Source organism: Solirubrobacter ginsenosidimutans, assembly GCF_027587205.1.
The window spans coordinates 1-55,205 of record NZ_JAPDOD010000047.1; the positions used below are offsets into that span (position 1 = coordinate 1).

General features: G+C 71.0%; 61 protein-coding genes and 1 pseudogene (1 of these 62 running past the window's edge). 26 read left to right on the top strand and 36 right to left on the bottom strand.

Annotated elements, in window-relative coordinates; translation table 11 throughout:
* A partial coding sequence (locus tag OM076_RS34385; protein WP_270044689.1) for a hypothetical protein occupies positions 1-201 on the bottom strand: 201 nt, incomplete at its 3' end.
* A 257-nt stretch (positions 202-458) separates the two neighbouring features.
* On the opposite strand from OM076_RS34385, the gene OM076_RS34390 reads away from it, so the two are divergent.
* A complete protein-coding gene (locus OM076_RS34390) occupies positions 459-2,174 on the top strand; it encodes a PAS domain-containing sensor histidine kinase (protein ID WP_270044690.1) in 1,716 nt (571 codons plus the stop codon).
* 4 nt (positions 2,175-2,178) lie between these two features.
* Here OM076_RS34390 and glmS read toward each other — a convergent pair whose 3' ends face one another.
* The 8 genes from glmS to OM076_RS34430 all read right to left on the bottom strand — a co-directional run bounded on the left by glmS (position 2,179) and on the right by OM076_RS34430 (position 12,883).
* A complete protein-coding gene (gene glmS, locus OM076_RS34395; protein ID WP_270044691.1) occupies positions 2,179-4,029 on the bottom strand; it encodes a glutamine--fructose-6-phosphate transaminase (isomerizing) in 1,851 nt (616 codons plus the stop codon).
* A 38-nt stretch (positions 4,030-4,067) separates the two neighbouring features.
* Positions 4,068-5,093: a TolB-like translocation protein gene (locus OM076_RS34400; RefSeq protein WP_270044692.1), complete on the bottom strand. Its 1,026-nt coding sequence runs from the start codon at positions 5,091-5,093 to the stop codon at positions 4,068-4,070.
* Positions 5,086-6,339, bottom strand: coding sequence for an MFS transporter (locus OM076_RS34405; RefSeq protein ID WP_270044693.1), 1,254 nt, complete (start codon positions 6,337-6,339; stop codon positions 5,086-5,088). The genes OM076_RS34400 and OM076_RS34405 overlap by 8 nt, the downstream gene beginning before the upstream one ends.
* A 58-nt stretch (positions 6,340-6,397) precedes the next feature.
* Complete coding sequence (gene glmM / locus OM076_RS34410) at positions 6,398-7,741, bottom strand: phosphoglucosamine mutase (protein ID WP_270044694.1); 1,344 nt, start codon at positions 7,739-7,741, stop codon at positions 6,398-6,400.
* The gene (gene rpsI, locus OM076_RS34415; RefSeq protein WP_372518115.1) at positions 7,741-8,157 is read right to left on the bottom strand and encodes a 30S ribosomal protein S9; all 417 of its coding nucleotides are present in this window, start codon (positions 8,155-8,157) and stop codon (positions 7,741-7,743) included. Before rpsI ends, glmM begins: the two co-directional genes overlap by 1 nt.
* Before the next feature lie 364 nt (positions 8,158-8,521).
* Positions 8,522-8,962, bottom strand: a complete 441-nt coding sequence (rplM, locus tag OM076_RS34420) for a 50S ribosomal protein L13 (protein ID WP_270044695.1) — start codon at positions 8,960-8,962, stop codon at positions 8,522-8,524.
* Positions 8,963-9,107: 145 nt separating this feature from the next.
* Positions 9,108-9,764 (bottom strand): LamG domain-containing protein, encoded by a 657-nt coding sequence (locus tag OM076_RS34425; RefSeq protein WP_270044696.1) that lies wholly within the window; start codon positions 9,762-9,764, stop codon positions 9,108-9,110.
* 230 nt (positions 9,765-9,994) lie between these two features.
* Positions 9,995-12,883, bottom strand: coding sequence for an Ig-like domain-containing protein (locus tag OM076_RS34430; RefSeq protein WP_270044697.1), 2,889 nt, complete (start codon positions 12,881-12,883; stop codon positions 9,995-9,997).
* A 375-nt stretch (positions 12,884-13,258) separates the two neighbouring features.
* Here OM076_RS34430 and OM076_RS34435 point away from each other — a divergent pair, with 375 nt between their 5' ends.
* From OM076_RS34435 to OM076_RS34455, 5 genes are read left to right on the top strand one after another with little or no spacing between them, the layout of a single operon-like run.
* Entirely contained in the window at positions 13,259-14,299 is a 1,041-nt protein-coding gene (locus OM076_RS34435; protein ID WP_270044698.1) for a M23 family metallopeptidase, read from the top strand.
* Between the two features lie 19 nt (positions 14,300-14,318).
* A complete protein-coding gene (gene wecB / locus OM076_RS34440; protein WP_270044699.1) occupies positions 14,319-15,374 on the top strand; it encodes a non-hydrolyzing UDP-N-acetylglucosamine 2-epimerase in 1,056 nt (351 codons plus the stop codon).
* Positions 15,371-16,048 (top strand): acyltransferase, encoded by a 678-nt coding sequence (locus tag OM076_RS34445; protein ID WP_270044700.1) that lies wholly within the window; start codon positions 15,371-15,373, stop codon positions 16,046-16,048. The genes wecB and OM076_RS34445 overlap by 4 nt, the downstream gene beginning before the upstream one ends.
* A gap of 16 nt (positions 16,049-16,064) precedes the next feature.
* On the top strand, positions 16,065-16,328 hold the full coding sequence (locus tag OM076_RS34450) for a type II toxin-antitoxin system Phd/YefM family antitoxin (RefSeq protein ID WP_270044701.1): 264 nt from the start codon (positions 16,065-16,067) through the stop codon (positions 16,326-16,328).
* A gap of 16 nt (positions 16,329-16,344) precedes the next feature.
* A complete protein-coding gene (locus OM076_RS34455) occupies positions 16,345-16,722 on the top strand; it encodes a PIN domain-containing protein (RefSeq protein WP_270044702.1) in 378 nt (125 codons plus the stop codon).
* Between the two features lie 42 nt (positions 16,723-16,764).
* On the opposite strand, the gene OM076_RS34460 is transcribed toward OM076_RS34455, so the two are convergent.
* From OM076_RS34460 to OM076_RS34480, 5 genes are read right to left on the bottom strand one after another with little or no spacing between them, the layout of a single operon-like run.
* Positions 16,765-17,859 carry a DegT/DnrJ/EryC1/StrS family aminotransferase gene (locus OM076_RS34460; protein ID WP_270044703.1) on the bottom strand — a complete coding sequence of 365 codons (1,095 nt, stop codon included), beginning with the start codon at positions 17,857-17,859 and terminating at the stop codon, positions 16,765-16,767.
* 38 nt (positions 17,860-17,897) lie between these two features.
* Positions 17,898-18,320, bottom strand: a complete 423-nt coding sequence (locus tag OM076_RS34465; protein ID WP_270044704.1) for a nitroreductase/quinone reductase family protein — start codon at positions 18,318-18,320, stop codon at positions 17,898-17,900.
* An 18-nt stretch (positions 18,321-18,338) separates the two neighbouring features.
* Positions 18,339-18,560: a hypothetical protein gene (locus tag OM076_RS34470; protein WP_270044705.1), complete on the bottom strand. Its 222-nt coding sequence runs from the start codon at positions 18,558-18,560 to the stop codon at positions 18,339-18,341.
* Entirely contained in the window at positions 18,551-20,176 is a 1,626-nt protein-coding gene (guaA, locus tag OM076_RS34475) for a glutamine-hydrolyzing GMP synthase (protein ID WP_270044706.1), read from the bottom strand. Before guaA ends, OM076_RS34470 begins: the two co-directional genes overlap by 10 nt.
* Positions 20,163-21,353 (bottom strand): GuaB3 family IMP dehydrogenase-related protein, encoded by a 1,191-nt coding sequence (locus OM076_RS34480; protein WP_270044707.1) that lies wholly within the window; start codon positions 21,351-21,353, stop codon positions 20,163-20,165. The genes guaA and OM076_RS34480 overlap by 14 nt, the downstream gene beginning before the upstream one ends.
* Positions 21,354-21,459: 106 nt before the next feature.
* Between OM076_RS34480 and OM076_RS34485 the strand changes: the two genes are divergently transcribed.
* Positions 21,460-22,521 carry a hypothetical protein gene (locus OM076_RS34485; RefSeq protein ID WP_270044708.1) on the top strand — a complete coding sequence of 354 codons (1,062 nt, stop codon included), beginning with the start codon at positions 21,460-21,462 and terminating at the stop codon, positions 22,519-22,521.
* On the opposite strand, the gene OM076_RS34490 is transcribed toward OM076_RS34485, so the two are convergent.
* From OM076_RS34490 to OM076_RS34515, 6 genes are all read right to left on the bottom strand, one after another.
* Positions 22,514-23,479, bottom strand: coding sequence for a 1-phosphofructokinase family hexose kinase (locus OM076_RS34490; protein WP_270044709.1), 966 nt, complete (start codon positions 23,477-23,479; stop codon positions 22,514-22,516). The genes OM076_RS34485 and OM076_RS34490 overlap by 8 nt on opposite strands.
* Positions 23,476-24,705, bottom strand: a complete 1,230-nt coding sequence (locus tag OM076_RS34495; RefSeq protein WP_270044710.1) for a D-alanyl-D-alanine carboxypeptidase family protein — start codon at positions 24,703-24,705, stop codon at positions 23,476-23,478. The genes OM076_RS34490 and OM076_RS34495 overlap by 4 nt, the downstream gene beginning before the upstream one ends.
* Positions 24,706-24,719: 14 nt before the next feature.
* Positions 24,720-25,043, bottom strand: coding sequence for a LysM peptidoglycan-binding domain-containing protein (locus tag OM076_RS34500; protein ID WP_270044711.1), 324 nt, complete (start codon positions 25,041-25,043; stop codon positions 24,720-24,722).
* 11 nt (positions 25,044-25,054) lie between these two features.
* Complete coding sequence (pyrF, locus tag OM076_RS34505) at positions 25,055-26,089, bottom strand: orotidine-5'-phosphate decarboxylase (protein ID WP_270044712.1); 1,035 nt, start codon at positions 26,087-26,089, stop codon at positions 25,055-25,057.
* A 69-nt stretch (positions 26,090-26,158) separates the two neighbouring features.
* Positions 26,159-26,431, bottom strand: a complete 273-nt coding sequence (locus OM076_RS34510; RefSeq protein ID WP_270044713.1) for an HU family DNA-binding protein — start codon at positions 26,429-26,431, stop codon at positions 26,159-26,161.
* 157 nt (positions 26,432-26,588) lie between these two features.
* Positions 26,589-26,954: a hypothetical protein gene (locus OM076_RS34515; RefSeq protein WP_270044714.1), complete on the bottom strand. Its 366-nt coding sequence runs from the start codon at positions 26,952-26,954 to the stop codon at positions 26,589-26,591.
* A gap of 27 nt (positions 26,955-26,981) precedes the next feature.
* Here OM076_RS34515 and OM076_RS34520 point away from each other — a divergent pair, with 27 nt between their 5' ends.
* Positions 26,982-27,125, top strand: a complete 144-nt coding sequence (locus tag OM076_RS34520) for a hypothetical protein (RefSeq protein ID WP_270044715.1) — start codon at positions 26,982-26,984, stop codon at positions 27,123-27,125.
* Here the strand turns inward: OM076_RS34520 and OM076_RS34525 are convergent.
* The 5 genes from OM076_RS34525 to OM076_RS34545 form a co-directional block, all read right to left on the bottom strand.
* Positions 27,118-28,065 carry a cation diffusion facilitator family transporter gene (locus OM076_RS34525; protein ID WP_270044716.1) on the bottom strand — a complete coding sequence of 316 codons (948 nt, stop codon included), beginning with the start codon at positions 28,063-28,065 and terminating at the stop codon, positions 27,118-27,120. The two genes, OM076_RS34520 and OM076_RS34525, sit on opposite strands and share 8 nt — an antisense overlap.
* A complete protein-coding gene (gene rdgB / locus OM076_RS34530) occupies positions 28,047-28,607 on the bottom strand; it encodes an RdgB/HAM1 family non-canonical purine NTP pyrophosphatase (protein WP_270044717.1) in 561 nt (186 codons plus the stop codon). The genes OM076_RS34525 and rdgB overlap by 19 nt, the downstream gene beginning before the upstream one ends.
* The gene (gene rph / locus OM076_RS34535; protein WP_270044718.1) at positions 28,604-29,338 is read right to left on the bottom strand and encodes a ribonuclease PH; all 735 of its coding nucleotides are present in this window, start codon (positions 29,336-29,338) and stop codon (positions 28,604-28,606) included. Before rph ends, rdgB begins: the two co-directional genes overlap by 4 nt.
* A 181-nt stretch (positions 29,339-29,519) precedes the next feature.
* Positions 29,520-30,398, bottom strand: coding sequence for a glutamate racemase (gene murI, locus OM076_RS34540; RefSeq protein ID WP_270044719.1), 879 nt, complete (start codon positions 30,396-30,398; stop codon positions 29,520-29,522).
* 558 nt (positions 30,399-30,956) lie between these two features.
* Positions 30,957-31,175: a hypothetical protein gene (locus OM076_RS34545; protein ID WP_270044720.1), complete on the bottom strand. Its 219-nt coding sequence runs from the start codon at positions 31,173-31,175 to the stop codon at positions 30,957-30,959.
* Between the two features lie 172 nt (positions 31,176-31,347).
* Here OM076_RS34545 and OM076_RS34550 point away from each other — a divergent pair, with 172 nt between their 5' ends.
* From OM076_RS34550 to OM076_RS34560, 3 genes are read left to right on the top strand one after another with little or no spacing between them, the layout of a single operon-like run.
* Positions 31,348-32,379 (top strand): glycosyltransferase, encoded by a 1,032-nt coding sequence (locus tag OM076_RS34550; RefSeq protein ID WP_270044721.1) that lies wholly within the window; start codon positions 31,348-31,350, stop codon positions 32,377-32,379.
* Entirely contained in the window at positions 32,376-34,280 is a 1,905-nt protein-coding gene (locus OM076_RS34555) for a hypothetical protein (protein ID WP_270044722.1), read from the top strand. Before OM076_RS34550 ends, OM076_RS34555 begins: the two co-directional genes overlap by 4 nt.
* Positions 34,281-34,285: 5 nt before the next feature.
* The gene (locus tag OM076_RS34560; RefSeq protein ID WP_270044723.1) at positions 34,286-35,038 is read left to right on the top strand and encodes an SPOR domain-containing protein; all 753 of its coding nucleotides are present in this window, start codon (positions 34,286-34,288) and stop codon (positions 35,036-35,038) included.
* On the opposite strand, the gene OM076_RS34565 is transcribed toward OM076_RS34560, so the two are convergent.
* Entirely contained in the window at positions 35,028-36,059 is a 1,032-nt protein-coding gene (locus OM076_RS34565) for a histone deacetylase family protein (protein ID WP_270044724.1), read from the bottom strand. The genes OM076_RS34560 and OM076_RS34565 overlap by 11 nt on opposite strands.
* A gap of 27 nt (positions 36,060-36,086) precedes the next feature.
* On the opposite strand from OM076_RS34565, the gene OM076_RS34570 reads away from it, so the two are divergent.
* The 7 genes from OM076_RS34570 (at position 36,087) to OM076_RS34600 (ending at position 44,050) form a co-directional block, all read left to right on the top strand.
* Positions 36,087-37,517: an L-aspartate oxidase gene (locus OM076_RS34570; RefSeq protein WP_270044725.1), complete on the top strand. Its 1,431-nt coding sequence runs from the start codon at positions 36,087-36,089 to the stop codon at positions 37,515-37,517.
* Positions 37,505-38,089, top strand: a complete 585-nt coding sequence (locus tag OM076_RS34575) for an HAD family hydrolase (RefSeq protein ID WP_270044726.1) — start codon at positions 37,505-37,507, stop codon at positions 38,087-38,089. Before OM076_RS34570 ends, OM076_RS34575 begins: the two co-directional genes overlap by 13 nt.
* 110 nt (positions 38,090-38,199) lie before the next feature.
* A complete protein-coding gene (locus OM076_RS34580; RefSeq protein ID WP_270044727.1) occupies positions 38,200-38,604 on the top strand; it encodes a hypothetical protein in 405 nt (134 codons plus the stop codon).
* Positions 38,605-38,678: 74 nt separating this feature from the next.
* On the top strand, positions 38,679-39,557 hold the full coding sequence (locus OM076_RS34585; RefSeq protein ID WP_270044728.1) for an NAD(P)-dependent oxidoreductase: 879 nt from the start codon (positions 38,679-38,681) through the stop codon (positions 39,555-39,557).
* A gap of 213 nt (positions 39,558-39,770) precedes the next feature.
* Positions 39,771-40,403 (top strand): DUF1802 family protein, encoded by a 633-nt coding sequence (locus OM076_RS34590; protein WP_270044729.1) that lies wholly within the window; start codon positions 39,771-39,773, stop codon positions 40,401-40,403.
* Between the two features lie 185 nt (positions 40,404-40,588).
* The gene (locus OM076_RS34595; RefSeq protein WP_270044730.1) at positions 40,589-43,276 is read left to right on the top strand and encodes a penicillin acylase family protein; all 2,688 of its coding nucleotides are present in this window, start codon (positions 40,589-40,591) and stop codon (positions 43,274-43,276) included.
* Positions 43,277-43,297: 21 nt separating this feature from the next.
* A complete protein-coding gene (locus OM076_RS34600; protein ID WP_270044731.1) occupies positions 43,298-44,050 on the top strand; it encodes a hypothetical protein in 753 nt (250 codons plus the stop codon).
* Here OM076_RS34600 and OM076_RS34605 read toward each other — a convergent pair.
* Genes OM076_RS34605 through OM076_RS34630 form a run of 6 tightly spaced genes read right to left on the bottom strand, consistent with a single transcriptional unit; the run spans position 44,047 to position 47,088 of the window.
* Positions 44,047-44,535: a putative signal transducing protein gene (locus OM076_RS34605; protein ID WP_270044732.1), complete on the bottom strand. Its 489-nt coding sequence runs from the start codon at positions 44,533-44,535 to the stop codon at positions 44,047-44,049. The genes OM076_RS34600 and OM076_RS34605 overlap by 4 nt on opposite strands.
* Complete coding sequence (locus OM076_RS34610) at positions 44,532-44,951, bottom strand: M67 family metallopeptidase (protein WP_272598779.1); 420 nt, start codon at positions 44,949-44,951, stop codon at positions 44,532-44,534. Before OM076_RS34610 ends, OM076_RS34605 begins: the two co-directional genes overlap by 4 nt.
* Positions 44,952-44,954: 3 nt before the next feature.
* The gene (locus tag OM076_RS34615) at positions 44,955-45,161 is read right to left on the bottom strand and encodes a Sec-independent protein translocase subunit TatA/TatB (protein ID WP_270044733.1); all 207 of its coding nucleotides are present in this window, start codon (positions 45,159-45,161) and stop codon (positions 44,955-44,957) included.
* A 33-nt stretch (positions 45,162-45,194) separates the two neighbouring features.
* Complete coding sequence (locus OM076_RS34620; protein WP_270044734.1) at positions 45,195-45,680, bottom strand: ferritin-like domain-containing protein; 486 nt, start codon at positions 45,678-45,680, stop codon at positions 45,195-45,197.
* Positions 45,680-46,123 (bottom strand): hypothetical protein, encoded by a 444-nt coding sequence (locus OM076_RS34625; protein ID WP_270044735.1) that lies wholly within the window; start codon positions 46,121-46,123, stop codon positions 45,680-45,682. Before OM076_RS34625 ends, OM076_RS34620 begins: the two co-directional genes overlap by 1 nt.
* Positions 46,117-47,088, bottom strand: coding sequence for a PLP-dependent cysteine synthase family protein (locus OM076_RS34630; protein ID WP_270044736.1), 972 nt, complete (start codon positions 47,086-47,088; stop codon positions 46,117-46,119). Before OM076_RS34630 ends, OM076_RS34625 begins: the two co-directional genes overlap by 7 nt.
* Before the next feature lie 28 nt (positions 47,089-47,116).
* Here OM076_RS34630 and OM076_RS34635 point away from each other — a divergent pair, with 28 nt between their 5' ends.
* The 3 genes from OM076_RS34635 to OM076_RS34645 all read left to right on the top strand — a co-directional run bounded on the left by OM076_RS34635 (position 47,117) and on the right by OM076_RS34645 (position 49,710).
* Positions 47,117-47,809: a class I SAM-dependent methyltransferase gene (locus OM076_RS34635; RefSeq protein ID WP_270044737.1), complete on the top strand. Its 693-nt coding sequence runs from the start codon at positions 47,117-47,119 to the stop codon at positions 47,807-47,809.
* 220 nt (positions 47,810-48,029) lie between these two features.
* Entirely contained in the window at positions 48,030-48,563 is a 534-nt protein-coding gene (locus OM076_RS34640) for a zinc metalloprotease (RefSeq protein ID WP_270044738.1), read from the top strand.
* Positions 48,564-48,576: 13 nt separating this feature from the next.
* Positions 48,577-49,710, top strand: a complete 1,134-nt coding sequence (locus OM076_RS34645) for an aminotransferase class I/II-fold pyridoxal phosphate-dependent enzyme (protein ID WP_372518116.1) — start codon at positions 48,577-48,579, stop codon at positions 49,708-49,710.
* Here the strand turns inward: OM076_RS34645 and OM076_RS34650 are convergent.
* Both OM076_RS34650 and OM076_RS34655 read right to left on the bottom strand, forming a co-directional pair.
* Complete coding sequence (locus OM076_RS34650) at positions 49,680-50,903, bottom strand: MFS transporter (RefSeq protein ID WP_270044740.1); 1,224 nt, start codon at positions 50,901-50,903, stop codon at positions 49,680-49,682. The two genes, OM076_RS34645 and OM076_RS34650, sit on opposite strands and share 31 nt — an antisense overlap.
* Positions 50,900-51,436 (bottom strand): TetR/AcrR family transcriptional regulator, encoded by a 537-nt coding sequence (locus tag OM076_RS34655; protein ID WP_270044741.1) that lies wholly within the window; start codon positions 51,434-51,436, stop codon positions 50,900-50,902. Before OM076_RS34655 ends, OM076_RS34650 begins: the two co-directional genes overlap by 4 nt.
* A gap of 46 nt (positions 51,437-51,482) precedes the next feature.
* Here OM076_RS34655 and OM076_RS47015 point away from each other — a divergent pair.
* From OM076_RS47015 to OM076_RS34675, 5 genes and pseudogenes are all read left to right on the top strand, one after another.
* Positions 51,483-51,692: pseudogene (locus OM076_RS47015) on the top strand (NAD(P)-binding protein); the annotation flags it as partial.
* A gap of 421 nt (positions 51,693-52,113) precedes the next feature.
* On the top strand, positions 52,114-52,689 hold the full coding sequence (locus OM076_RS34660; RefSeq protein WP_270044761.1) for a LysE family translocator: 576 nt from the start codon (positions 52,114-52,116) through the stop codon (positions 52,687-52,689).
* A gap of 227 nt (positions 52,690-52,916) precedes the next feature.
* A complete protein-coding gene (locus tag OM076_RS34665) occupies positions 52,917-53,603 on the top strand; it encodes a sugar phosphate isomerase/epimerase family protein (protein WP_270044742.1) in 687 nt (228 codons plus the stop codon).
* A gap of 154 nt (positions 53,604-53,757) precedes the next feature.
* Positions 53,758-54,663: a hypothetical protein gene (locus tag OM076_RS34670; protein ID WP_270044743.1), complete on the top strand. Its 906-nt coding sequence runs from the start codon at positions 53,758-53,760 to the stop codon at positions 54,661-54,663.
* Positions 54,664-54,676: 13 nt separating this feature from the next.
* Entirely contained in the window at positions 54,677-54,967 is a 291-nt protein-coding gene (locus tag OM076_RS34675; RefSeq protein WP_270044744.1) for a hypothetical protein, read from the top strand.
* A gap of 1 nt (position 54,968) precedes the next feature.
* Here OM076_RS34675 and OM076_RS34680 read toward each other — a convergent pair whose 3' ends face one another.
* Complete coding sequence (locus tag OM076_RS34680) at positions 54,969-55,115, bottom strand: hypothetical protein (RefSeq protein ID WP_270044745.1); 147 nt, start codon at positions 55,113-55,115, stop codon at positions 54,969-54,971.
* Between the two features lie 53 nt (positions 55,116-55,168).
* On the bottom strand, positions 55,169-55,205 hold the end of the coding sequence (locus tag OM076_RS34685; protein ID WP_270044746.1) for a Gfo/Idh/MocA family protein. The gene runs 929 nt beyond the window's last position; 37 of the gene's 966 nt are visible here — the last part of the coding sequence; its start codon lies off the right edge, out of view — the gene reads right to left on this strand; the stop codon is at positions 55,169-55,171.

A 55,205-nucleotide genomic window follows, 5' to 3' on the forward strand; every position in this document is an offset into this window, starting at 1 on the left:
GACCGAATCGCCCGCCTTCGCCGAGGCGAACACGCTCGAAAGCGTCGACGGCGACGCCGCCAGGTCGGCAGCATGCGCGGCGCCGGGGAGGATCAACAACCCGGCGAACGCGGTCGCCGCGGCGGTCCAACGGCGTCTCCCAGCGATCCGACTGATGTGCGCAGCAATACGCACGCCGGCAGGCGTGTACGTCGAGTGCATAAGACGGCGGCTCCTTGAGCTAGAGAGGGCTCGTCGTGGGGCGACTCGGGGTCAGCTCCATGACGGTTCCCTTCCTCTATCGGTCCGCTGTCGGCGTCAGCTATAGGGGCAAGACCCCATGCCTACCTTTCGTTACCTGCGATTACCCCGAATCGGGGATGGGCGGCCCGGCGAGGCGATCGGCCTCCGCAATGCGTCCGTTCGGCGCCGGATTTGACCCAGAGGCTCGCGCCGTCGCGTAGATTCGTCCCCTGCGCATGTCCTTGCCCAATCGACGACTCGACCACTGGACCACCTCGCTCGATGCTGTCGAGGCCCTGCGGCTGCGGATGAGCGAGCTCGAGCAGCCCGATGGGGACCCGATCGCGCGCCAGCTCATGGCGCAGGTGGCGCACGCCAAGTCATCGAGCTTCATCGCCCTGCTCGACCCAGAGGGCCAGGTCCTGGACGTCAATCCCGCCGCGCTGATCGCCGGCGGCGTGGACCGAGCCGAGGTCATCGGGTTGCCGCTGTGGACGACGGCTTGGTGGTCGATGGCCCCGGCGGGGATGGCTGAGACCACCAAGCAGGCCATCACCGGCGCCGCCCGCGGCCAGTTCGCCCGCTTCGACGTGGATGTCCGGATCGAGAGCGCCGGGCGCACGACGGGAACGCTCGACCTCCTGCTGCGACCCCTGCGCGGGCGCGACGGCCAGGTCGCGTTCGTCGTCGCCGAGGGCCGGGCGATCACCGACCGCAAACGGGTCGAGCAGCGCTTGGCGCGCCAGAATGCCGAGCTCTCCGCGCTGACGCAACGCCTCGCGCGCGTTCACGACTATCGCGAACGCCTCCTCGGGGAGCTGTCACACGACCTCCGCGCGCCTCTGCAGGTCGTCATCACGCGTTCGGAGCAGCTGCTGCGCACCGCTGACAGTGGCGCGCAGACGCAACTCGTCAACATCCGGCTTGCCGCGCTGGGCGCGCTCGAGCAGATCAACGACATGCTCGAGCAGGTCAAGGCCGATCATGGCGAGGCCACGCTCTCGCTCGTGGACGCGGATCTCGCGCTCGCGATCCGCACCGTCGCCGAGCAGTTCGAGCCGCTGGCCGAGGACCGCGACGTCATCCTCGAGATCGAGACCCCGGCGCGGGTCACCGCTCGGTTCGACGTCGAGCGGGTCAGCCGCATCGTCTCCAACCTCTTGGCCAACGCGATCAGGCACACGCCGGTCGGCGGCTCGGTCCGCTGTGCGCTCGACGCGGGCGACGGCGCGGCGGCCTTGAGCGTCGCCGACTCGGGGCCTGGCGTGCCCGAAGAGCACCGGGACAAGATCTTCGGCCGCTTCCGCTCCGGGCTGGACGGCGACGGGCGTTCCGCCGGCGCCGGAGCCGGGCTCGGTCTCGCCATCGTCCGCGAGTTCGTCGAGCTCCACGGCGGCGAGATCTCGCTCTCGGACGCCCCGGAGGGCGGTGCGCTGTTCACCGTCATGCTGCCGCTGCGGCCGCCTGAGGGCGAGCGGATCCCGGCCACGCTCGCCCAGCAGGCGGCGGCGGCCCAGCGGACTGAGTTTGTGCGCTCCCATCTCGAGGCCGAGCTGGCGGAGACGTCGACGGCGCCGCGCGTGCCGACCGTCGTGATCGTCGAGCGGGTCCCGGGGCGCGCCGACACGATCCTGGCCGGCATCGACGAGTCGACGGTGACGTGTGTGGCCGAGGATGCGCTCGAAGCCCTGCGACTGGCGCTCGAGCTGCTCCCCGACGCGGTTGTCGTCGGCACGGCCACCGGGGACCTCTCGCCCACATCGCTGTTGCGCCGGCTCGCCGCGAACGAGCGCCTCATGGGCGTTCGCCGGGTCGCGCTGGCCGGGGAGCGTGAGGAGGATCCGTCGCCCGAGTCGCTGATCGCCGCGGGCGCGCAGCTCGTGTTGCCCGCGGTGGCCGCCGAGGAGCTCGGCGGCCGCCTGTGGGCGGCCGCTACCGCGGCCGAACGCTAAGGCTCTACTCGACCGTTACGGTCTTGGCGAGATTGCGCGGCTGGTCGACGTTCAGCCCGCGCAGGCGAGCGATCCGGTAGGCCAGCAGTTGCAGCGGGATCACGGCCAGCAGCGGCTGCAGCATCCAGTCCGTCGGCGGAACGCGCAGCGTGTCCTCGGCGTTGTCGCCCAGGTCGGTGCCCTCCGTCGCGACCGCGATCACGTGAGCGCCCCGGACCTTGACCTCCTGGATGTTGGAGATCACCTTCTCCAGTACCGGCGAATCGGTGGCCACGACCACGACCGGCGTGTCCTGATCCAGGAGCGCGATCGGGCCGTGCTTCATCTCCCCCGCCGCGTACGCGTCGGTGGCGATGTAGGAGATCTCCTTGAGCTTCAGCGCCCCTTCCAGGCTCACGGGGAGGCCCACGTGGCGTCCGAGGTAGAGGAAGAACTCTTTCTCGAAGTGCCGCTCGGCCACGCGATCGATCGTCTCGCTGCCCTTGTCGAGCATCACGCCGATGTCGTGCGGGATGCGCTTGAGCCGGGTGACGAGCTCCGTCCGGCGCTCCGGGGTGAGCGTGCCGCGCAGCTCGGCCATCCGCAGCGCCAGCAGGTACATGACGGCGACCTGCGCCACGAACGTCTTGGTCGCGGCGACGCCGATCTCGAGGCCCGCGCGGGTGTAGACCGTGCTGTGGGCGTCGCGCGTTGCCTGTGAGCCCATGATGTTCGTCACCGCGATCACCGTCGCGCCGCGTTCACGGGCGAGGCGCATCGCGGCCAGCGTGTCGAGCGTCTCGCCCGACTGGGTGATCCCGATGACGATGTCGCCAGGCCCGACCACCGGATTGCGGTAGCGGTACTCGGAGGCCACGTCCATCTCGACCGGGATGCGCGCCCACTCCTCCAGGGCGTAGCGCCCGATCAGGCCGGCGTGGTACGAGGTGCCGCAGGCGACGATGATCAACCGCGTGGCGCCACGCAGCAGCTCGTCATCGAGCTCCGGCAGGTCCACGCCGTCAGGGCGGACGGTGCGATCGGCGATCGTGTCGGCGACGGCGTCGGCCTGCTCGTGGATCTCCTTGAGCATGAAGGTCTCGAAGCCGCCCTTCTCGGCGGCGTCCGCATCCCAGTCGACCTGGTAGGTATCGCGCTCGAAAGGCGTGCCGTCGGCATGCAGGAACCGCGCGCCGTCGGCGGTCAGGACGACCAGCTCGTCGTCCTCGAGCGCCTGGACCGTGCGGCTGTGGGCGAGGAAGGCGGGAATACCGGAGGCGAGGAACTGCTCGCCGTCGCCGCGGCCGACGATCAGGGGGCATTCCTTGCGGGCGCCGACGAGTACGCCGGGCTCCTCGGCCGCGACGGCGACGAAGGAGTAGTGGCCGCGCAGCCGGTTGTACGTGCGGCGTGTGGACTCGACGAGGCCGTGCTCCTCGAGGTCGCGCGCGATCAGGTGGGCGATCACCTCGACGTCGGTCTCGGAGCTGAACGCGGCCCCGGAGTCGAGGAGCTCCTGCTTGAGCTCCATGTAGTTCTCGACGATCCCGTTGACGACCACGTGAACGCGGTCCTCGGGGTCGTAGTGCGGGTGGGCGTTCTCCTCGGTGACGCGCCCGTGGGTCGCCCAACGCGTGTGGCCGATCCCGGTCGTCGCCGGCGTGACGAGTACGGCGACACCACCGTCCGCTTCGCGCTGCTCGACGGCGGCCTTCAGCTGCGAGAGGTTGCCAACGGCCCGGATGACGTCCAGCTGCCCGTCATTCTGGATCGAGATTCCCGCGGAGTCGTACCCGCGATATTCCAACTTTTCCAGGCCGGAAAGCAGGATGTCCTGCACCTCCTGGTGTCCGACGTATCCGACGATGCCGCACACGGTGGTGCCTCCTTTCCGGAAGGGTTCCAGACAGCATTCTAGGTGCTCGCGCCCGAGCCTCCCTGGACTGTGGGCGAGTCTGTGTTGCGCAACCACATTTGCGGGCTTCCGGTGCCATCGGCGTTGACGACCCACGTGTTTGCCTTGTCGCCGTAGACCAGGTGGCTGTCGTCGAGCCACTCGATCTGGTCGTCGACCGAACGTGTCTCAGACAGCGCGGTCTCCTTCCCTGTCGCCAGATCCAGCACGTGGAAGCGCCAGACCGTCGGGTCGTGGGACATCGCCTTCTTGTAGCCGATCCGGGTGCCGTCCGGCGACAGCGCCGGGCACTCGACGTTGGCGTGGATCGTCTCAGCCCGACGGGCCTTGATCGAGCCCTTGATCAGCCAGGTCTTGCCGCTCGTCTCAAGCGTCGCGTAGAAGGTGTCGCCGTCGGCGGCGAAGGTCAATCCCCAGTAGTTGCGGTCGACGGCGTCGACCAGCTTGCCGCCGTCGTAGACCTTGAAGTCCTTCTCGAGGTTGCCGACGACCTTGCCCGTCTGCATGTCGAGGATCGTCGCCGCCGTGGAGAACTGGCCGGGCGTGGTGTAGGCGTGACCGACGATGAAGGCCGTGACGCCGCCCCAGCGGCCGTCGGGTGAGACGCGGGCGCGGCTCGGGATACCGGGCAGCGTGAGCTGGCGGACGGTCTGCATCCGGGCGTCGAGGAAGTCGACGCCCATCTGCGTGCCGAGGACTTCGAGGCAGAGCCCCTTCCCCGCGCGGAAGCCGACGCGCTCGCAGGCGGGACCCACGAGCGCGGGCGCCCCCGGCTTGCCGTCGACGAGCGGCGCGACGGCGACGCGCCCGTAGGTCGACTGATGCGCCTGATCGACCGTGCGCAAGACCGCGAACGGCTGCTTCGAAACGAGGATCTGATTGGCCTTCGGGCGCTCGGCGGCCACCGCCTTGGACGCTGCCTTGCGATCGTGTTTGGCCCCGAGCACGGCGATCGCGCCGGTGGCCGTGGCCCCGGCGACGCAGATGGCCGCGAGCAGCGCGAACGCCAGTGTGCGCCTAGGCATGCGCGATCCGGAGTCCGCGGACGGCGAGCGCCATCGCGACCACGAGGCCGGCGGCGAACAGCGCGATCGCCGCCTGGACGCCGACGACGGTCCACAGCACGCCGAACAGCACCGAGGCCAGCAGGCGGGCGATGCTCGTCGCGGTGCCGAGCAGCGCGAGACCGCTGCCGCGCAGTTCCTCGGGCACGTAGCGGCTGCCCATCGCCATCAGCACGCCATCGGTGGCGGCGTAGTACGTGCCAAGCAACCCCAGCACCAGCAAGAGCGAGACGAAGCCCGCCGAGGGAGTCATCAGGAGGACGTAGACCGCGAGCAACAGCACGTAGCCGCCGATGAACACCTTTCCGCGGCCGATCTTGTCGGCCAAACGCCCGAGCGGGGCGGCGAGCACCATGTACAGCACCGCGGTGCCCGTCGCAAGGAGCGGGAACAGGCTGTCGCTGAAGTCGATCCGATCGCGCAGCATCAGGTAGATGAACCCGTCGCTCGCCGTCGCCAACCCGAGCGCCGAGCCCGCGATGGTGAGCGCCCGGAACTCGGTGCCCTTGAGGAGCTTCGCGGCCGCCTTGAGGTCGGGCTTCTCCGCGTCGGCGGGCTTCTCCTCGCGCTCCTGCGGCTCGCGGACGAGCAACGTGATCACCCCGAGGCCGAGGATCGCGACGAAGAACGAGATCAGGAAGAGCGTCCGGTAGGCCTCAGGGGCGGCGGCCAGCAGCCCGAAGGCCACGAGCGGGCCGATCATGGCGCCGGCGGTGTCCATCGCCCGGTGCACGCCGAATGCGAGGCCCATGTCCTTCTCGGGCGCGGTCAGCGAGATCATCGCGTCGCGCGGGGCGGTGCGCATGCCCTTGCCGGTGCGGTCCAGCAGGATGATCGCGCTCAGGCCCGCCCAGGCGCCGCCGACCACCGCGAGACCGAGCTTGCAGACCGCGGAGAGGCCGTAGCCGAGCGAGGCCAGCAGCTTGTGCCGCTTGAAACGGTCGCCGAGGAAGCCGGCGGCAAGGCGGACGAGCGCGGAGGCGCCCTGGTAGATCCCGTCGACGAGGCCGTACTGCAGCGGCGAGAAGCCGAGCGTGGCGACCAGGTAGAGCGGCAGGATCGCCGACACCATCTCCGAGGAGATGTCCGTCAGCAGCGAGCAGGTGCCGAGGAGCAGGACCGTCCCGCCGACGCGCTCCCGCAGACGTCCGGAGCGCAGCGCACCACGGGCACGCCTGAGAGTTGAGGTGCTTTGAACGGCGTACACGGGCTACCTCAGTCAACGCGCCGGAAACGCGCTGACTTCCGCCGTTTAGCGTCCTCTTCTAGTTCGAGGCAGCGTTGAGCACCGCGACGAGGCGCTCGCTGGCGGCCGCGGCCCGCTCGGCCGTCGGCGCCTCGACCATCACACGCACGAGGGGCTCGGTCCCGGAAGGCCGCAGAAGCACTCGCCCCTGCCCTTCCAGGGCCGCCGACTCACGCTCGACGGCCTCGAGGACCTCGTCGGCTTCGGCAACGCCCTTGTCGCTGACTCGGACATTGATGAGCGTCTGTGGAAGCTTCTCCATAGCGTGCCGGTCGGCGAGATCAGAGCCGTTGAGGGCCTCCAGGGTCAGCAGCGCGGACGCGATGCCATCGCCGGAGGGGACGAAGTTGCGGTCGATGATGTGGCCGGATTGCTCGCCGCCGAGTGCCCACTCGCGCTCGCGCAGCGCCTCGAGGACATAGCGGTCGCCGACGCCGGTGATGGCGACCTCAACTCCGTGCTCGGCCATCGCCGTGTGGAAGCCGAAGTTGGTCATCACCGTCACGGCGACGCCATTGCCGGGCAGCCGGCCGGCCTCGCGGAGGTGAATCGCGGCCAGTGCGATCAGCTCGTCGCCGTCGACGATCGTGCCGTTGCGGTCCACGGCGAGCATCCGGTCGCCGTCGCCGTCGAAGGCGAAGCCCGCGATGTCGTCGCCCGTCTGCATCCCCGCGCGCAGGCGATCCAGGTGGGTCGAGCCGCAGTTGTGGTTGATGTTGCGGCCGTCGGGCTCGTGGGCGAGGACGCCGATGTCGGCGCCGAGACGGCGGAAGATCTCCGGGGCGGCGCGGAACGTCGCGCCGTTGGCGCAGTCGAGCAGGATCTTCTGGCCGCTCAGGTCGAGGTCCTTGAAGCGCTCGTGCAGGGCGCGCAGGTAGTCCTCCAGCGCGCCGTGGAAGGCGCGCACGCGGCCCGGATGCTCGGGCACGGGGTGCGGCTGGTCGAGCGCGGCCTCGATCTCGGCCTCGGTCGCGTCGGAGAGCTTGTACCCGTCCCCGCCGAAGAACTTGATGCCGTTGTCGCGGTACGGGTTGTGCGAGGCGCTGAGCACGACGCCCAGATCGAACCCGTGGCGGGCGATCAGCAGCGGGGCGCCCGGTGTGGGCAGGATGCCGCCGAGAAGCGCTTCGCCCCCGGCCGCGGCAACGCCCGCGGCCACGGCGGCCTCGAGCATCTCGCCCGACTCGCGCGTGTCGCGGATGATCAGGACCCGCGCGGGGCGCCCGTCTTCGCGCTTGGCGCGCGCGGTTGCCGCGCGCGCCAGGGACAGGGCGAGTTCCGCGGTGAGGAACTCGCCCGCGACACCGCGTACTCCGTCGGTGCCGAACAGCCTGCGCGCGGCGCTGGTGGGCGCCGCGGGCATTAGCGCTTCGAGAACTGCGGCTTCTTACGAGCCTTCTTGAGGCCGGCCTTCTTGCGCTCCTTCACGCGTGCGTCACGCGTGAGGAAACCGCGCCGCTTGAGCTCGGTGCGCAGGTTGGGGTCGGCCTCCAAGAGTGCCTTGGAGACGCCGTGGCGCAGCGCGCCGGCCTGAGCCGAGACGCCGCCGCCGTGCATCGACGCGACGACGTCCATCCGGTCCTCGTAGCCGACCGTCTCGAGCGGCTGGCGGATCGTGCGCTGCAGCGTGGCGCGCGGGAAGAACTCGTCGAGCGTCTTGCCGTTGATGACGTAGGCGCCGGTGCCGGGCAGCAGCGTGACGCGCGCGACGGCGGTCTTGCGCTTGCCGGTCGCGCGGTAGCGCGCGCCCGCGGCGAGATCGATCGAAGCGTCGGCGATCGTCTGCGGAAGCTCGTCCTCACCGTCTTCGTCGGTGGACTCGATCTCCTCGTCGGGCTCGTCCTCGCTGTAGCGCGGACGGCCGCCGAGGACGTCGTCACCGTCACGGACGATGTCGACCTCGAGGTCCATGCCCGGGATCGCCGGCTTCACGCGCGGCGTCTCGTCTTCCTCGACGTACTCGAGGTCCTCGTCGGTGACGACCTCGTCGCCCTCGACCACGACCTCTTCGGCCGTCGGCTCCTCAGGCGTGGCAGCGGCCTCGGGCGCCTCGGGGGCGTCAGCGGCGGGAGTCTCCGTCGCCGGAGTCTCCTCGGGCTCGTTGACCTGATCCTCGTTATCGGCCATGGAAAGTCTGGTTCTCCTACTTCTTCTCGATCAGCGCCATCGGCTGCGGCTTCTGAGCCGTATGCGGATGGTCGGCGCCCGCGTAGACCTTGAGCTTGGTGAGCTGCTTGCGGCCAAGGCGGGTGCGGGGAAGCATCCCCTTGACCGCGAGGCGAATGACCTCTTCGGGCCGGCGCTCGAGCATGTCATTGAGCGAGCGGGACTTCAGGCCGCCCGGATAGCCCGAGTGGCGGTAGTACATCTTGCTGCCGCGCTTGTTCCCGGTGACCGAGATCTTCTCCGCGTTGACGACGACGACGAAGTCGCCCGTGTCGATGTGCGGGGTGTAAGTGGGCTTGCGCTTGCCGCGCAGTGCATCGGCGATCTGCGTCGCGAGACGGCCGAGGGTTTGGCCCTCAGCGTCGACGACGAGCCAGTTGCGCTCGCGATCCGTGGGTTTGGCGACGTAGGTCTTCATTCTCAATCTGGCCGTGGGCGTAGATTCATCACGCGAAAGCCGCGCGGCGGCGTTGCATGATAGCGAGCCTGTGCCCTCCGGCCGAACCGTCGGTTAAACACGTCGGGGCGGCCTCCAGCCGCCCCGAAGATACTGACTGGTTGAGCTAGCGAGCGAGGGTCACGATCGACTTCAACGCGTTCCAGATCGTGTCGACCGGCAGCGCCTGCGACCAGACCTGGACGCCGTCGATATCACCGGTGAGCGTCAGCGCGTCCGGGCATGAGCCCGGGTAGCTGCCGATCTGGCCGCCGCCGGAGGGCAGCGTGTAGTCGATGGTCGTCGGGGCAGCGGTCCCGGTGCCGACCTGGACGCCGTCGACGTACAACCGGACGGCGCTGCCGTCGAACGTTCCGGCGACGTGGTGCCACTTGCCGTCCCAGACGCTCGTGGGTGCCTCCGGGCTGACGAAGACCTGGGTCGGGCCGCCCGCGACGTAGAACGCCAGGCCGCCGCCCTGGCCGGTGTAAACGCCGTACGAGCTGGCGAGACACTGCACCGAGCCCTTGGACATCACGTACTTGAACTGTCCGGGCGACGCGTCGCCGCGCACCCATGCGGCCACGGTGATCCGGGCCGGCTCGAGCGCGGAGTTCCCCGGGATGGTCACGAAGTCATCCCCACCGAAACGCAGGGCGGAGCCGAGGAAGACGCCCTTGATCCAGCTGGGATCGTTGGCATCGGCAGCCGGCGTGCTGCCGAGCATGCCGTTGTTGCCTCTGCCGGACCAGTCGCGGACGACCTGTCCGGACCCTTCGTTCATGGGCCACCAGCCCACGAGCGGAAATGAATCGGCTTGCGCGGCCGCCGGTGCGGCGAGCGCGATAGTGGCAGCGGAGAGAGCGGCTGCGAAAAGACCACGAGACATGCTCGCGAGCATCCCGCGCGCGCCACGTTATAGCACTGGGCGAAGGGTTAGGCCGTCAGCGGATGTGGACGTTCGGGGGGGACAACCGGCGCGAGCGGCGAGCCGCCCGCGCCGGCGTGTGACGGCTAGCGGTTCCGTCGCACGGTCTGCGGGTGCCGGCTGCGGATCGCCGCCGTGCCGGCCTTGCGGACCGCCGAGTTCCGGGTTGCCGTCGCGATCACGTCCGCCGCCGGAGGCAACAGGCCGGCGCTGCCGAGGGTGCACAGGCCCCCGACCAGGCTCGCGTGGCCGGTGCGATTCGCGCGGGTCGCGCTCGTGAACGAGACCGCGACGCGTGAGCTCGACGCGAACGCCAGGCTATTCCCGCCGGCCGCCGGGGCCGCCACGAGCTCGACCGCCGCGTAGTTCCAGCGATCGTTGGTCGGGGCGTTGTCGTGGATCGTGACGAGCCCCATCGCGGTGTTCGGCGCGGCCGTGGACTGCACCCAGAACGTGTCCCCGGCTCCGGTGTCGATCCACTGGCGCTGGACGACCTGTCCCGTCGCCGGAGTGCGCGCGACCGCGCGGTCCCAGTCGTTGCCGACGGCGAACACCCACGAGCCCGCGCGCACGCCGGGCAGGTAGATGTCGGGAGCGCCGGAGCCCGCGCCCGCCGCGCCGGCGACGCCGGTGCCGAGCGCACCGTTGAACGCGACGACGTGCAAGAGGCCGTCGAAGCCGGTCCGCAGCGGCGCCGCCGTGATCACGGCGTTGGTCAGCACCGTGTTGGCCGTCGCCGACCACACCTCGGCGACGCCCGCCTGGGTATCGCTGCGCTTGACCAGCGTCCAGGTGAGCCCGCCTCCCGTCACCGTCGAGCGCTGAGCCGCCGACGCGTTGGGGCCGTCCATCGCGACGAATGCGACGATCTGCTCGCCGGGCGCAGAGGTCGTGAGCCCCGGCGAGGCAAGCGCGCCCTTGGCCTGACGGCTGACGGACGTATCGATCGTGATGGCCCCCGGGCCGGGAGCGCTGTTGTCGACCGTCACCACCTGCCCGGCGGAGGCCGCGACGTTGCCGGCGGCGTCGTAGGCCTCGGCCGTCAGCGTGTGCTGGCCCTGGCTCGCGGTGCGCGTGTCCCACGCCATCGCGAACGGCGGTGCGGTGACCGGGGAGCCCAAGGTCTGCCCGTCGAGCTTGAACTGCACCTTGGCGACGCCGACGTCGTCGGACGCCACCGCGCCGATCTGCGTGATGCCGCTCAGCGTCGCGTTCGCGACGGGCTCGCTGATCCGGACCTGCGGCGGAGTCGTGTCGGCGGGCGGCGGCTCGAACGGCGCACCGGAGAGGATCTCGACCGACGCCAGGTTGAACTGGTCGGTGGTCGGCTTGCTGTCGCTGATCGCGACCGCGGTCCCCGCTGCGGGGGTCACGGCCACCTGGTTCTGCATCCAGAACGTGTCGCCGACCCCGGTGTCGACCCACTGGTGCACGAGCGATTGGCCCGCCACGACGGTGCGGGGCGTCGCAGAGTCCCAGTCGTTGCCGACGCCCCAGACCCACGACCCGGGCCGGGTGGTGGTCAGCGACACGGCCGGGGCGCCCGAGGTGGCACTGACCCCGTTGGATGCGCCGATGCCGCCCGCGTTGGCGAAGGCGACGAGGTGGATCGACTGGTGGTACCCCGCCTTGGCCTGCGTCGAGGTCACCTGCAGGCCGGTGAGCGGGCCGGGCGCGACCGCCTTCCAGATCTCGGACGTGCCGGCGCGCCCGTTCGCGCGCCGCACGAGCGTCCACTGCAGCCCACCTCCGGTGACCGTCACCGTCTGCTGGCTTGCGCCGTTCGGCCCGTCGGAGGCGACGAACGCCACGAGCATGTCGCCCGACTTCAGCGTGGAGAACGGCGCGGTCGTGACCGTGCCGCCCGCGTCCTGGCTGGTCGAACCGTCGATCGTCAGCGCTCCGGTCACCGGCGGCGGGGCGATGTTGGCGACCGTGATCAGCGTGACCTCGGAGGTATTCGTCCGGCCGCGGGCATCGACCGTTCGCGCCGCCAGCCAGTGGTCGCCGTCGACCACGCGGGTCGAGTCCCACGCGAGGCCGTACGGCGCCGCCGTGTCCGTCGAGGAACCGATGACGTTGCCGTCGAGCAGGAATTGGACGGTCTGCCCGCCGGCCGCGTCGGCCGACAGCGGCACCGTCCCGCTGACGCGTGCGCCGTTGAGCGGGAGCTTGACGGCGATCGAGGGCGGTGTGGTGTCCGGGTGGCGAACCTCGCCCGCCGTCACCTTGCCGTTGGCAATCGTCACCAGCACGTCCTGCTCGTTGTTGGACTCGTCGGCCTCCTGGAAGTCGTTGCTCGGGTCGGTGATCGCCCGGAACCAGTACGTGCCGTCGGGAACGCCGTCGAAGGGGATGGCCTGCCCGGGGTCGCGGTAGTCGTATTCATCGGCCGCGCCGACCGACATCCCGCGCATGCTGAGCGGGTCGGCGCAGCTGCCGATGCCACCCGGGAACTGCCCCGCGTGCGCGACGGACGAGTCGTAGATGTAGGAGTCCGCGATGCAGAAGCCGTTCTTCGGCGACATCGTCACGGGCGCGCCCGGGCCACCGTCGGCGGCGACGGCATACAGACCGAACGACGCCAGCGGGAAGTGGAAGTGCCCGTGCGCCGCGTGGAACACGAACGCGTCCGGCACCTTGCGCTGGGACACCATCGACCAGACGCCGGCCGCGTTGTGGGTGAAGAGCTGCTGCTGGCCTTGGTAGTTGCCCGAGGCCTCGCTGTACTGGGGCTGCACCGCGAGCGGCCCCGGCCCGGCGTTGTAGACGAGGTGCGTGTAGCGGAATTCGCGGCCGGATGCCCCGTTGACGATCGAGAACGAGTTCGTCGGGATCACGGTCTGGAGGTCCGGATAGTGCGTGCTTCCAGCCGGCGCTGCGAGCGCCGGCGTCGTCGCGAGAGCGACGGCGGTGGTGGTTGATGCGATCAACACTGCGGCGCGACGAGCGAGCGACATGCGTGAGGAACGCATCGTGCGATTCGTAACTTCCTCGCACCTCCCCACCCGGATTTAGGTGCGCTTGAGACTTTGTCAGCGCGGGAACCGGAATGTCCGTTTCTGGCTCTCTGGCGGGCGATATGGGCGGCGCGACAGTCCGTCGACGCCCCGGATATAGTTGCGCCGCTCTTATGTGTCGCCCGCCCGGTCAGGCGGGTGGAGGGTCGCTCGGTCAGCGGTACGAGGAGGGTCGTGGGTCTCAGTCTGCGGACAACCGCATACGTCGTCGTTGCGTGCTCTGCGCTCGTGTTGCCGTCTTCCGCGGCGGCGCAGTCCGGCGGCGCGGTGTTTCCCACCCCCACTCCCACCCCCGTTTCGACCCCCGCGCCCGCGAGTGCGCGCGTGGTGATGGCTTCGCCGCTGCCCTCGAGTCCGGCGACGGTCGCCAAACTCGCCTGCGCGTCCAGCTGTGGCGCCGCCGGCATGGTCCGGCCGGGCTCGCTGCTGCGGGTGCGCGGCAAGACGCTCTCCAAGGCCGACGAGGTCGTGTTCATGGGTGCGGCGGGTGTCGACGACGACGTGATCGCGTCCACCAGCGTGCGGCGCAAGACGTCGGTCGACGTGCGGGTGCCGCTCGGCGCCATTCCCGGTCCGGTCGCGGTCGTCGACTCAAACGGCGCGGTGTCGGTGCCGTCGGTGGGGCCCGTGGTGCTGGACCCGGCCGCTCCGGCCGTCGCGGGGCCTTCGGTGGAGATCGCGGTGCGCGCGCCGCGCGCCTACTACGACGCCGCGACTCCCGCGGCCGCCACGTACGTGGTGCACGGCGGGGCGCCGGTGACCGTCGGAGTGGACGTGGTGCGGGTGCTCGACGGCGCGGTCATCACGCACTGGGACGTGCCGGGCGTGGCGCCTGAGACGCCGCAGCGGGTGGCCTGGGACGGGACGGTGGCGAAGGTCCTCCAGGCCGACGGCAAGTACGCCTTCCGGATCACGGTCGCGGGTCTGGCGCCGGTGAGCGCGCCCTTCGAGTTCTTCAGCGACCGGTTCCCGATCCTCGGGCCGTCGAGGTTCGGCACCGGTGTCGCGGCGTTCGGCGGCGGGCGCGGCCACCAGGGCGAGGACACGTTCGCCGCCTGCGGGACGCCGCTCGTCGCGGCTCACGGCGGGAAGGTCAAGTACGCCGGCTACCACGTCGCGGCGGGCAACTACCTCGTGATCGACAACGAGGGCGTCGGCACCGACTACGTCTATATGCACCTGCGCGACGTCGCGCTGGTCAAGACCGGCGACCGGGTGCTCACCGGCCAGCCGATCGGGTTCGTCGGCCAGACCGGCCACGCCGACGGCTGCCACCTGCACTTCGAGCTGTGGACGGCGCCTGGCTGGTACTCCGGCGGCGCGCCGATCGACCCGCTGCCGACGCTGCGGTCCTGGCTCAGCCGCGGCTGAGCACTCGTACGCTCTGCGGGTGCGCGTCCTCACCGTCGTCGGCAATCGCCCGCAGTTCGTCAAGGCCGCGGCCGTCTCCTCACGGCTGCGCTCGGTGGGGGTCGAAGTGCTCGTCCATACCGGCCAGCACTACGACGACGCGCTCTCGCGCGTGTTCTTCGACGAGCTGGCGCTGCCGCGACCGGAGTATCGATTCGACCTCGGGGGCGGGTCCAACACCGAGCAGACGGCCCGGATGCTGTCCGAGCTCGCGCCGCTGCTGGCATCTGAAGCGCCGGACGTGGTGCTCGTCTACGGGGACACGAACTCGACCCTGGCGGGGGCTCTGGCCGCGGCGCAGGCGGGTGTGCCGGTCGCCCACGTCGAGGCGGGAATGCGCTCGTATGACCGCCGGATGCCCGAGGAGCTCAACCGGGTCCTGACCGACCACGCCTCATCGCTGCTGCTGTGCTCGTCGCCTGCTGCCGTCGCGACGCTGCAGGCCGAGCAGGTGGTAGGTGAGGTCGTGCTCGTGGGAGACGTGATGGTCGACGTCTTCGAGTTGCTGGCGCCGCGGGCGGACGCATCGATGCTGGAGCAACTCGGAGTGACAGCCGGCGACTACCTGCTGGCGACCGCGCACCGGGCGGGGAACGTCGACGACCCCGAGCGCCTGCGCGCGCTCGTCGAGGTCTTGACGGGGATGCCACTGCCGGTGGTGCTGCCACTGCACCCGCGCACGCGTGCGCGTCTCACCGAAGCAGGGCTGCTCGACGCGCTCGACGGCGTGATCGTCGCTCCCCCGCTCGGGTACCTCGAGTTCGCCGGTCTGCTGCTGGGCGCGCGAGCGGTGCTGACGGACTCCGGCGGGGTGCAGAAGGAGGCCTACCTGGCCGGCAAGCCGTGCATCACGCTGCGCGACACGACCGAATGGCGCGAGACCGTCGAGGCGGGCTGGAACGTGCTCGTCGACCTCGATCTCCCCGCCGCGCTCGATGCTCTACAGCGCCCGGCCCCGTCCGAGCGTCCGCCGCTGTACGGCGACGGGCGGGCGGGCGAGCGCGTCGTCGAGGCGCTGGTCAGGATGCAGGGATGATCCATCCGACGGCGGTGATCGGGGAAGGCGTGACGATCGGCGAGCACGTCGTCATCCACGCGGGGACGGTCGTGGGCGACGGCTGCGAGATCCAGGACGGCGCCGTGCTGGGCAAGGCCCCGAAGCTCGCGCGCTCCTCGACGGCTTCGAGCGCGTCTTTGGCTCCGCTCGTCGTGGGCAACGGGTCGGTCATCTGCTGCCAGGCGATCGTGTTCGCGGGCGCGCGGCTGGAGGCCGGCGTGATCGTGGGTGACCAGGCGTTCGTGCGCGAGCGGGTGACGATCGGTTCCGGGTCCGTCGTCGGCCGCGGCTCGACGGTCGAGAACGACACGACGATCGGCGCGCGGGTGAAGATCCAGACGCAGGTCTACGTGACCGCCTACATGACGATCGAGGACGACGTCTTCGTCGGCCCGGGCGTCACCACCACCAACGACGACACGATGAGCCGCCACGACCGCTCGTATGGGCTGGCGGGGCCGACCTTGCGCCGCGCCTGCCGCGTCGGCGGCGGCGTGACGCTCTGCCCGGGCGTCGAGATCGGCGAGGAGGCCTTCGTCGCCGCCGGCGCGCTCGTCACCCGCGACATCCCGCCGCGGGCGGTGGCGATGGGCGTCCCCGCGCGCGTCGTGCGCGGAGTCCCGGACGAGGACCTCCTCGAACGCTGGCGCTAGTGCTACGCTGTAGCACATGGACGTTTCGGTCCGGGACTTGCGCAACAACACCGCAAAGGTGATGGCTGCGGTCGAGGCCGGAACGCCAGTGACGCTCACAGTGCACGGCAGACCTGTGGCGGACATCATTCCCCACGCCCAACGGCAGGAGCGCCGTCCGTCCGAGGTCGTGTATAGCGAGCTTGACCGACTGGCAGTCCGTGCACGCGAGCTCGGCGTGCAGGGCTCCGACCGCCTGGCGGATTACGAGTCGGGCTGGACGAGCGACGACCTTGTCTGACTCGGCGGAGCTGCTGTTGGACGCGAGCGTGTTCATCGCCGCCGAGGCGGGCCGGACGCTCTCGCGACGGCCAGTCGGCCAGGCGCGAGTATCGGTGGTCACGTTGGCCGAGTTGCGACTGGGTGTGCTGCGCTCCGATGGCGCGCTCCGCGAGCTGCGCGAAGCGACACTGAACGCCGCGCGACGGTTCGTCCCCCTCGCCGTCACCGAGTCGGTGGCCGAGGAGCTCGCCGCGCTGCTCGCGAAACTGCGGGCGTCGCAGCGTCGCGCGCAAGCGTTCGACTGCTTCGTCGCGGCCACGGCCCTCGCGTACGAGCTCGTCGTTGTCACTCAGGACACCGATTTCGAAACGCTCCAGGCAGCCGAGCCGCGCCTTGCCGTCGAACTCGTATGAGACCGCGCGCGAGGCTCGGCCCCGTTCATATCGTTCAGCCGACTACGCCGGGGCGAGCGCGCCCACCGCGGCGACGACCTCGTCGGCCTGCGCGCGGGTGAGCACCGGGCTCATGGGGATCGCGAGGTTCGTGCGCGAGGCCTCTTCGGTGCCCGCTAGATCGACGGTGGGGACGTAGCCGCGCATCGCGGGCTGGCGGTGGACCGGCACGCGGTAGTAGGCGGCGGTGCCGATGTTGGCGTCCTTCAGGATGGAGACCAGCTCGTCGGCGCGCTCGGAGCGGACGACGTAGAGGTGCCAGGCGGGTGCGGCGCCAGGGGTCGGCACCGGGAGCGAGACCAGCTCGCCCAGGCCCGCGTCCTCGTAGGCCTGCCCCGCCGCGCGGCGGCCGTCGGCCCACGTGTCCAGGTGCGGGAGTTGGACCCGGAGGATGCCCGCCTGGAGTGCGTCGAGGCGGGAGTTGTGGCCGACCTCCGTGAAGGTCCGCTTGTCCTTGGAGCCGTGGAAGCGGAGCGTCTGGATCTTGTCGGCCAGGTCGGCGTCGTCGGTGGTGACCGCGCCGCCGTCGCCGAAGGCGCCGAGGTTCTTGGACGGGAAGAAGGAGAACGTCGCGAGGGCGGAGCCGAGCGCGCCCGGGCGGCGGCCGTCGGCGAGGATCGTGCCGGCGGCCTGGGCGGCGTCCTCGATCACGGGGACGCCGAGCGCGACGATCTCGTCGATCGGGGCGACGTTGCCGAAGAGGTGGACGGCGATCACGGCCTTGGTGAGCGGGGTGAGCACCTCGCGCACCTGCTCCGCGGTGCTGACGAACGTCGTGGGATCGATGTCGCACCAGACGGGGATCGCGCCGAGGAGGGCGATCGGCTCGGCGGAGGCGTAGAAGGTGAACGACGGGACGACGACCTCGTCGCCGGGGCCGACGCCCAGCGCGCGCAGGGCGAGCAGCAGCGCGTCGGTCCCGTTGGCCACGCCGACCGCGTGCGCGGTGCCGACGTAGGCGGCGAACTCGCGCTCGAACGCCTCGACCTCAGGGCCGAAGATGAAGCGCTTGGAATCGATGATCTCGTTGACCTTCGCGCGGATCTCGGCGTCGATGGGCTCGAGCGGCGCGGCGGTGTTGAAGAGCGGGACGGCCATGCGCAATCAGGCTAGCTTCCGGCCGCCACCGCTGAGCGTCAGCGGCTGCGCCGCAGCGCGACGACCGGGATGGCGCGGATGCCGGCCGTCTTCTCGGCGTATTCGCCGAACCCGGCGTAGCGGCTGACCTGCTCGGCGAAGATCCGCTCCCGGTCAGGGCCGGTGACCTCGGCGACGTCGACGTCGTACGCCTCGTCGCCGATCTCGACGCGAGTGTTGCCGGCGGCCTTGAGGTTGCGGTACCACTCGGGGTCCGTGGGCGCGCCGGCCTTGGACGCGAAGACGTAGACCGTGTCGGCGTCGGCCTCGTCGGCGAGGTACATCAGCGGGGCGACTCGCTCCACGCCGGACTTGCGACCGCGGTGGTGCAAGAGGACCAGCGGCGCACCTTCGAATTGGCCGCCGACCTGACCGTGGTTGGCGCGGAACTCCTCGATCACCTGGGTGTTCCAGTCAGACATCGCGACACTCCTTCGGATTCAGCCGCGGCGGCGGCGACGTTTGCGGCGATCGTCGACTTCCTTGAGCAGCAGGAAGACGACCGCGCCGCCGAGGATCCCGCTGACCACGCCCGGGAGCCAGCCCGAGCGCGGCCCGTACGTGACCATGAACAGGGCCGCGAAGACGACGCCGACGATCACCCGGTTGCGGACACCGAGTAGATCGTCGTGCGGCTTCTTCTCTTCGGGCTCTACTCCCACTCGATCGTGCCCGGCGGCTTGCTCGTGATGTCGAGGACGACGCGGTTGACCTCGCGGATCTCGTTGATCATGCGCGAGGCGATCTGCTCGAGCAGGTCGTACGGCAGGCGTGCCCAGTCGGCGGTCATCGCGTCGTCGGAGGTGACGGCGCGGATGGCGACGACGTAACCGTAGGTGCGCTCGTCGCCCTGGACACCCACGGTGCGGATGTCCGGCAGGACGCAGAACGACTGCCACAGCTCGCGGTAGAGGCCGGCCTTGCGGATCTCGTCCTGGAGGATGAAGTCCGCGGCGCGCAGGGTGTCCAGGCGCTCCTTGGTGGCCTCGCCGCCGACGACCCGGATCGCGAGGCCGGGGCCCGGGAACGGCTGGCGCCAGACGAACTTCTCCGGCAGGCCGAGCTCCGCGCCGACGGCGCGCACCTCGTCCTTGAACAGCGCCCGCAGCGGCTCCACGAGCTCGAACTGCAGGTCGTCCGGCAACCCGCCCACGTTGTGGTGGGACTTGATCGTCGCCGCCCCCGTGCCGCCGCCGGACTCGATCACGTCCGAGTACAGCGTGCCCTGCACGAGGTAGTGCGCGTCGCCGATCTTCTCGGCCTCTTCCTCGAAGACGCGGATGAACTCGGCGCCGATCGCCTTGCGCTTGGCCTCGGGCTCCGACAGCCCCTTCAGCCGCGCGAGAAAGCGCTCCTCGCCGTCGACGGCCACCAGCGGGACCTTGAACTGGTCGCGGAACGCGGCGATCACCTGCTCGCCCTCGTTCTTGCGCATCATCCCGTGGTCCACGAACACGCAGGTCAGCTGATCGCCCACCGCCTTGTGCACCAGCAGCGCGGCAACACTTGAATCCACGCCGCCCGAGAGCGCGCAGATGACCTTGCCGTCGCCGATCTGGGCGCGGATCGCGGCGACCTGCTCGTCGATGATGTTCGCGGCGCTCCAGGTGCGCGCGCAGCCGCAGATGTCCTCGAGGAACGTCGTCAGCACGTGCTGCCCGTAGGGCGTGTGCACGACCTCGGGGTGGAACTGGATGCCGTAGAGCCCGCGTGAGACGTCCTCCACGGCCGCCACGGGCGACTCCGTGGACGAGGCCAGGGCGGTGAAGCCCTCAGGAGCGGCGTAGACCGTGTCGCGATGCGACATCCAGCACGCCTGCGAATCCGGCGTCCCCGCCAGCAGGCGGCCGTGCTCGGCCACCGTGAGCTGCGAGCGCCCGAACTCGCCGACCTCGGCGCCCTCGACCTTCCCGCCCAGCGTCAGCACGAGCGCCTGCATGCCGTAACAGATGCCGAGCACGGGAATCCCGAGCTCCAGCAGCGCGGGATCCAGGCGCGGTGCCCCCGGCGCGTACACCGACGCGGGCCCGCCGGACAGGATCAGGCCCTTCGGCGCGCGCTTGCGCACCTCTTCGACGCCCACGTGATGCGGCAGCAACTCGGAGAAGACCCCGAGCTCGCGCACACGACGGGCGATCAGCTGTGAGTACTGGCCGCCGTAGTCGAGGACGACGACCTCATCCGCCGCGACCTCGCGCTCGAGCGCGAGCTCCTCGACCGGCTGATCCGCCGGTAGCGAGGAGCCGTGCCCGAGCGACGTGGCCTCAGTCGAGGGCAACGGCGACCGCTCCACCGCGGGCGCCCATGCCGATGGCCTGGTCGCGCTGGAGCGACTTGCCCTCGGTCTGCAGCGCGGGCGCGACCATCAGCTCAGCCCGGTTGAACTCCGCGATGTCCTGGTAGCCGCAGGTCGCCATCGAAGTGCGCAGACCGCCCATGAGGTTGAACGTGCCGTCGTTCTCGCGGGCGGGGCCGGTGACGATCTCCTCGAGCGAGCCGTTCTGCGTCGTCTTGACGCGGGCGCCGCGCGGGAGCGTCGGGTGGAAGGTCGCCATGCCCCAGTGGAAGCCGTGGCCCGGCGCCTCGTAGGCGCGCGCGAGCGGGGAGCCGACCATGACCGCGTCGGCGCCGCAGGCGATGGCCTTCGCGACGTCGCCGCCCGTGCGCATCCCGCCGTCGGCGATCACGCGGACGTACTCACCGGTCTCGAGCATGTGCTGCGAGCGGGCGGCCGCGACGTCGGCGATCGCCGTCGCCTGCGGGACGCCGATGCCGAGCACGCCGCGCGTGGTGCAGGCCGCGCCGGGGCCGACGCCCACGAGCACCCCGGCCGCACCCGTGCGCATGAGGTGAAGACCCGTCGAGTAGGAGGCGCAGCCGCCGAGGACGACCGGGATCGGCAGCTCGCGGACGAACTCCTTGAGGTTGAGCGCGTGGCCCTGCGAGGAGACGTGCTCGGCCGAGATGACCGTGCCCTGGACGACGAGGATGTCGAGGCCGGCGTCCAGACAGAGCTCGTAGTACCGCTCGACGCGCTGAGGAGTCAGCGAGGCGGACGCGACGACGCCGTGGGCCTTGATCTCCTGGATGCGCTGGGTGATCAGCTCTTCCTTGATCGGCTCCTGGTAGATCTCCTGCATCTCCCGGGTCGCCTCGTCCTTGGGAAGGCCGGCGATGCGCTCCAGGATCTCGTCCGCGTCCTCATAACGAGTCCAGATGCCCTCGAGGTTGAGGACCGCGAGGCCGCCGAGCTTGCCGATCAGACCGGCCGTCTCAGGCGATACGACGCCGTCCATCGCGGACGCGAGCAGAGGAAGCTCGAACCGGTACGGGCCCAGCGTCCACGTGATGTCCACGTCATCGGGGTCGCGCGTCCTGCGCGAAGGGACAATGGCGACGTCATCGAAGCCGTAGGCGCGGCGCGCCTTCTTGCCTCGGCCGATCTCAATTTCCATGACGGAATCCTAGGGTGGGGTGCGGACGACGACCCATGCGGGAACCACCTACGTTAGCCGCCCTCGCGGGTGGTTATGGAGACCTGGTTCCGGCAGACTGCGCACGATGCCCGAACCTGCGCAAATCCCCGCCCCGCAGGCGCCGGTGCCGGTGGCGGCTCCGGCGGCCGCGCCCTTCGTGGGCGCGCTGCCCGACAGCCAGGTCGACGCGGTGCTCTCGCTGCAGCGCACAGCCGGAAATCGGGCCACCGGCCGCGCGCTGGGCCGCAAACCGGACGAACGCACCGAGGAGATCGATCGTCACGCCGCGGACGTCGGCGCCGGGCTCGCCCAGGACACCGCCGACGCGCACGACACCGCCTTCGCCGAGCTCGCCAAACTCGACATGAAGATGCTGCTCGACGTGCTCGCGCGGATGCGGCAGCAGGGAACGCTGCACACCGTCGCGGAGGAGCTCGGGGCGGCATCGATCTCCGACGCCGACCGCAACCGCATCCAGAGCGCCCTCGACGCGCTGCAGGGCCGCGCCGGGAGCGGCGAGGGCGACGTCAACCAACTGGCCACCGGCGAGCGCGACGCGGTCGGCGAGTTCGGCCCCGCCAAGCCCGGCACCAGCGGCGACGACCCCGACGGCAACACCTACGTGGTCTACGACGGCCAGATCAAGACGTACTTCATGACCAAGGTCGACAAGGCGCGGCGCTCCTCGGTCTGGCTGGCCAACAACCCCGGCAACTCCGACGAGCTCGGCGGCATGGGACTCGGGACCGGCATGAAGTGGGGCAAGCACACGTTCGCGATCTTCCCGTCCATGGCCGCCGGGCGCAAAGCGCTGTTCGCGAAGATCGAGACCAAGCCGAACCTGAAGGCCTACCTGAACTACCACCTCGGCCAGCAGACGGACGGGACCTTCCCCGAGGGCAACGACCCCGACGCCTACCTCAAGCACATCCAGGCGAAGGCCCCTTGGGTGCAGTACGCGACCACCCCGCAGGAGATCAAGGACAAGAACGCTGTCGAGGACCTGCTGGACGGCTTCATGAACGCCGAGGGAATCACGCCGGGCACCGTCCTGAGCACCGGGGCCACCGTCAGCGCGAGCATGTCCCCCGCTGAGCAGAAGACGATGACGTTCTACCTGAAGCTGCTGGGCGTGCGGGCTAACTGACGACGGTCGGGCGCTCGACCTCGATCTCGCCCAGCAGTCGCTCCACCCGCTCGGGGTCCACGAGGCCGGCGCCGAGGTGCTGGGTCGACTCGGCGCCGCAGGCCACGCCGAACGCGAGCGAGTCCTCGACGGACTTGCCGAGGTAGCGGGAAGCCACGAAACCGGCGAGGAAGGCGTCGCCGGACCCGACGGTGGCCCGGGGCTCGATCGCTCCGCCGCGCACGCGGACGCGGTACAGGGAGGGCTCGGAGGACCCGTCGCCCGGCAGCATGCGCGCGAAGCAGCCGTCGGTCATCGTCATGATCGCCTCGCGAGCGCCCAGCTCGCAGATCTCGCCGACGGCGTACGTGCGGTCCTCGTCGTCGTTGAACTCGTGCCCGACGAGCTCCTCGGCCTCGAGCACGTTCGGCGAGACGATGTTCGGCTCCGAGCGCACCGCACGGCGCATCGGGTCGCCGTCGGTGTCGACCACGGTCGTGACGTTCAGCCGGCGCAGCTCGCGGATCAGGAACGCGTAGATGTCCGTGTCCACGTCACGCGGCAGCGAACCCGCGAAGACGCACACGCTCGCGCCCTTGGCGAGGTAGAGCAGCTTGTCCACGAACAGCTCGACCTCGTGCGGCGTGACCTTCGGCCCGCGCTCGTTGATCTCGGTCTGCTCGCCCGTGGTGGGATCGATCACGGCCGTGTTGGTGCGCGACTCCTCGCCGATGCGGACGAAGTCGCTCAGCACCGACAGCTGCGTGAGCTGGTCGACGATGCGCGTGCCCGTCGCCCCGCCGGCCAACCCGGTGGCGATCACCGGCGCGCCGAGCGTCTTGAGCACGCGGGCGACGTTGACGCCCTTCCCGCCCGGCATCGTCGTCTGCTCGACCGTCCGGTGGCGGCGGCCGAGGCGGAAGTTGGGCACCGACAGGGTCTTGTCGATGGCGGTATTGAGCGTGACGGTGACGATCATGCGGCGCTCGTCTGGCGGTGTCGACGGCCGCGCGTGATTCGCGCGCGGCGCCGAGCCGCCAGCAGGACCGTAGCGAGAACGACCGCCAATGCGACGCCGATGATCAACAACGGGCTCGACGCCGCCGACTTGGTCTTGTCCTTGATCTGGGCCGCGGGCACGGCCGCCTGGGCGATCAGCGGGACCGTGGCGACGAGTTTGCCGTTCTGGGTGACGTCGACCTTCCCGAGCCGCTGGCCGCTGCGGATCGGCCCCTCGACGACGCGCGGCGCCTCGACGTCGACCTTGACCGCCGCGCGATGCCCGCGCAGGACGATCCGCCGGATCGTGCGATCGGGGACGAGCTTGAGCTCGGCGCCGGCGCGGAAGCGGATCTGCGCGGTCGCCATCGGGTGGCCCTCGATCACCGCGCGAATGCGCTGGAAGCGCGGGAAGGCCCACTTGTAGAGCGCCATCGTGTCGGCGTCGCGCGCGGACTCGGTCGGCGTGGCCAGCACCGCGCTGATCAGCTGCACGCCGCTGCGGCTGGCGCTGCCCACCAGGACGTAGCCCGCGCCGTGGGTGTGGCCGGTCTTGACGCCGTTGACGTAGGCGTACTTCTGGAGCAGCGTGTTGCTGTTGCGGAACGTGCGCGGGTGATCGCCCGTCTTGAGCGTGCCGCTCGGCGAGTCCACGATCTTCTTGAAGAACTTGTTCGTGCGCAGGACCGTCGCGAGCGTGACGAGGTCGCGCGCGCTGGAGTAGTTGCCCGGGGCGTCCAGGCCGATCGGGTTCGTGTAGTGCGTGTGGGTGAGGCCGAGTTGCTTGGCGCGGCGGTTCATCTCGCGCACGAAGGCCTTCGTCGTGCCGGACACACCCTGCGCGAGCGCCATCGCGGCGTCGTTGCCGGACTCCAGCAGCAGGCCGCGCATGAGATCGCTGACCTTCATCCGCTCGCCCGGCAGCAGGCCGATCTGGGACTCGATCGGCGCCGGCCGGTAGCTGGAGGCCTTGTACGTGTCGCTGAGCTTGGCCTCCTCGAGCACGAGGAGCGCGGTCATCAGCTTCGTCGTCGAGCCGATCTGCCGTTCCTGGTCGGCGTTGCGGGCGCACGCCACCGTGCCCGTGGAGACTTCGATCACGATCGCGCTCGGAGCCTTGGCGGCCGACGGGCAGTCCGGGACCTTCGCGGCCTGCGCCGAAGCGGGTATGAGCAGTGCGAGCCCCGTCAGGAGGGCCGCACCCATGCCTCCGGCGCGCCTCACCTGCTGAGCCTGAGCTTCTGGCCCGGTGAGAGGGTTTCCGCGTTGGGGTTGAGTTGGTTCAGGGTCTCGAGCGACACGCCGGTCTTCTCCGCGATGCCGGACAGGGTGTCGCCCGACTTGACCGTGTAGGTCTTGCGCTTCTTCTTCGAAGACGACGAGGACTTCTTCTTCGAAGTGCTCGTCGCCGTGGCCGTCGCGGTCGCGTTGCCGTTGGAGGTTCCGCCTGTGCTGTCCCGGCCGTCCTGGACCAGGGAATACAACGCGAAGGAGAAGGCGATGAGCGCAATGGGCGCGAGGAACCGCGCAGGGTTGCGACGCATCCCGAGCAATTCTATCCGAGGCTCCACGCCTGTTCGCGTAGGCGCTCCGCCTCTTTGCGGGCGGCATCGGGTGGGGATGAGCCGGAGTTCTGGTGTGCGTTGGCGATCGAGCGCGAGGACGTGATCAACCCTCCGGCGCGGCCAGGAGCGAACGCGGGCGCGAGCGCGGCCACGTCGCCTCCCTGGGCGCCGATGCCGGGCAGCAGGAACGGTGTGTGCGGCATCAGCTCGCGCAGCCGGGCGAGGTGCTGCGGCTCGGTCGCGCCGGTGACGGCGCCGACGTCCTTGAGGCCGGACGGCCCTTCGTCGCCCAGTTCGTCGACGAGCTGCGCGAGGCGCTCCCAGAGCCGCTCGCCCGTCGCGAGCTCGAGGTCCAGGATGTCGGCGGCGCCCGGGTTGGACGTGCGCACGAGGACGAACGCGCCGGCGTTGGCGGCCCGCGCGGACGCGATCATCGGCGCGAGCGCGTCGCGGCCGAGCAGCGGGTTGGCCGTGAAGGCGTCGGCGAGCAGCCCGCTGACGGGGCCGAACGGCGAAGGTGTGCTGGAGACGAGCGCCTGGCCGTAGGCCGCCGCGGTGACGGGGACGTCGCCGCGCTTGCCGTCGGCGAGGACCAGCAGGCCGCGGGAGCGCGCGTGCTCGCAGACATGCTCGAGCGCGAGCCAGCCGGGTGCGCCGAGACGCTCGAAGCAGGCCAACTGGGGCTTCACGGCGACGACCGCGGGGGCCGCCGCGTCGACCAGCGCACGGCAGTGCGCGAGCACTGCCGCCGCGGTCTCCAGGCGGGAGATGACGCCCGCGGCTCTGGAGCCGCTGGGCGTCTCGCCCACGCCCCCGGCCGCGTCCTCGGCCTCTGAGAGCGTGGACGCGAGCCGTGCCCGCGCCTCACTCGTGGCCTCGACCGCCGCCGGCCACAACTTGGCCGGATCGGGGTCGATCCCGAGAACGATCTGCGATTCGCGGGCGGCGACCGCTTCTGTGAGGCGATCACCGAAGTTGGGACGGGGGGCCGGGCGGCCGCTGCCGTTGCCGTGTCGCGCGGTCACTGGCTGCGCAGGATGCTCATCGCCCGGTCGGGCGCCGGCGGTGTTTCCACCGGCGCCCCTCGAGGCGTGTTACTTGACGGCCTTCTTGAGGCCGGAGCCGGCCGTGAAGCGCGGCACCTTGCTGGCGGCGATTGTCATGGTCTCGCCGGTGCGCGGATTGCGACCCTCGCGGGCGCCGCGCTCAGCGACGTGGAACTTGCCGAAACCGGTGAAGTTGACTTCCTCGCCTGCACCCAGAGCGGCCTCGACCGAAGAGATCACGGCATCGACCGCGGATCCGGCGTCCTTCTTGCTCAGACCGCTCGCTGCTGCGACTCGATCGACGAACTCGTTCTTCGTCATGCGTCCTCCTGTGTATCCCGGGGGATTGGGGTGGATGGCCGAAGCTAACAGTGGGTTCGGACGGGGTTGGGGGTTTCTCGTCGAAAAACCCGCAATTTGCGACATTTCCGCGCAGTAATTCAGACCTTTTCTTGGCTCTGCGGCGCCGAAAATGCTGTTAGACGGCGCGTAAAACAGCGCTGACGAGGGGGTCGTCGAGGCGCTGCGGAGGGCCCGTCGGCGACGTTTGGCCACCCAGCGCGGAGAGTGCGGTCTCCAGGTCGAGGCGGGTGACTCGGGGGAGCGCGAACGGGCCCGTGACGACGACGATCGTGTGCCGCTCGTCGCGCGCCGCGAACACCGCGCCGCGGGCCGTCCCCCCTTCGAGGTGCGGCGCGTCCGGCAGGGCGCGCGCCGCCTCGGCCAGCGCGGCCGGGCCGGCCAGGTGCTCCCCGCCGGCGCCGAGGACGATTCCGGCGCGGATATCCGCGCTGAGAGCGGTGATGAACTCGAGCGCGAGCGCGGGTGTCAGGGACGCCGTCATCGCCGTCCGCGACAATAGAGCGCGGTCATGTCTCAACTCGCCCGCATTTCCTGGCTCGTCACCGTCGGCATCTGCCTGATCACGGCGGTGATCCTCTTGATCTCCGGCTACGACGGCTACGCGGGCGTGACGCTCGCGGTCGCCATCGCCGCGGGGATCAATCTCACCTGAGCGCCTCGTCGGGCCGCACGCGGTCCTCGGGCTCGAGGTGGATCAGGACGTCGGCGCCCTGGAGGTCAGCCTCGATCGAATCCTGCAGCTCGTGCCCGATCCGGTGCGCCTCCTCGAGCGTCGTCCCGTGCGCGAACTGCACGTGCAGGTCGACGTAGCGCCGCGCGCCCGCCTGGCGGGTGCGCAGCTGGTGGTAGCCGACCACGCCGCGGTCCGAGAAGGACTCGATCGCGCGCCGGATCACCTCGAGCTCCTCGTCCGGCAGCGCCTCGTCGACGAGCACGCGCAGCGAGCCCATCGTGATCCGCGTGCCGGTGACGACGATCGCCGCCGCGATGATCAGCGCCACCACCGGGTCCAGCCAGTGCGCGCCCGTGACGCTGACCAGCCCGAGGCCGACCAGCACGCCGATCGACGTGTAGGCGTCGGTGCGCAGGTGGCTCGCGTCGCCGTGCAGGGCGGGTGAGTTCGTCTCGCGGGCGCGCCTGAAGAGCCAGCTCGACACGGCGAGGTTCGCGGCGCTGGCGACGCCGATCACGACGATGCCGATGCCCAGCCGCTCCAGGTGCGGGCCGTGGATCAGCGCGCGGATGGCGGCGAAGGCGATCACGGCGCTGCCGGCCAGGATCAGCATGCCCTCGGCCGCCGCGGCGGCGTTCTCGAACTTCTCGTGTCCGTAGCGGTGCGAGGCGTCGGCGGGCTCCTCCGCGCGCCGGACCGAGAAGAAGGCGATGAAGCTCGCGAGCAGGTCGATGGCGGAGTGCAGGGCCTCGGTGAGGATCGCCACCGAGCCCGTGAGGACGCCGGCCACGACCTTCAGCACGATCAGCGCGGTGTTGCTGAGGATCGAGATCGTCGCCGCGCGGCTGCGCGCGCGGTCGCGCGTCTCCTCGTGTGAGGCCGCGACCGTCCGGTCGCCGTTCAGCGTCCGTCCAGCCATGCCAGCAGCTCCCGCGCCGCATGGCCGCGGTGCGAGATCGCGTCCTTCTCCGCGTCGCTCAGCGCCGCCATCGTGCGCCCGGGTGTCTCGTCAGCGATGAAGATCGGGTCATAACCGAAGCCGCCCGCGCCGTACGGTGCTTGTGCGAGCGTGCCCTCGCAGCGGCCTTCGAACACGTGCTCCTCGCCGGCGGGCGAGACGTGGGCGATCACGCACACGTAGCGGGCCCGGCTGCCGGCGGGTGCCTCCCGATGCAGCTTGGCCAGGTTCTCTCCGTCGCTCGCGTCCTCGCCCGCGAACCGGGCGGTGCGCACGCCGGGGCGCCAGTCGAGCGCCTCGGCCTCGATCCCCGAGTCGTCGGCGAACGCAGGCTGCCCGGTCGCTTGCGCCGCGGCCCTCGCCTTGATCAGCGCGTTCTCGGCGTAGGTCTCCCCCGTCTCCTCCGGGCTCGCCAGGCCGTCCGGCAGCGGGTCGAACGCCACGCCGGGCAGCAGGCGCGCGAACTCGCGCACCTTGTGATCGTTGCGTGTGGCGAGGATCACGGCAGCGCCAGCGCGGCTTCCTGCGCGGCCCGCAGGCCTTCGATCCCGGTCTGCGCGAGCGCCAGCAGCTCGTCCAGGTGCGTGCGCGAGAGCGGCGTCCTCTCGGCCGTCGCCTGGACCTCGACCAGCCCGCCCTCCCCGGTCATGACCACGTTGGCGTCGACCTCCGCCGACGAGTCCTCCGGATAGTCCAGGTCGAGCATCGGGATCCCGCCCACGACCCCGCACGACACCGCGGCGATGCTCCCGGTGAGCGGGCTGCGCGAGATCAGGCCTTCCTCCTGCAGCTTGCGCGCCGCGAGGGCGAGCGCGACATACCCACCCGTGATCGCCGCGCAGCGCGTGCCGCCGTCGGCCTCGAGCACGTCGCAGTCGATGTAGAGCGTGCGCTCGCCCAGCGCCTCGAGGTCGGCGATCCCGCGCAGGCTGCGGCCGATCAGGCGCTGGATCTCGATCCCGCGGCCGTCCTGCTTGCCCCTGGAGATGTCGCGCTGCTTGCGCTCGCCCGTGGACGCCGGCAGCATCCCGTACTCGGCGGTCATCCAGCCCTTGCCGCGGCCGGCCATCCACCGCGGGACGGCTTCCTGCACCGACGCGGTGCAGATCACCCGCGTCCCCCCGCACGAGATCAGCGCCGAGCCGGCCGCCGTCCGGACGAATCCGGGCTCGATCGTCACCGGCCGAAGCTCGTTCGCCGCCCGCCCGCCGCTCCGTGTGCCTGTCGCCGTCATCGCATCGCTCCTGCGGCTCCGCCGCTTGCCGGGCCGCCGACGGCCAGTTCCGGGTCGCGCGCCCCCGCGGGCGGGTCCGCCACGCGGGTCCGCGCCTCGCGAGCGCGCCGAACGCAAGGTTCGTCGGGCTCTACCCGATCAAGTTGACGCTCGCTGCGCGCGGGCGACCGCGGTGGGCGCGTCATCGCGGGACCTCGGCGAGCTCGGACGTGAGCGCGACGTGCTCCACCGGGCCGAGGGGAAGCTGGAGAAAACGGGTGCCCGACGCGCGCAGCGCCTCGGGGTCGCCGGACGTGAGGAACCGGTACTCGCCCTCGGCGGCGGACGGGTTGCCGAGCCCGCGACTGCCGAGCGCGTGCTCGACCTGCCGGGCGATCGCCGTGCCCGAGCTGACGATCTCGACGCCGCGACCGAGCAGGCGCTGGAGCATCGGGCCGATCAGCGGGTAGTGGGTGCAGCCGAGGATCACCGTGTCCACCTCCGCCTCACGCAGCGGGCGCGTGTAGTGGCGGACGGCGTCCACGATCCGCTCGTCGAACGGCGAGCCGCGCTCGATCAGCGGCACCAGCTGCGGGCAGGCGACCCCGACGACGGTCACGAACGGGTCCACCGCCGCGATCGCCTTCTCGTACGCGCCGCTGCGCACCGTCGCCTCCGTCGCCATGTAGCCCACGCGGCCGTTGCGCGTCTTCGCCACCGCCTGCGCCGCGCCCGGCTGGACGACGCCGAGCACGTCGACCCCGAGCGTGGTCTGCATCAGCCGCTCGCGCAGCGCGGGCAGCGCGGCCGCCGAAGCGCTGTTGCATGCGACGACGAGCAGCTTGATCCGCCGCGCGAGCAGCTCCTCGGCGACCTCGAGCGAGAACGTCTCGATCTCCTCCCGCGGCCGCGGACCGTACGGCAGTCGCGCGGAGTCGGCGAAGTACACGAAGTCCTCGTGCGGCAACTGGACGAGTAGCTCGTGCAGCACCGTGAGGCCGCCGACCCCGGAGTCGAACACGCCGACGGGCCGCCGGCGCAGCGCGTCGGGCGCGGACGGGGACACTGGCGGCGCGGCCACGCCGCCAGTCTGGCACGCGTTGCTGACCCGCCCCATGCCTAGGGACGTCAAAGTCAACTGCGCCGGGTGGGGGAGGGGGAGTGGCGCACCCTCCGGGTCTGTCTCGCCGCCGTCCGCCGCTCGGCTCGGCTCTGTCGGCTCGATGTGCCGTGCCGGGATACCGGCAGTTACGGGCCACGGAGACGGAAAGTGTGCTCCGACCTCGCCGACTCTCGGGCGCCTTGGTCGACCGTGCGCGTTTGGCGGTCCGTCCGCGGGTTTCGATCGGGTTCCCATTGATTGAGTTGGCGCGCAGATGGGGGTCCGTACGCGAAGTCCGGTCAGGCCGGAATAGGAGTACGCACCCCCCGTCGCGCATGACTTGTTGCTCGCCGAAACCGATCACCGGAAGGCCCCGCGCGGATCGCGGTGTCAACACCACGCCCGTAACTGCCGGTATCCCAGCACGGCCATTCGAGCCAACAGAGCCGCGCACCGAGCGGGTCCACGGCAGGCCGGAACGGGTGGCACTGCCACTCCCCCTCCCCCACCCGGCGCAGTTGACGTTCGCTCGAGGCACTAGCTCTTCGGCCCGGTCCCGGTGGTGATGCCCTCGATCGTCGTCTTGAGCTTGTCGGCGATCGTCTGGGCGATCCCGTTGCCTTTGAGGCTTCCCGTCGCGGCGACCACGCCCGCGATCAGCACGCCCATCAGCAGGATCAGCCCGACGTACTCGACCGTCCCTTGACCACGTTCCCGCACCAGCGCGACGTGCGCACGCGCCATCCACTCGTACATGACGAGCCTCCTTGGAGTCCCGTGCCCGGCACCATGCGGGGCACGGTCGGGAGTCTCCGGTTCGCGCCTGCGACGGATCTACACGTCTTTGTGCCGATTCTGTGCCGGAACTGCATCAATTCTGCGCGGCGGACGCGGGGCATCTCGCCCGGCGCGCCGTAGTGTGGACGCCGTGCGCGTCCTGGTCGTGACGAACATGTACCCGTCGCGCGAGCGGCCGTGGTTCGGGCCGTTCGTGCGCGACCAGGTCGAGGCGTTCCGCCGCCGTGACGACCTCGACGTCGAGCTGTTCGCGTTCGGGCCCGGTCCGCGCGCCCTGGTGCGCGCCGCCGCCACGCTGCGGTCGCGCTACCGCGGACAGCGGTTCGACATCGTCCACGCACACTTCGGGCTGACCGCCTGGCCGGCGCTGCTTGCGCATCTGGGGCCGGTGGTCGTGACGTTGCACGGCAACGACCTCCTGGTCCGCCGCTCGTACTACGCGACCCGCGCCGCGCTGCCGTTCACGGCCCTGGCGGCGGCGGTCTCGCGCGAGTTCAGCGCGAACGTGCCCGGCGCGGGGGTGACGCGACGGGTGGCGGTGCTGCCGGTGGGGATCGACCTGGAGCGCTTCCGGCCGCTCCCACGCGCGGTGGCCCGCGCGCGCCTCGGTCTGGACCCGGACGGCCCGTATCTCCTGTTCCCGCACGATCCGTCGCGGCCGTTGAAGCGCTACGACCGCGCCGTCGAGGTCGCCGGCGACGTGCCCTTGCTGACGCTCGGGGGCGTCGCGCCGGACGAGGTCCCGTATTGGATCAACGCCGCCAACGCCGTCCTGGTCCCGTCCTCGGCGGAGGGGTTCGGCTTGAGCGTGATCGAGGCGCTCGCGTGCGGCGTGCCCGCGTTCGGGACGCCGGTCGGCATCCACCCGGTGGCGCTGCATGGGATCGCGGGCGCGTATTGCGCCGAATGGGATCGCGATGCCTGGCGTGCGGCGCTTCGGCCGCAGCTCGAGGCGGCCGATCCGCGGGTGGACGGACGGTCGCGAGCGGAGCTGTTCAGCGCCGATGCGATGGCCTCGCGCGTGGTCGAAGCGTGGCGCGATCTGCTCGAAGACCGAACCTCCGGATGTAACGATCCGTTCAACGACGTCGTGAGAGCGGAGCGCGACCCTATACTCGACGTGCGGGGCCCCGTGCCGACGAGGGGTTCCAACGACCTATGAGCGGCCTGTTCAAACGCTTGTCCAGCCGGCGCTCCGGAGGTCCCGAAGGCACCGAGCCGCCAGCGGCGGCCGAGCCCGGAACCACGGACGCACCCGCCAACACCCCCGCCGAGCCGGAGGGCCATCGGCCCCTGTTCAGTGATCCGGCCGCGCAGACGCGGGTGCTGCACGACAGCTCGGAGCCGGCTGGGACGGCCTCGGATGACCTGCCGGCGGATCCGCACACGCTCTACGGCAGGCCCGCCCTCGACCCGGCGTCGGTCGAGCCGGAGGTGGCCGACTCGCACACGCTCTACGGCAGGCCCGCCCTCGACCCGGCGTCGGTCGAGCCGGAGGTGGCCGACTCGCACACGCTCTACGGCAGGCCCGCCCTCGACCCGGCGTCGGTCGAGCCGGAGGTGGCCGACTCGCACACGCTCTACGGCGCCGAGGCGTACGGCCCGGCACCTGCGGGCGCGCAGCCGTACGACCCGAACGCACCGGCGCCGTTCGCCTATGCGGCCCCCGTCTACGTCCCGCCCCCGAGCGAGCCGGTCGCCGATCTGCCGGCGGGCCTGGACCCCGATGAGCTCGGCGCGCCGGTGGGGACGAGCGCGCGCCGCGGGAAGCTGCGCCGCCGCGCTGCCTTCCTGCGCGCCGCCCGCGAGCTGCTGCTGCGCGATCTCGGCGGGTTCGTCTACGAGCTGCACCGCACGGCCCACGACATCGAGCACGAGGCGCACCGCCGCCTGCGCGAGACCAAGCTCGCCCGCCTCGGACGTGTGGACGCCGAGCTGCACGAGATCGAGATGCGCCTCGACGACGTCCGTCGCCAGGTCCTCGTCCGCGAGCCCGGCGTGGGCGGCGAATGCCCGCACTGCGGCGAGCTCTTCGGCAGCGCCGCGCACTACTGCTCGCACTGCGGGAACCCGCTGACCGAGGCCGCGCGACGCGAGCTCGCGAAGGGCCAAGTCGTCGCGGAACCCGTGGTCGTCGCGGAGCCTGCCCCGGAGGTGGTCGCGAACGCCGACCAGCCGACGCAGGAGATCCCCGCCCCGGACGCCGCGTTCCAGTGGCCGAGCCGCGAGTCCGCGTCCGCCGAGGCCGCCGCCATGACGGCGGCCGCAGCGGCTCCCTCCGCGGCCGCCGAGACGGTCGGCGCCGCCGTGGACGAATCCGGCGCCGAGACCAACGTGGCCGGCGACGACGAGGCAGCGGGTGACCCGACGCCGGTCGGCGTGGGCGCAGCCACCGGTGGCGAGACGCCAGGCGGCGAGGGCGACGCGACGCCGACGAGCGAGCGCGAAAGCGCCGCGGAAGCGGCGGCCGACGCCCGTCGCGCCGACGACGGCGACCCTGCGGACGGCGAGACGCCGGCCGGCGAGGGCGACACGACTGCCACCGGCGCGACCGACGGCGCCGCGGAAGCGGCAGCCGACCCCCGTCTCGTCGGAGACGGCGACCCTGCGGACGGCGAGACGCCGGCCCGCGAGGGCGACACGACTGCCACCGGCACGACCGACGGCGCCGCGGAAACGGCGGCCGACGCCCGACTCGCCGGCGACGGCGACCCTGCGGACGACGTCACGCCAGTCGGCGACGCCGCCGACGCTCAACCGTCCGGCGACGGCGAGGCAGCCGACTCGAGCTCCGCCGCGGGCGAATACGCGCCAGCGCCCGTCCGTAGCGGCGACCCGCTTGCGACGCATGCGAACGGCGTCGGGCCCGGCGAGGAGGGCGCGGCCGCCCAGGGCGAGCCGACCCCGTTGCCCGCAGACGCCGGCGCGACGCCCACGGACGGCACGCCAGACGTCAAAGACGACGCCTCGGACGCCCCCACCCGCGACTACGACACGTGGCGCGGGCAGGCGGCCAACGGGCACGACGACTCGATCCTTCGCCCCGTGGAGCGGCGCCCGTGAGCACGATGGAGACTCCTCCCCCGCCTGACGCCCCGACCCCGGTCGAGGGTATTCCGGTCGAACGTCGCTGCCCGCGCTGTGGCAGCGCGCTGGCGACCGATCAGGAGTGGTGCCTGAACTGCGGTGCCGCGACCGGGACCGAGGTCGTCGAGGCACGCGGGTGGCGGGTGCCGCTGTATCTGGGCGGTGGACTCGCCGCGCTGGCCGTGATCGGGGTGATCCTCGCGATCCTCGCGCTGGCGAGCCGCAACGACGTCGTGGCGGGCAACCCCACACCCACGCCGTCGGCGAGCGCGCAGGCTCCACCCGGCGCGACCCCGAGCCCGCTGCCGACCCTGACGCCGCTACCGAGCGCGACCGCGACCGTCTCGCCTGACCCGAACGCCACCGCGACCGTCTCCCCGGACCCGAATGCGACGGCGTCGCCCGAGCCGACCGAGACGAGCACGCCCGAGCCGACGGTCACCGCGGAGCCGAGCACCAGCTCGTCCTTCCCCGGCTGGACCGGCAGCGACGGCGACTACACGATCATCATCGAGTCGGCGAGCACGCAGGAGGGCGCCGAGAAGGTGGCGCAGGAGGCGCAGGACAAGGGCGAATCGCCCGGGATCCTCAAGTCCGACGACTACTCGTCGCTCAACGGCGGCTACTGGGTGGTGTTCACCGGGACGTACTCGACCAAGTCCGACGCGGAAGCCGCGCTCGACGGCGTCCGGTCGAACTTCCACGACGCCTACGTGCGTCAGATCAAGACGTAAGCGCCCAGCGCGGCGCCAGACGCTCCTTCGCCCGCCGCGCCAGCGGGTGGACGTCGACGTCCTGCGCGCCGGGCGTGACGGCGTCGACCAGCACGGGCATCAGCGCCGCCATCGAGCGACTCAAGGCGCCGAGGTCGTACCCGCCCTCCAGCACGAGCCCCAGCGGCGCTCCCACGCCGTCAGACGCGTGCCGCAGCGACGCCGTCATCCCCGCGAAGCCGGCCTCGCTCACGCGGCACGTGGCCAGCGGATCGTCACGATGCGCGTCAAAGCCGGCGCTGACGAGCACCAGTTGCGGCTCCCAGGAACGGATGAGCCCGCACGCCACGTGCTCGATCAGGGACCGGTAGACCGCGTCGCCGCTCCCGCCGGGCACCGGCAGGTTCACCGTGAAGCCCTCGCCGGCGCCCGAGCCCACGTCGGTCTCCGGCCCCGTCCCGGGGTACAGGGGCGACTCGTGGATGGACAGGAAGAGCACGTCGTCGTCCGCATGGAAGATGTCGTTGGTGCCGTTGCCGTGGTGGACGTCCCAGTCGACGATCATCACCCGCTCCAACCCGAACGCCGACGTCGCCCGCCGCGCGGCGACCGCGACGTTGCCGAAGAAGCAGAACCCCATCGCCCGCGCCGCCTCGGCGTGATGCCCGGGCGGGCGCAGCGCGCTGACCCCCACCGCGGCCTCCCCACCCAGCAGCGCGTCGACGAGCGCCACAGCCCCGCCCGCGGCCCGCAGAGCAGCACCGTAGGTTCCGGGCACGGCGAACGTGTCCGCGTCGATCGCGCCCCCTCCCGCCTCGCTCAACGCACGGATCGAGTCGATGTACGAGGGCGGGTGCACGAGCTCGAGCTCGGAGCGTGAGGCCTCCGGCGCGATCACCGGCGAGACGCCGAACCACTCGTGCGCGCTCATCTCGGCCTCCAGCGCCCGGATACGCGCCGGCCGCTCGGGGTGATCGGGCACGTCGTGGGCGAAGATGTCGTCGTGGCGCAGCCAGATCGCGCGGCGTGAGCTCTCCTCCATCGCCACACCGTAATACCGTGTCGGAGCGTGCGATCCGACCTCGTCGTCGTTGGCGCCGGCGCGGCCGGACTGTTTGCCGCGCTGACCGCCGCCCGCGAGGGCGCCCGCGTCACCCTCATCTCCGCCCGCCCGCTGGCCGAGACGGCGTCCTATTGGGCCCAGGGAGGCGCCGCCGCCGCGCTCGCGCTGGACGACTCGCCGCAGCAGCATCTCGAGGACACGCTGATCGCCGGCCGCGGCCTCACGCGCCGGGCGGCCGCCGAGGTCCTCACCGACGAGTCGCCCGCGCGGGTGAAGGACCTCCTCGACTACGGCGTCCAGTTCGACGCCGACCGCCACGGTGACCTCGCCCTCGGCCTCGAGGGCGGCCACAGCCGCCGGCGGATCATCCACGCCGGCGGGAGCGCGACCGGCCGGCGCATCCTGCGGGCGCTCAGCGCGAAGGTCGTCGAGCACCCCAACATCGAGGTGCTCGAGGGCGAGCGCGCCGCCGCGATCCTCCAGCACGGCGGCGTCCGGCTCGAGAACGGCCGCGACCTCACCGCCCGCGCCACGATCCTCGCCACCGGCGGCGCCGCCGCCCTGTGGTCGCGCACGACCAACCCGCCCGGCTCGTTCGGCTCCGGCCTGCTGCTCGCCCGCAACGCCGGCGCGATGCTCGCCGACCTCGAGTTCACCCAGTTCCACCCGACCGCCGTGGTCGGCCTCAAGGGCCGCGAGGGCTTCCTGATCTCCGAGGCGGTCCGCGGCGAGGGAGCGACGCTGCACGGCCCCGACGGCGAGCGCTTCGTCAACGAGCTCGACCCGCGTGACGCGGTCGCGCGCGCCATCTTCCGCCTGTTGCAGAGCACCGGGGCCAAGTCCGTCGGCCTCGACATGACGATGGTCGACCCGGGGCGGTTCCCGAACGTCGTCTCCGCCCTGCAGGAGGCCGGGCTGGACCCGACCCGCGAGCGCGTCCCGATCGCCCCCGCCAGCCACTACGTGATGGGCGGGATCGTGACCGACCTCGACGGGCGCGCGACCGGCGTCGAGCGCCTGTATGCCGTCGGCGAGTGTGCCTGCACCGGCCTCCACGGCGCCAACCGGCTCGCGTCGAACTCGCTCAGCGAGTGCTTCGTGTTCGGCCGGCGAGCGGCGCTGCGGGGTCTCGACGAGGCCGAGCCGGGGGAGCCTCGCGCGTACGCCGGCGAACCGATCGAGGCGCCGACGCGGGAGACGCGCAAGGCCGTCTGGGCGCTCGCGGGGCTCGAGCGCAAGGCGCAGGACCTCGAGGAGCTCGCCCGGAATCCGTACCCGCTCGCCCGCCTCGTGGCCGTGTCCGCGCTGGCGCGCCATGAGACCCGCGGCTCGCACGCCCGGGCGGAGTTCCCCGAGCTCGATCCCGCGCTCGACGCGCAGCACACGATCCTCGATCCCGAAAGCGACGCCCCGCGGTTCGAGCCGTGGCCCTCCTGATCGATTGGGGCGGCGTCCTCACGACGAGCATGATGGGCTCGTTCGAGGCGTTCGCGCGCCGTGAGGGGGTGGACGTGCGTGCGGCGTTCCGCGATGACACGGCTGCTCGCGAGGCGCTGATCGAGCTCGAGACCGGGCAGATCGACATCGCCACGTTCGAGGTCCGGCTCGGCGCCGCGCTGTCCGTCGATCCCACGGACCTCGCGCAACGGCTCACCCAGGACGTCCGGCCCGACGTCGAGATGCGCGACGCGGTCAAGGCGCTGCACGACCGCGGCGTACCGACCGCGCTGGTCTCGAACTCGTGGCGCGCGGACGACTATGACGTCGACGAGCTCTTCGACGTGATCGTCCTCTCAGGCTCGCTCGGCATCCGCAAACCGGACCCGCGCATCTATGTCATCGCCGCCGAGCGGCTCGGCGTCGCGCCGGAGCGCTGCGTCTTCGTCGATGACCTCGGCGGCAACCTCAAGCCAGCAAAAGCCCTGGGTATGGCCACTATTCGCCACACATCGGCCGCCCTCACGATCCCCGAGATGGAACGTCTACTTTCGCCGTCGAGTCCTTCTTAACGCGAAGTCAACAAACAAGACGTTCGAGTTTCCACGTGTGCGGCAAACACTCCCGCACCGGGCCACGGAAGGGGACCGCCGCCGGAGAGGGCAGTCCCGGGGAGACATCGATGTACCACTTCAGCCGTTCCATCTATCGCGAACTCGCTCCCGACATCATCGAGGAGCACGACGGGTCCGCGAACCACGAGCGCGTGCTGCGCTCTTGCGAGCTCTGCGTAGAGCGGCTCGCCACGGACTGGCACTACTTCGCCAGGCCGACGAAGACGCTGTTCAACGACATCCGGATCTACTTCCCGATGTCAGCCCAGCTACGGGTCTACAAGACCGTGGATCGCTACATGACCTTCGCGCGCGACTACTTCGCGAGCAACCCCGTGGCCGAACGCCTCGATTGCCGCGCGACGACACGCCGCGGAACGCCATGCCAGCGCACGCCGTTGCCGCACAACGGCTACTGCCCGTCGCACCAGCATCTCGCTGAGACCGAGGACGTGCAGCAGCTCGCCGCCTGAGCGCTAGCGTCCACGCCTCCAACCGGGGCGTGGACGCGCCTCACCCTCAGGCTGAGGTTGAGAAAGGTGGCGGTATGGCTGAACAGGTCGGCTTCATCGGGCTCGGGATCATGGGCTCGCTCCAGGCGATGAACCTCGCCAAGGCGGGCTATGAGCTGACGGTCTTCAACCGGACCCGCGAGAAGGCGGAGGCGTGGGTGGCCGAGCACGGCGGCACGGTCGCCGACTCGCCGCGCGCGGTCGCCGAGGTCTCGGACGTCGTGATCACGATGGTCGTGGACGGCGGCCAGGTCGAGGACATGATCGAGCAGGCGCTGCCGGGCGCCCGCCCCCGGACGCTCTTCGTGGACATGTCGACGATCGCCCCCGGAACGGCGCGTGCGCTGGACGAGCGGTTGCGCGAGGCCGGCCATGCGTTCGTGGACGCCCCCGTCACCGGCTCCTCGCCCAAGGCGCGCACGGGCACCCTGACGATCATGTGTGGCGGCGCCTCTGCTGACATCGAGCGGGCGCGACCGCTGTTCGAGATCATGGGCGAGAAGATCGTGGTCTGTGGCGAGGCGGGACAGGGCCAGGCGGTCAAGGTCATCTCACAGGCGATCACCGCGGTCAACTGCGCGACGCTCGCGCAGGGCCTGGTGCTGGCGCGCCAGACCGGCGTCGACGTCGACGCGTTGCTGCTGACGATGGATGGCGGCTCGTCGGACTCGACGATGCGCGCCCTGAAGGGCAAGCCGATGCTCGAGCACGACTTCACGCCGCTGTTCAAGCTGGCCCACATGCTCAAGGACGTCCAACTGTGCCTCGCCGAGGCACGCACGGCCGGCTCCGCTTTTCCATTTGCCGGTCTAGCGGCCGAGCTCTACGGTGCGGGCATGGGACGGGGCCTCGGCGACCAGGATTTCGCTGCGGTGCTCGAGGTGGTCGAGGGGATCACCGGCACGCGCCTGTGAGCAATGTGGCGCGATTGCACTCTGCTCGAATTTTTGTGCGTCGTTCGTAAAACTTACCGATTTGCAGGGATGTTTTGTGATTTCTCGAGCTTGTGCATAGTATGTGACGCACCGACCGGAGGTTTCCCAGTCGGAGTCGCGGGCAGGGTCGTGGCGCAGAGCCTCTGTATGGGGCTAAGCAGGCTTTTCCAACTCTCTCTTTAACCCACCTTTATGCCGATCGCTTTCAAGGAATGGGCCGTCACCGTGCGCGCCCTCGCCGAGGGTGAGCAACTGCTCACGCTTCGCAAAGGCGGGATCCGGGAGCCGGGCAAGCACTTTGCGCTCGAGCACGACCGCTTCTTCCTGTACCCCACGTTCGACCATCAACGCAACGACCTGGTGCGCGAGTCACACCAGCCGGAGTTGCGCCGCGCCCTCGAGGAGGGCGTGTGGCCCGAGGGCGAGCCGCCGGCACGCGCGCTGACGATGGACGGCGGGATCCCCCAGCCGGACCGCGTGCGCATCCGTGCCTGGGCAGAGGTGGCAGGAGCGTGGACGATCACCGATCGTCGCGCCCTCGACGCCCTGTGCCCATTCCACGTGTGGACGACGGACTACGCCGAGAAGCGGCTGGCCTGGAAGCGCAGGCACCCGCTCAACGTGCTGCTCCTTCGCACCTACCGGATCCCGCGCCCCGTCACGGTGCGGGTCCGCGAGGACTACGGCGGATGCCGCTCGTGGCTGGAGATCACCCGCGACCTCCCCTTCGAGGGCACGCCCGTGCTGTCGGACGAGGAGTTCGAGCGCGTCTCGGCCGAGATCGCGAGCATCGCCGCCAACAACGGCGCCCCGGCCTACGCGTAGGGCGCTGAAGTGGTCGCCGCGCGCTTGAGGCGCGCGGCCGCGTCGATGTCACTCACCGGCAGCGATCCGCCCGACATGCCACCGTTGCCGGATGGCCGCAGGTTTGCAGTTGCCACCGCGGGCGGGCGTATCGTGCCGCTCGAGGGCACGACTTGGCGCTACTTCCCCAAAGACCATCCCGCGCGGTGATCGTCCGCGCCGCTGCCTGCTTCGCCGTCGCCGCCACGCTCCTCGCAGCGCCGCCGGCGAGCGCCCAGAGCCTGCCGATCCCGACGATCATCCCGGCGCCCGCCACCGCGCCGGCCCCGCAGGCCTACCAGGCCAACGACGCGACCGGCTTCCACTCGATCCTCCCATCGGGCACCCGCGGGCTCTACAGCCTGCCCGAGCTCGCCGCGAACCTGACGGCCGGCGCGACGGTCCCGCATTGCTGCGACCAGCTGCCGATGTACGAGAACCTCGTCTACGCGACACCCGGCCTGACGACCGAGGACATCCCCAAGTACTTCAAGGACGGGTCGTTCGGGGTCGCCGACAACAACGTCGAGCGGACCTACTCGCCCCGCGAGGACGTGACGATCGTGCGCGACAAGGGCTTCGGCGTGCCGCACGTCTACGGCGCCACACGCGCAGGCGCCATGTTCGGCCTCGGGTACGTCGGCGCCGAGGACCGGCTGTTCTTCATGGACGTCCTCCGGCACGCGGGGCGCGGGGAGCTGGCGAGCTTCGCCGGCGGCGCCAACGCCGGGCAGGACGCCGAGCAGTGGTCGGTCGCGCCCTACACGGAGCAGGACCTCGAACGCCAGGTCAACGACCTCCCGAAGTACCTCGGCGCCCAGGGCACGCAGATCGTCACCGACGCGAACAACTACATCGCCGGGGTCAACGAGTACATCCTCGAGGCCAAGCTCGACCCCACGAAGCTGCCCGGCGAGTACGCGGCGATCGGCCGCCCGCTCGGCCCGGACCTGTTCAAGCCGGCCGACATCATCGCCACGGCCGCGATGGTGGGCGGGATCTTCGGCAAGGGCGGCGGGAAGGAGCTCGAGTTCTCGCAGCTGGCCGACGCGCTCGACCAGCGCTTCGGCCAGACCAAAGGCGCCAAGGCCTTCCAGGACTTCCGCGCGGCCGAGGACAAGGAAGCTCCCGTCACGGTCTTCAAGCGGCGCTTCCCCTACCAGGTGCCGCCGAAGACGGTCGCCAAGGGCAGCGTCGCGCGCCCCGACAAGGGCACGCTGAAGCTCAGCCCCGTGAGCCGCAGCGGAGCGTTCTTCCCGGGCGTCCCGGAGCGGACGTCCAACGCGCTGCTCGTCTCCGCGAGCGAGTCCGAGAGCGGCCACCCGCTGATGGTCGCGGGGCCGCAGGTCGGCTACTTCAACCCGCAGATCCTGATGGAGCAGGACGTCCACTCGCCCGCGGGCCCGGACGGGCCGGGGATCGACGCGCAGGGCGCGGCGTTCGTCGGCATCAACCTCTACATCCAGCTCGGCCGCGGGCGCGACTACGCGTGGAGCGCGACCTCCGCCGGCCAGGACATCATCGACACCTTCGCCGTGCCCCTCTGCGACGCCACCCACTACCGCTTCCGCGGTCGGTGCGAGCCGATCGAGGTGCTGCAGAAGACCGAGCGCTGGGTGCCGACGCTCGCCGACCAGACCAAGGCCGGGTCGCAGACGCTCAGAGCCGAGCGGACCAAGCTCGGCCTCGTCGCGGGCCGCGGCAAAGTCCACGGCAAGCCGGTGATCTTCACCAAGCTGCGCTCGACCTACTTCCACGAGGTCGACGGCGCCGCCGGCTTCATGGACTTCAACACGCCCGAGCTGATCACGGACCCCGGGTCCTTCCAGCGCGCGGCGGCGAAGGTCGGCTACACGTTCAACTGGTTCTACACGGACGCCGACCACATCGCCTACTTCAACTCGGGCGCCAACCCTGTGCGGGCCAAGGGCGTCGACAACGACTTCCCGGTCGCGGCGAAGTTCGAGTGGCAGGGCTGGAACCCGGACACGTGGCAGGCGGCGTTCACCCCGCCCGCCGAGCACCCGCAGGCCGTCGACCAGTCCTACTTCGTCAACTGGAACAACAAGCAGGCGCACGGCTACCGCTCCGCGGACGCCAACGCCTACTCGTCGACCTACCGCTCGGTCATGCTCGAGGACCGCGTCAAACAAGGGATCGCGGGTGCGAGGAAGCTGACGCTGCCGAAGCTGATCGACGCGATGGAGCTCGCCGGCTCCGGCGACCTGCGCGCCCACGTGGACCTGCCACTCGCGCTGCGGGTCATCGGCAAGCCGAGCGACCCGGCGCTCAAGAAGGCAATCGACGGGCTGCAGGCGTGGCGCGCCGGCGGCGGCCTCCGCCGCGACGCCGACCACGACGGCGTCTACGAGCACTCCGGCGCGATCCGGATCATGGACGCCTGGTGGCCCCTGTGGGTGAAGGCGCAGTTCGAGCCCGCACTCGGCGCGGCCGCGTTCAAGACCCTCACCGACACCGTCTCGATCGACAACCCGCCCAACAACCACGGCGACCACCTCGGGTCGGCGTTCCAGGGCTCCTGGTACGGCTACGTGAGCAAGGACCTCCGCCAGACGCTCGGCGACCCCGTCAAGGGCCGCTACTCGCGCGCCTACTGCGGGACGCTGCGCAGGTGCCGCGCCGCAATGCGGGCATCGCTGCGCGAAGCGCTGCGGGCGCCCGACCCCTATACCGGCGACGCGGTGTGCGAGAAGCAGCCCAAGCTCAACGCGCAGTGGTGCTTCGACGCCGTCCGCCAGCGCCCCGTCGGCGGCACCTCCCAGCCGCTGATTCACTGGATCAACCGGCCGACCTACCAGCAGGCCGTCGAGATCCCGCGCCGGCTCTCACGTTAACGCGGCTAGCGTAGGGCGCACATGGCCTGGGTGGACACGGTCTCCGAGACGTTCGTGGCGCGCCACGACGAGCGCGATGAGGATGATGCCGCGCGGGTGCTGGCGCAGCTCGAGTTCGCCCGCACCCGCCTCGAGGAGCGCTTCGAGACACGGCCGGGGGAACTCGCGGTCGTGCTGCACTCCTCGGTGGCGCAATTGGACGCCGCCCAGCCCTGGCTCCCCCTCGCGCGCCGTCTCACCGCTCCCGCCGCCCGCCGCTACGTCGTCGGGGTCGCCGGCCAGCGGGAGCTGCACGTGCTCGCCCCGCGGCTGCTCGCCCACCGCGCCTCCAACGTCGAGGGCTCGCTCGAGATGCTGATGCTCGCGCCGTCCGCCCTGCTCGCCCGCCGCTATGTGGCGGACAATCACCCGAAGCTCCCGCCGCCCGTCAGCCCGCCGCGGATCGCGCGCTGGGGCCGCTGGGCGTGGCTGGTCGAAGGTGCCGCGCAGTGGCTCTCCGGCCAGACCCGCCACGTTCGCCCCGCCGTCGCCCGCCGCCTGCGGGAAGGCTCCGCGCCGTCGTTTCCGCCCTCACGCGTCGACGCCCTGCTGCTGGGCGGGTCGGTGTTCGACCTGCTGGCGCGCGAGGAGGGCGACCGCGCGTGCGTGACGCTCGCCCGCGGGCCGCACCCGGACGGGCCGATCCGCGCGCTCGAGATCGCGTTCCCGCGCTCGATCCGCCACACCGAGGAGGCGTGGCGAAGCCACCTCTCGCGGCTCGGCGAGGGGGGTTAGTCGAAGAAGGGCGCGGCGACCGTCGCCGCGAAGGCGATGATCGCGGTCAGCGCGAGGGTGAAGGCGAGCGTCCGCACCCACATCGGGTACCGCTCGGCGGGGAGCCGCCGCGGTGCCTTCGGGTCGCCCAAGAGCTCGCGCGCGGCGTCCAGCCCACCGGCCGCGACCATCACGTCGCGCGGGCCGGAGGCGAGGAAGTCCGGGACGTCGAACCCGCCCGAGCGGCGGGCGAGCGACGGGATGCCCTCCTCGAGCAGCAGGCCCTGGATGAGCTCGGCCTCGGCCTGGTTGCGCGCCCACGCGGCGCGGACCAGCGGACCTTCGGCGTAGGTCGGATGCACCTTGCGCGCCCGCTCGGCGAGCTCGGAGCGCGGCGGCTCCTCCGTAGCGCCCTCGCGCACCAGCGGCAGTCCACACGCCTCGCAGAAGCGCTCGTGTGGCTCATGCGCCGCGGCGCAGGAGGGGCACACGAGCGTGTCGCTCAATCGGTGACCTCGAGCGTGACCTGCTCGACGGTGTTGCCGACGATCGACCACAGCCGGAGGTCGGGCTCGGCGCTCTTGGTCCCGACGATCAGGTAGAGCGTGCCGGGCCACGCGGGGTCGTCGCTGTCGCCGAACTTCGCGAGGTTGACGTCGGTCTCGGAGGGAACGGGGTCCGAGCGCGTGTGCGAGTGGTAGATCATCCCGAGAGCGAGGCCGGCGTCCTCGATCTCCTCGGTGATCCGCAGCTGCTCGCGCGGATCCATCACGTACTTGAACTTGCTCTTGGCCGTGTTGGCGGTGCGGTACACCTGCACCGCGTCGCCGTCACGGGAGGAGATCAGGCCGCAGCACTCCAGCGGAGCGTCGGCGTAGGCGTGCTCGACGACGTCGTCGAGGAGAGCTTTGGAGATTCGCAGGGCTTACTTGGCGCGGTGGAGGGGCGGGGGGGAGTCCGACTCGTCGTCATCGTCGAGCTTGACGGCGCCGCTGATCGAGTCCTTGAACTCGCGCATGCCCTTGCCGAGTGATCGGCCGACTTCCGGCAGGCGCTTCGGCCCGACGACGAGAAGCGCGATGATGGCGACGACGAAGAGCTCCATCGGCCCGATGTTGCTGACGAACGGCATGATCGTTCCCCTTGAAGTGTTAGGTCCTCTAGCTTACCCGCCGTCAGTCTCACGGCGAAGGATGAGCAGGTGCTGGGAATGTGAGGCGAGGATGGTCGCGGCGGTCATGGCGATCTTGGCGTCCGGCAGCGCGGGAACAGCGTTGCGGTAGAGCGCGACGAGATCCTCCTCGAGCAGCACCGCGGCGGCGATCGCCCCCTTGGCGTCCGCCCGCGCGAGCTGCTCGGCGGTCGCGTCGATGTCGCTCGCCCACTGCGGCGGGCGCGGCGTCCCGAGCCCGACGGCGGCGAGCTCGGTCGCGATCGCGGCGGCGTGATCGGCCTCGTGGCCGCGCAGCGTCACGAACAGCGGGTCGAGGTGCGCGACGCGGTCGTAGGCGAGCGAGGCGCCCATCTCGCGCCGCCAGAGGCCGAGCAGCAGCCCGCCCTCGTCGATCGCGGCGCCCGCCACGGCGGGGGCGAGAAGGCCGCCGGCGAGCGCGACGCCACCGGCCTTGAGCACGTCTCGTCGTCGCAGCATCAGACCGGTTGGCCCGGGAAGGCGGTCGGGAGCGGCGGGCGGCCGAGCTCGGCGAGCAGGCGCGATTCGGCGGCGGCGGCTTCGACGATCAGGCCGGAGAGCAGCTCGCGGTGATCGTCGCCGCCCAGCTCGCCCACCGCCGCGACGTGTGCGCGCAGCGCGGCGCTCTCGGCGGCCAGCGCCGCGGTCGCGCCCGTCGCACCCGCCGCGGGAGCCGCGCCCGGCGTCCCGCCGGCGTCACGCAGCGCGTCCTCGACCAGCTTCACCCGCGCTTCGGCGTTGCGGCGCTCCGCCCCACCCGCGTAGGCACTTGCGACCGCCTGCGTCACCCGCAGCTGTTCATCCAGCACGGCAGCCGGATCGACCTTCGCCTCTTCAGGTGGTCCGCAGCCGGCCAACAACGCGAGAGCGCCGGCGCCCAGAAGCGCGCGGCGGGTTACCACCAGACCGTGCTGTCCAGGTTCTCGAGCTCTTCCACCGGGGTGGTGTAGAGCCCCGAGGAGAGGTACTTCCAGCCGTCGTCGCAAACGATGAAGACGACGTTGCCCTCGTCGAGCTCCCCGGCGATGCGCACCGCGATCGAGGCGATCGCGCCCGTCGAGACGCCCGCGAAGATGCCCTCCTCGTCGAGCAGCTTCTTCGTCCACACGATCGCGTCGTGGTTGGTGACGAAGATCTTCCGGTCCAGCAGCGAGAGGTCGATGATCGGCGGGATGAAGCCGTCGTCCAGCGACCGCAGGCCTTGGACCGGCTCGCCCTGCATCGGCTCGGCGGCGACGATCTTCACCGCGTCGCCCAGCTCCTCGCGCAGCCGGCGACCGACGCCCATCAGCGTCCCGCCCGTGCCCAGGCCGGCGACGAACGCGCTGATCTCGTCGAGCTCTTCCAGGATCTCGGGTGCCGTGCCGTTGTAGTGGGCGTTCGGATTGGCCTGATTGCCGTACTGGTACGGCATGTAGTACGAAGGGTCGGCCGCGGCCATCTCCAGCGCCATCGCCACGGCGCCGTTCGAACCCTGATCGCCCGGCGAGTACACGATCTCCGCCCCGTACATCTTCAATAGCTGCGTCCGCTCGGGCGTGACGTTGTCGGGCATGACGACCTTGAGCTTGTAGCCCTTGCGCGAGCAGATCATCGCCAGCGAGATGCCGGTGTTGCCCGAGGTCGGCTCGAGGATCGTCTGGCCGGGGCGGATCGCGCCCTTCTCCTCGGCGTCCTCGATCAGCGCGCGCGCCACGCGGTCCTTGACGGAGCCGGTGGGATTGAACGACTCCATCTTCGCCCAGATCCGCACGCCGGGCTTCGGCGAGAGACGTTTGAGCTCGACCAGCGGCGTGTTGCCGATCGCCTGGATGATGTCGCCGTAACGGCCGCCGCATGGACGGTTGCGGAGGAGTTCCTGGGCCATAGCTTCAGGAAGTGTAGTGTCCTCGCGCGTGGCGGATTCTCTGCTCGCCCTGAGGACATCGCTCGCCGAACAGCTGGCCGAACTGCGCGGTGTGCAACCTGACCAGCTGCCGCCCGCGCTGCTGGACATCAGCGTCCGCCGGGTGGGTGACGCCTACTACGTCTGCCCAGCCGATTGGGAGCAGTTGCGACATGAGGAGGGCGGCGCCGGGCGCCCGATCCCGTACTGGGCGCGGCCCTGGCCGAGCGGCGTCGCGCTCGCCGGCCACCTCAAGGACCACCCGCCCGCCGAGAACCTCAAGGTGCTCGAACTGGGCTGCGGCCTCGCCCTCCCCAGCGTCGTCGCGGCCCGCGCCGGCGCGCAGGTCCTCGCCACCGACGGCCACAGCGACGCCGTCGCCTTCGCCGCCCACGTGCTGTCCATCAACGAGGTCGAGGGCGACGTCGCCCTCGTCGACTGGTCAGACCACGCGGGTCACCTGGTCGATCGCGGTCCCTGGGACCTCGTGCTCGCCGCCGACGTCCTCTACACGAGCCAGAACGTCGAGGCCGCACTACGGCTCTTCCCCCACCTCGTCGCCCCCACCGGAACCCTGCTCCTGGCCGATCCGAATCGCAAGGGAGCGCAGGGCTTTTTGGCCGCCGCGCGCGCAAAGTTCGAACTGGTGAGCGATCGCGGGCCCGATGTCACGCTGCATTTACTGACGCCGCGAAACGGTTAGCCGCGCCCCTCGGTGGGCATATAAACGAGTGGCGGGGGCCACTCGCAGACGGCCCGAAAGTGCCGGCCGTCGAACACTCCCCGGAAAGGCCGCCCGCCGCTCCCTATACGTGAATCCCTTGTCTAACAGGCTCGGGCGGCCCCGGCGTGCGCACCGTCTCACGGTGCTCGTCGGCCTAGCCGCCCTCATCACACTTCTCGCCGGGCGGTTGATCCCTGCCATGGCAGGCAGCTCGGACCCCCGATGGCACGATGGCGTCGTCCACGTCTATGACGACAGTGGCATGACCGACACGATCGTCACCGCCGCCCACCGCTGGACCGTCTCGGGCGCGAAGGTCGACATCGAGGTCGTGCGCGACCAGCACGACGCCGACGTGATCGTGCGCAAGGACGATCGCCGGCTGCTCGCCCTCTGCGGGCGCGACTGCCTCGGCTACAGCACCTCGATCGGCCACCCGAAGAGCGGTCACAGCGAAGTGCTGCTGCGCTCCAATCTGGGCGGTGACCCACGCCCGCTCTCGGTCTGGGTCGCGGCGCACGAGCTCGGCCACGTGCTCGGCCTGCACCACCGCAACGGCCACAACTGCTCCGTGATGTCCCCGCGCGCCTTCGACACCAACTGCGCGCCGTCGCTGGCGGCGACACGGCCGACGCCGGCCGAGCTGGCGTGCGTGCCCGCGCCGGCGGACGTCGACGTGGCCGCGGGCCTGTACGGCGGCGCGGCGGTGACACGGGATCCGCGGTGTAAGTAGCGTTCGCGAGGTGATCGCCTCGCGCCTCAGCGGCTTCGGAATTTCGATCTTCACCGAGATGTCGGCGCTGGCCGTGCAGACCGGCGCCATCAACCTCGGCCAGGGCTTCCCGGACGAGGACGGACCCGCGGCGGTGCTCGAGGCCGCGCAGGCGGCCATCCGCAACGGCCACAACCAGTACGCGCCGCTGCCGGGCGTCCCCGCGCTGCGGGAAGCGATCTCCGAGCACCAGCGGCGCTTCTACGGCCTCGAGCCCGAGGACGTGCAGGTGACCATGGGCGCGACCGAGGCGATCACGGCCGCGATCCTCGGCCTGTGCGAGCCCGACGACGAGGTGCTCGCCTTCGATCCCACGTACGACTCCTACGGCGCTGCGGCGAAGATGACCGGCGCGCGGCTCGTTCCGGTCCCGCTGCACCCGCCGGCGTGGACGTTCGACCCTGACGAGCTCAGAGCCGCGATCACCCCCAAGACCCGCGCGATCCTCGTCAACTCGCCGCACAACCCCACCGGCCGCGTCCTCACCCGCGAAGAGCTCCAGACGATCGCCGACGTCACGCAAGAGCACGACCTGATCGCGATCACCGACGAGGTCTACGAGCACCTGGTGTTCGACGGCCTCGAGCACATCCCGCTCGCGACGCTCCCCGGCATGGCCGAGCGCACGCTGACGATCTCCTCGCTCGGGAAGACCTTCAGCGTGACCGGCTGGAAGGTCGGCTGGGCGACCGGGCCTGGTGCGCTGGTCGCGGGCGTCCGCGCCGCCAAGCAGTTCATGACCTTCGCCGGTGCCACGCCGTTCCAGCACGCGGGCGCGGCCGCGCTGCGGCTGGCTGACGCCTGGTACGCGGAGTTCGCGCTCGAGCTGCAGGCCAAGCGCGACCGGCTCAGCGCAGGGCTGACCGCCGCCGGCCTGGCCGTCTCCAAGCCCCAGGGCACCTACTTCGTCAACGCCGACGTCGGCACCGACGCGATCGCCTTCGCGCGCGAGCTTCCGCACCGCGCGGGCGTCGTCGCGATCCCCACGGCGGTGTTCAGCACCCGCGCGCAGGAACTGGCGCCGTATCTGCGCTTCGCCTTCTGCAAGCGCCCCGCGGTGATCGACCGCGCGGCCCGTCAGCTGGCCGCCGAAGACCTCGAGTCGTAGTTCCAGAAGCGCGGGAGCGCCAGCGCGAGCACGACGGAGCCGGCGACGACCAGCACGCCGCCGCCGAAGACGGACGCGCGCAGCCCGAACAGTGACGCGCTCACGCCCGCGCGCGCGTTGCCGAGCAGCGGGCCGGACGACCACGAGATCATCTCCACGCCCGCGAGGCGCCCGCGCATCTCGTCCGGGATCGTCTCGTTCCACAGCGCGCCGCGGAAGATCCCGGACACGCCGTCGGCCGCGCCCGCGAGCGCGAGCAGCAGCAGCGCGAGCCACAGCGTCTCCGTTAGCCCGAACAGCGCGATCGCCACACCCCACGCCGCGGCCGCCCAGACGATCGCCCGACCGTTGTGATGCACGCGCGTGGCCCAGCCGCTCGTCGACATCGACACCAGCGCGCCGACGCCCGGCGCCGCCCACAGCAGCCCCACGACCTGCGTCCCGCCGTAGCGATCCGCCAGCGCGGGGAAGAGCGCGAACGGCATCCCGAAGAACATCGCGTTGATGTCGATCAGGTAGGAGCCGAGCAGCTCCTGGCGCGAGCCCGCGTACCGCAGCCCGGCCAGGATCGCGCGCAGCGACGGCGGCTCGGCGTCGGGCGGGGGCGGCGGTGTGCGCATGAGCGCGAACGCGGTCAGCGACGCGACGAAGCTCGCGAGATCCAGCCCGTAGGCGACGCTCACGTCGGTGGCGGCGATCAGCACGCCCGCCAGGGCCGGGCCGGCGATCGTCGCGAGGTTGGCCAGCGAGCCGTAGATGGCGCTCGCCGCCTTGAGCTCGTCGCGCTCGACCAGCCGCGGCATCAGCGCATCCAGCGGCGGGCGCAGCACCGCGGAGGCGCCGGCGAAGAGCATCGCCGCCACGAACAGGACCCAGACGTGCGGGTTGGGCAGCAGCGCGTTGAACAGCAGCGCGCCGGAGACGATCGACGCGGTCAGCTCCGCGCCCCAGATGAGCTTGCGGCGATCGAAGGCGTCCGCCAGCGCCCCGCCGACCAGCGCCAGGAGCACGATCGGCACGAACTCGGCGGCGCCCAGGAGGCCGACCGCCACGGTCGACCCGGTGAGGTCGTAGACCTGGACGGCGAGCGCGACCTGCGTGAACATCGTCCCGAACAGCGAGACCGTGTACCCGAAGACGAGCAGCCGCAGGTCCCGCCGGCGGCGCAACAGCGAGAAGTCGGCGAGGATCACGCGCCGAGCCGTGCGAGTGCCCAGCGGGTGAGCTCGAGGATCCGGGCCACGTCGTAATCCTGGAGCACCAGGCGCGCGGCTTCATCCGCGTAGGCCGACAGCATGTGGGCGCAGAGCTCGGGATCGGGCAGGTTCGAGTCCGGCCGCGGGGTCTGCGCGAGGCGCGCGATCACGGCCGCGCGGCCGGCCGCGATCCGCTCGTGCAAGAGCCGCGGCGCGCCCTCCTGCGGCATCAGGACGAGCCGCCACGTGTCGGGGTCCGCGCGCACCGCCTCCAGGTAGGCGGTCAGCGCCGCCAGGAGGTCGTCATAGGTCTCCGGGAGCTGACTCAGAGCACGCCGCGACTCACGCTCCACCAGCGCTTCCAGCAGGCCGCCGAGGTCGGCGAAGTGGCCGTAGACGATCGGCCGCGTGATGCCCGCCGCGCGCGCCACGGCCTCGATCGAGACCGCGTGGAAGCCGTCGGCGACGACGATCGCCTTGGTCGCGTCCAGCAGCTGCTCCCGGCGCTCGGACCCACTCATGCGCGCCATGGAAATTGATGTTACAGGACCGTAGCTTACGGAAGTGTAACATCGCATGGACCTCTCTGTCGCGATCGTCGGGAGCGGCTTCTCCGGTATCGGGCTCGCGATCAGCCTGCACAGGGCGGGCGTCGAGGACTTCGCCGTATTCGAGCGTGCTGACGGCGTCGGCGGGACGTGGCACCACAACACCTATCCGGGTTGCGCCTGTGACGTGCCGTCGCACCTGTATTCGTTCTCGTTCGCGCCGAATCCGGATTGGTCGCGGACCTACTCACGTCAGCCCGAGATCCGCTCGTACCTCGAGCGCGTCGTGGAGCAGTTCGGAGTGCGACCCAAGATCCAGCTGAACACGGATGTCCGCGGAGCCTCATGGGAGGAAGAGGCGAAACGCTGGCGGCTGAATACGTCAAATGGACCGGTAACCGCGAAACTGCTGATCTCCGCCAACCGGCGCTTCCCGGCTCTGCAGCGGTTGGTGCGCTGGACGATCTACGCCACGCGCGAGCTGCTCGTGCTCGGCTTCGTCAAGCAGCCGCGGGGGATGAAGCTGCTCGAGCGGGTCGCGCGCCGGCATCGGGCGCGTGCGCTGAAGGACCCCGAGCTGCTGGCGGCGACGACGCCCGGCTACACCCTCGGCTGCAAGCGCATCCTGCGATCTTCCTGCGTTCATCGCCCTGCTGGCCATCGCCCTCGTCGTCCCGGGCCCGGACTTCGCCTTCATCGTCGGCTCAGCCGCCCGCGGACAGCACCTCGGCCGCGCGGCGGCGTTCGGGGTCGTCACCGGCCTGAGCGTTCATGCCACGCTCGCGGCGGCCGGGATCTCGTCGCTGCTCGCCGCCACGTCCTGGGGGCTCGACGTGCTGCGCGTCCTCGGCGTCGGGTTCCTGCTGTGGGCGGGAGCGTCGACGGTGGTGGCGACGCTGCGCGGCCGCGCCGGCGCGCACGTACCCGCGGGCGCGGCGACCACGCGGCTCGCGGCGTGGCGGCGCGGGCTGCTCGGCAACCTCCTGAACCCGAAGTCGCTGCTGTTCTTCCTGGCGCTGATGCCGCAGTTCGTCGACCCGGACCGCCCGACGCTGCCGCAGGTCGCGCTGCTGTCGGCCGTCACGGTGGCCGCGGGCGCGGCGTGGTGGGGCCTTGTCAGCCATGTCGCCGACCGGTTCTCTCCGCTCCTGCAGCGTCCGCGCGTGCGCCGGCGGGTCGACCTCACCACCGGCGTCGCGCTGCTCGGGCTGGCCGGCATGATCGCTGTCGCCTAACGGGCGTGGTCCTGAACGTGTGCTCGATCCGGTTCGCGCTCGCGACGCGAGCGTCGAGTTTCTCGCGCTCTGCTCACGAAAGTCGACGCTCGCTCACCATCCCATGTCACGTTTGCCGTGGGCGGGGTGAGCGGCGCCGCAGTTGACGTTCGTCCGGCACGAAACCCACGAAAATGCGGGTTCGGCGGTCAACGCGTCCGAGCGCCGGAATAGGGTTCCGCGTCCCGATGGTCGCCGCCCTTCTCGCCTCCTCTTCGACCTTGCTCTCCGCCCACAGCACCGTTGGATGCTCGACCGGATACATGGACGACCTGCGCGAGGACTGGGACGCGCTGGTCGCGGCCGCGGCGCAGACCTCCGGGTTCGCGATCGAGCTCTCGGCGCTGTGCGAGGACGAGCTCGACGGGCTGATCGCGTACCTGCGCAACGTGCGCCCGCTGCCGTTTCGCTTCGTCAGCGTGCACGGCCCGTCGAAGGACCGGCGGCTGTCCGACGACGAGCTCGTAAGCGCGCTGGAGCAGTTGCCCGCGTGGGTGTCGGCGATCGTGATGCACCCCGACGCGATGGTCGACCTGGCGCCGTACCGCCGCCTCGGCCGGCGACTGTGCGTCGAGAACATGGACCCGCGCAAGCACCTCGGCCAGACGGCGGAGGACCTGCAGCGCTACTTCGAGGCGCTGCCCGAGGCGCGGCTGTGCTTCGACGTCGCCCACGCCCATGCCGTGGACCCGTCGCTGACCGTCGCGCGCGAACTGCTGTCGCGGTTCTCGAGCCGGCTGAGCCACGTGCACCTCAGCTCGCTCGACGCCGAGCAGCACCACGTCCCGCTGACCGACTCCGACCAGGAGCGGTTCGCCACGGTGCTCAAGCGCTGTAGTGACGTGCCGTGGATCCTGGAAGCCCCACCGGTGTAGGAGCCGGTCGAGGAATTCCGGACCGACCATTCCTCGACAGACTCCGATAGACAACCCCGCGGGAGGCGTCCAGCGCCTCTCCGAGGCGGCCGGCGTCAGCTTCGAGCATCTTCAGGCGGCACGCGAAAGAACCGCGCGGCGGACGGCGGAGGCGATGGCCGCGCTGGCCGTGGCGGGTTCCAGCGACGGGCTGTCGACGTGCGTCTTCGGCTCGTGGGCGCGTGAGGAGCTGACGGCCGCAAGCGACGACGACTGGGCCGTGCTCGTCGCCCGCCCGTTCGCCGCCTACGACCCGGATGTGTTGAGCGAGATCGTCGCCGCGCAGGCGCAGCTCGGCGCCGGGGACCGCCGTCCCGGCGCCCAGGGCGTCTTCGGCGAGCCGATCTGCGTCCCCGACCTCGCCGCCCGCATCGGTCTCGACGCCGACACCAACACGAACTTCACGCGCCGGATGCTCCTGCTGCTCGAGTCGCGCGAGCTGCACGGAAACGTCCGCCGCTCCGCGGTCGAGCAGATCCTCGGCCGCTACCTCTATGAGTCCCACACCGCCGGGCAGCCGCCGCGGTTCCTGCTCAACGACGTCGTCCGCTACTGGCGCACGATCTGCGTCGACTTCGAGGGCAAGGCCGCCGGCAGCGCGGGTGCCCGGGACCCGAAGTGGGCGTCGCGCAACGCCAAGCTGCGGACGTCGCGCAAGCTGCTGTTCGCCGGCGGGCTCGTCCCGGTGCTGCTGTGTCACCTGTGCGAGCCGGCCGCCACCGCGGCCTTCCTGAGCCGCTGGTTCGACGCGTCGCCGCTGGACCGCGTCTCCACCGCGTTCCTGTTCGTCGGCCTGCCCGACTCCGGCGTCCGCGCGCTCGCCGCCTACGACCGCTGGATCGGGCTGATGTCGCAGCCCGACATCCGCGCCGAACTGGACGCACTCACGGTCGAAGCGCGCGATCTGTCCCCGCTGTACGCCGAGATCCGCGACATCGGCCGCGCGTTCGAAGACGCCCTCGGCGCGCTGTTGTTCTCCTCCCGGCTCGGCCCCTTGACGCGGACCTACGCGATCTTCTGATCTGCTCTGCGCCATGGCCAAGGGCACGTGGTGGGAATACGCGGTGATGCGGATCCGGCTCGTCGACGCCGGCGCGGAGCGGTGGACCTTCGAGGCGAACGCGTGGGTCGACGACCGGGAGATCTACGCCGAGACGCTGCAGGAGCACTCGTGGTCGCGGGGCGGCGCCACCCGTGCCGGGCTGCCGCCGTCCGTTGCGCGGCTCGGCTCCGTCGCCCCGGGTCGCCGTGCAGGGATCCGCGACGCGAGCGTCGAGTTTCTCGCGCTCTGCTCACGAAAGTCGACGCTCGCTCACCATTCCTAGGTCAGAACAGCGGCAGCCAGGCCAGCAGCGCGATCGACGCAAACATGAGGATCACGGTGATCACGGCGGCGAGGGCGAAACGCCAGCGCACCCCGCGGGGCGGAGGCTCATCCTGACGTCGCGGCGCGAACGGCTCAATCGCAGGCATGGCGGGAAGTCTCCATGGTCAGCCGGCGCCGCGCAATGGGGAGGATCCCCCAACTAGGGGACAACGGAGACCCCATCGGCGGCGGAGCGA

Bases quoted from the DNA above. Each gene is read 5' to 3' on its own strand.
- OM076_RS34390 (WP_270044690.1), top strand. From the start codon at position 459: ATGTCCTTGCCCAATCGACGACTCGACCACTGGACCACCTCGCTCGAT.
- OM076_RS34400 (WP_270044692.1), bottom strand. From the start codon at position 5,093: ATGCCTAGGCGCACACTGGCGTTCGCGCTGCTCGCGGCCATCTGCGTC.
- glmM (WP_270044694.1), bottom strand. From the start codon at position 7,741: ATGCCCGCGGCGCCCACCAGCGCCGCGCGCAGGCTGTTCGGCACCGAC.
- rplM (WP_270044695.1), bottom strand. From the start codon at position 8,962: ATGAAGACCTACGTCGCCAAACCCACGGATCGCGAGCGCAACTGGCTC.
- OM076_RS34425 (WP_270044696.1), bottom strand. From the start codon at position 9,764: ATGAACGAAGGGTCCGGACAGGTCGTCCGCGACTGGTCCGGCAGAGGC.
- OM076_RS34430 (WP_270044697.1), bottom strand. From the start codon at position 12,883: ATGCGTTCCTCACGCATGTCGCTCGCTCGTCGCGCCGCAGTGTTGATC.
- OM076_RS34435 (WP_270044698.1), top strand. From the start codon at position 13,259: ATGGCTTCGCCGCTGCCCTCGAGTCCGGCGACGGTCGCCAAACTCGCC.
- OM076_RS34445 (WP_270044700.1), top strand. From the start codon at position 15,371: ATGATCCATCCGACGGCGGTGATCGGGGAAGGCGTGACGATCGGCGAG.
- OM076_RS34450 (WP_270044701.1), top strand. From the start codon at position 16,065: ATGGACGTTTCGGTCCGGGACTTGCGCAACAACACCGCAAAGGTGATG.
- OM076_RS34460 (WP_270044703.1), bottom strand. From the start codon at position 17,859: ATGGCCGTCCCGCTCTTCAACACCGCCGCGCCGCTCGAGCCCATCGAC.
- OM076_RS34465 (WP_270044704.1), bottom strand. From the start codon at position 18,320: ATGTCTGACTGGAACACCCAGGTGATCGAGGAGTTCCGCGCCAACCAC.
- OM076_RS34480 (WP_270044707.1), bottom strand. From the start codon at position 21,353: ATGGAAATTGAGATCGGCCGAGGCAAGAAGGCGCGCCGCGCCTACGGC.
- OM076_RS34485 (WP_270044708.1), top strand. From the start codon at position 21,460: ATGCCCGAACCTGCGCAAATCCCCGCCCCGCAGGCGCCGGTGCCGGTG.
- OM076_RS34490 (WP_270044709.1), bottom strand. From the start codon at position 23,479: ATGATCGTCACCGTCACGCTCAATACCGCCATCGACAAGACCCTGTCG.
- OM076_RS34495 (WP_270044710.1), bottom strand. From the start codon at position 24,705: ATGGGTGCGGCCCTCCTGACGGGGCTCGCACTGCTCATACCCGCTTCG.
- OM076_RS34500 (WP_270044711.1), bottom strand. From the start codon at position 25,043: ATGCGTCGCAACCCTGCGCGGTTCCTCGCGCCCATTGCGCTCATCGCC.
- OM076_RS34510 (WP_270044713.1), bottom strand. From the start codon at position 26,431: ATGACGAAGAACGAGTTCGTCGATCGAGTCGCAGCAGCGAGCGGTCTG.
- OM076_RS34515 (WP_270044714.1), bottom strand. From the start codon at position 26,954: ATGACGGCGTCCCTGACACCCGCGCTCGCGCTCGAGTTCATCACCGCT.
- OM076_RS34520 (WP_270044715.1), top strand. From the start codon at position 26,982: ATGTCTCAACTCGCCCGCATTTCCTGGCTCGTCACCGTCGGCATCTGC.
- OM076_RS34525 (WP_270044716.1), bottom strand. From the start codon at position 28,065: ATGGCTGGACGGACGCTGAACGGCGACCGGACGGTCGCGGCCTCACAC.
- rph (WP_270044718.1), bottom strand. From the start codon at position 29,338: ATGACGGCGACAGGCACACGGAGCGGCGGGCGGGCGGCGAACGAGCTT.
- OM076_RS34545 (WP_270044720.1), bottom strand. From the start codon at position 31,175: ATGTACGAGTGGATGGCGCGTGCGCACGTCGCGCTGGTGCGGGAACGT.
- OM076_RS34555 (WP_270044722.1), top strand. From the start codon at position 32,376: ATGAGCGGCCTGTTCAAACGCTTGTCCAGCCGGCGCTCCGGAGGTCCC.
- OM076_RS34560 (WP_270044723.1), top strand. From the start codon at position 34,286: ATGGAGACTCCTCCCCCGCCTGACGCCCCGACCCCGGTCGAGGGTATT.
- OM076_RS34565 (WP_270044724.1), bottom strand. From the start codon at position 36,059: ATGGAGGAGAGCTCACGCCGCGCGATCTGGCTGCGCCACGACGACATC.
- OM076_RS34580 (WP_270044727.1), top strand. From the start codon at position 38,200: ATGTACCACTTCAGCCGTTCCATCTATCGCGAACTCGCTCCCGACATC.
- OM076_RS34585 (WP_270044728.1), top strand. From the start codon at position 38,679: ATGGCTGAACAGGTCGGCTTCATCGGGCTCGGGATCATGGGCTCGCTC.
- OM076_RS34590 (WP_270044729.1), top strand. From the start codon at position 39,771: ATGCCGATCGCTTTCAAGGAATGGGCCGTCACCGTGCGCGCCCTCGCC.
- OM076_RS34600 (WP_270044731.1), top strand. From the start codon at position 43,298: ATGGCCTGGGTGGACACGGTCTCCGAGACGTTCGTGGCGCGCCACGAC.
- OM076_RS34615 (WP_270044733.1), bottom strand. From the start codon at position 45,161: ATGCCGTTCGTCAGCAACATCGGGCCGATGGAGCTCTTCGTCGTCGCC.
- OM076_RS34620 (WP_270044734.1), bottom strand. From the start codon at position 45,680: ATGCTGCGACGACGAGACGTGCTCAAGGCCGGTGGCGTCGCGCTCGCC.
- OM076_RS34630 (WP_270044736.1), bottom strand. From the start codon at position 47,088: ATGGCCCAGGAACTCCTCCGCAACCGTCCATGCGGCGGCCGTTACGGC.
- OM076_RS34640 (WP_270044738.1), top strand. From the start codon at position 48,030: ATGGCAGGCAGCTCGGACCCCCGATGGCACGATGGCGTCGTCCACGTC.
- OM076_RS34655 (WP_270044741.1), bottom strand. From the start codon at position 51,436: ATGGCGCGCATGAGTGGGTCCGAGCGCCGGGAGCAGCTGCTGGACGCG.
- OM076_RS34665 (WP_270044742.1), top strand. From the start codon at position 52,917: ATGGTCGCCGCCCTTCTCGCCTCCTCTTCGACCTTGCTCTCCGCCCAC.
- OM076_RS34670 (WP_270044743.1), top strand. From the start codon at position 53,758: ATGGCCGCGCTGGCCGTGGCGGGTTCCAGCGACGGGCTGTCGACGTGC.
- OM076_RS34675 (WP_270044744.1), top strand. From the start codon at position 54,677: ATGGCCAAGGGCACGTGGTGGGAATACGCGGTGATGCGGATCCGGCTC.
- OM076_RS34680 (WP_270044745.1), bottom strand. From the start codon at position 55,115: ATGCCTGCGATTGAGCCGTTCGCGCCGCGACGTCAGGATGAGCCTCCG.